This is a genomic window from Streptomyces sulfonofaciens (assembly GCF_014656295.1).
Lineage (GTDB): Bacteria > Actinomycetota > Actinomycetes > Streptomycetales > Streptomycetaceae > Streptomyces > Streptomyces sulfonofaciens.
This window is the reverse complement of record NZ_BNCD01000002.1, coordinates 172,031-228,571: the sequence shown is the minus strand read 5'-3', so window position 1 is coordinate 228,571 and position 56,541 is coordinate 172,031. Positions and strand designations below refer to the sequence as shown.

54 protein-coding genes (2 of these 54 only partly in view) are annotated in these 56,541 nt (G+C 73.0%); 24 read left to right on the top strand and 30 right to left on the bottom strand.

The window, feature by feature from the left end; all coding sequences use genetic code 11:
- The 4 genes from IE313_RS03990 to IE313_RS03975 form a co-directional block, all read right to left on the bottom strand.
- Positions 1-1,528, bottom strand: partial view of a sensor histidine kinase gene (locus tag IE313_RS03990; protein ID WP_189929816.1) — the 5' portion only. The gene continues 260 nt to the left of window position 1, outside the view; 1,528 of the gene's 1,788 nt are visible here — the first part of the coding sequence; the start codon lies at positions 1,526-1,528; the stop codon falls past the left edge of the window.
- A gap of 59 nt (positions 1,529-1,587) precedes the next feature.
- Positions 1,588-2,286 carry a response regulator transcription factor gene (locus IE313_RS03985; protein WP_189929480.1) on the bottom strand — a complete coding sequence of 233 codons (699 nt, stop codon included), beginning with the start codon at positions 2,284-2,286 and terminating at the stop codon, positions 1,588-1,590.
- 144 nt (positions 2,287-2,430) lie between these two features.
- Positions 2,431-3,261 (bottom strand): L,D-transpeptidase family protein, encoded by an 831-nt coding sequence (locus tag IE313_RS03980; RefSeq protein ID WP_189929479.1) that lies wholly within the window; start codon positions 3,259-3,261, stop codon positions 2,431-2,433.
- Positions 3,262-3,452: 191 nt separating this feature from the next.
- Positions 3,453-5,462, bottom strand: coding sequence for an alpha-amylase family glycosyl hydrolase (locus tag IE313_RS03975; protein ID WP_189929478.1), 2,010 nt, complete (start codon positions 5,460-5,462; stop codon positions 3,453-3,455).
- Positions 5,463-5,892: 430 nt separating this feature from the next.
- On the opposite strand from IE313_RS03975, the gene IE313_RS03970 reads away from it, so the two are divergent.
- From IE313_RS03970 to IE313_RS03935, 9 genes are all read left to right on the top strand, one after another.
- On the top strand, positions 5,893-8,235 hold the full coding sequence (locus IE313_RS03970; protein ID WP_189929477.1) for a galactose-binding domain-containing protein: 2,343 nt from the start codon (positions 5,893-5,895) through the stop codon (positions 8,233-8,235).
- Positions 8,236-8,608: 373 nt separating this feature from the next.
- The gene (locus IE313_RS35935; protein WP_268256684.1) at positions 8,609-8,743 is read left to right on the top strand and encodes a hypothetical protein; all 135 of its coding nucleotides are present in this window, start codon (positions 8,609-8,611) and stop codon (positions 8,741-8,743) included.
- A gap of 35 nt (positions 8,744-8,778) precedes the next feature.
- Positions 8,779-10,317 (top strand): ABC transporter substrate-binding protein, encoded by a 1,539-nt coding sequence (locus IE313_RS03965; RefSeq protein WP_189929476.1) that lies wholly within the window; start codon positions 8,779-8,781, stop codon positions 10,315-10,317.
- A 256-nt stretch (positions 10,318-10,573) separates the two neighbouring features.
- On the top strand, positions 10,574-11,527 hold the full coding sequence (locus IE313_RS03960) for an ABC transporter permease (RefSeq protein WP_189929475.1): 954 nt from the start codon (positions 10,574-10,576) through the stop codon (positions 11,525-11,527).
- Positions 11,524-12,429 carry an ABC transporter permease gene (locus IE313_RS03955; RefSeq protein WP_189929474.1) on the top strand — a complete coding sequence of 302 codons (906 nt, stop codon included), beginning with the start codon at positions 11,524-11,526 and terminating at the stop codon, positions 12,427-12,429. The genes IE313_RS03960 and IE313_RS03955 overlap by 4 nt, the downstream gene beginning before the upstream one ends.
- Positions 12,426-13,415, top strand: coding sequence for an ABC transporter ATP-binding protein (locus tag IE313_RS03950; protein WP_189929473.1), 990 nt, complete (start codon positions 12,426-12,428; stop codon positions 13,413-13,415). The genes IE313_RS03955 and IE313_RS03950 overlap by 4 nt, the downstream gene beginning before the upstream one ends.
- Positions 13,412-14,440: an ABC transporter ATP-binding protein gene (locus tag IE313_RS03945; RefSeq protein ID WP_189929472.1), complete on the top strand. Its 1,029-nt coding sequence runs from the start codon at positions 13,412-13,414 to the stop codon at positions 14,438-14,440. The genes IE313_RS03950 and IE313_RS03945 overlap by 4 nt, the downstream gene beginning before the upstream one ends.
- Positions 14,421-16,208, top strand: a complete 1,788-nt coding sequence (locus tag IE313_RS03940) for a gamma-glutamyltransferase family protein (RefSeq protein WP_229924362.1) — start codon at positions 14,421-14,423, stop codon at positions 16,206-16,208. The genes IE313_RS03945 and IE313_RS03940 overlap by 20 nt, the downstream gene beginning before the upstream one ends.
- Before the next feature lie 7 nt (positions 16,209-16,215).
- Positions 16,216-17,526, top strand: coding sequence for an alpha/beta fold hydrolase (locus tag IE313_RS03935; RefSeq protein ID WP_189929471.1), 1,311 nt, complete (start codon positions 16,216-16,218; stop codon positions 17,524-17,526).
- A 101-nt stretch (positions 17,527-17,627) separates the two neighbouring features.
- On the opposite strand, the gene IE313_RS03930 is transcribed toward IE313_RS03935, so the two are convergent.
- Both IE313_RS03930 and IE313_RS03925 read right to left on the bottom strand, forming a co-directional pair.
- Entirely contained in the window at positions 17,628-17,867 is a 240-nt protein-coding gene (locus IE313_RS03930) for a trypsin-like serine protease (protein WP_189929470.1), read from the bottom strand.
- A gap of 304 nt (positions 17,868-18,171) precedes the next feature.
- The gene (locus tag IE313_RS03925; RefSeq protein WP_189929469.1) at positions 18,172-18,663 is read right to left on the bottom strand and encodes an FBP domain-containing protein; all 492 of its coding nucleotides are present in this window, start codon (positions 18,661-18,663) and stop codon (positions 18,172-18,174) included.
- Between the two features lie 73 nt (positions 18,664-18,736).
- Between IE313_RS03925 and IE313_RS03920 the strand changes: the two genes are divergently transcribed.
- Both IE313_RS03920 and IE313_RS03915 read left to right on the top strand, forming a co-directional pair.
- Positions 18,737-19,306, top strand: a complete 570-nt coding sequence (locus tag IE313_RS03920; RefSeq protein ID WP_189929468.1) for a TetR/AcrR family transcriptional regulator — start codon at positions 18,737-18,739, stop codon at positions 19,304-19,306.
- Between the two features lie 91 nt (positions 19,307-19,397).
- Positions 19,398-20,576 carry a GDSL-type esterase/lipase family protein gene (locus tag IE313_RS03915; RefSeq protein WP_189929467.1) on the top strand — a complete coding sequence of 393 codons (1,179 nt, stop codon included), beginning with the start codon at positions 19,398-19,400 and terminating at the stop codon, positions 20,574-20,576.
- Positions 20,577-20,643: 67 nt separating this feature from the next.
- Here the strand turns inward: IE313_RS03915 and IE313_RS03910 are convergent, their stop codons facing one another.
- The 11 genes from IE313_RS03910 to IE313_RS03860 form a co-directional block, all read right to left on the bottom strand.
- Complete coding sequence (locus tag IE313_RS03910; protein WP_189929466.1) at positions 20,644-21,645, bottom strand: proline racemase family protein; 1,002 nt, start codon at positions 21,643-21,645, stop codon at positions 20,644-20,646.
- Positions 21,645-22,589: a dihydrodipicolinate synthase family protein gene (locus IE313_RS03905; protein ID WP_189929465.1), complete on the bottom strand. Its 945-nt coding sequence runs from the start codon at positions 22,587-22,589 to the stop codon at positions 21,645-21,647. Before IE313_RS03905 ends, IE313_RS03910 begins: the two co-directional genes overlap by 1 nt.
- Entirely contained in the window at positions 22,586-24,118 is a 1,533-nt protein-coding gene (locus IE313_RS03900; protein ID WP_189929464.1) for an FAD/NAD(P)-dependent oxidoreductase, read from the bottom strand. The genes IE313_RS03905 and IE313_RS03900 overlap by 4 nt, the downstream gene beginning before the upstream one ends.
- Positions 24,115-24,453: a (2Fe-2S)-binding protein gene (locus IE313_RS03895; RefSeq protein WP_189929463.1), complete on the bottom strand. Its 339-nt coding sequence runs from the start codon at positions 24,451-24,453 to the stop codon at positions 24,115-24,117. Before IE313_RS03895 ends, IE313_RS03900 begins: the two co-directional genes overlap by 4 nt.
- A complete protein-coding gene (locus IE313_RS03890; protein ID WP_189929462.1) occupies positions 24,450-25,802 on the bottom strand; it encodes an NAD(P)/FAD-dependent oxidoreductase in 1,353 nt (450 codons plus the stop codon). Before IE313_RS03890 ends, IE313_RS03895 begins: the two co-directional genes overlap by 4 nt.
- Before the next feature lie 125 nt (positions 25,803-25,927).
- On the bottom strand, positions 25,928-26,515 hold the full coding sequence (locus IE313_RS03885; RefSeq protein WP_189929461.1) for a helix-turn-helix domain-containing protein: 588 nt from the start codon (positions 26,513-26,515) through the stop codon (positions 25,928-25,930).
- Between the two features lie 178 nt (positions 26,516-26,693).
- Positions 26,694-27,290, bottom strand: coding sequence for a 3'-5' exonuclease (locus IE313_RS03880; RefSeq protein WP_189929460.1), 597 nt, complete (start codon positions 27,288-27,290; stop codon positions 26,694-26,696).
- Positions 27,291-27,691: 401 nt separating this feature from the next.
- Positions 27,692-28,522, bottom strand: coding sequence for an alpha/beta hydrolase (locus tag IE313_RS03875; RefSeq protein ID WP_189929459.1), 831 nt, complete (start codon positions 28,520-28,522; stop codon positions 27,692-27,694).
- Positions 28,519-29,244 (bottom strand): nitroreductase, encoded by a 726-nt coding sequence (locus IE313_RS03870; protein WP_229924402.1) that lies wholly within the window; start codon positions 29,242-29,244, stop codon positions 28,519-28,521. Before IE313_RS03870 ends, IE313_RS03875 begins: the two co-directional genes overlap by 4 nt.
- A gap of 31 nt (positions 29,245-29,275) precedes the next feature.
- Positions 29,276-29,785, bottom strand: a complete 510-nt coding sequence (locus tag IE313_RS03865) for a DUF4863 family protein (RefSeq protein ID WP_189929457.1) — start codon at positions 29,783-29,785, stop codon at positions 29,276-29,278.
- A 155-nt stretch (positions 29,786-29,940) separates the two neighbouring features.
- Entirely contained in the window at positions 29,941-30,816 is an 876-nt protein-coding gene (locus IE313_RS03860; RefSeq protein ID WP_189929456.1) for an alpha/beta hydrolase family protein, read from the bottom strand.
- Positions 30,817-30,938: 122 nt separating this feature from the next.
- Between IE313_RS03860 and IE313_RS03855 the strand changes: the two genes are divergently transcribed.
- Together IE313_RS03855 and IE313_RS03850 are read left to right on the top strand one after the other, a co-directional pair.
- Positions 30,939-31,619 (top strand): TetR/AcrR family transcriptional regulator, encoded by a 681-nt coding sequence (locus IE313_RS03855; RefSeq protein WP_189929455.1) that lies wholly within the window; start codon positions 30,939-30,941, stop codon positions 31,617-31,619.
- A gap of 220 nt (positions 31,620-31,839) precedes the next feature.
- Positions 31,840-32,508 (top strand): nitroreductase family protein, encoded by a 669-nt coding sequence (locus IE313_RS03850; protein WP_189929454.1) that lies wholly within the window; start codon positions 31,840-31,842, stop codon positions 32,506-32,508.
- 98 nt (positions 32,509-32,606) lie between these two features.
- On the opposite strand, the gene IE313_RS03845 is transcribed toward IE313_RS03850, so the two are convergent.
- Together IE313_RS03845 and IE313_RS03840 are read right to left on the bottom strand one after the other, a co-directional pair.
- The gene (locus IE313_RS03845) at positions 32,607-33,149 is read right to left on the bottom strand and encodes a cupin domain-containing protein (protein WP_189929453.1); all 543 of its coding nucleotides are present in this window, start codon (positions 33,147-33,149) and stop codon (positions 32,607-32,609) included.
- A gap of 183 nt (positions 33,150-33,332) precedes the next feature.
- Positions 33,333-33,584 carry a 2Fe-2S iron-sulfur cluster-binding protein gene (locus IE313_RS03840; protein ID WP_189929452.1) on the bottom strand — a complete coding sequence of 84 codons (252 nt, stop codon included), beginning with the start codon at positions 33,582-33,584 and terminating at the stop codon, positions 33,333-33,335.
- Between the two features lie 124 nt (positions 33,585-33,708).
- Here IE313_RS03840 and IE313_RS03835 point away from each other — a divergent pair, with 124 nt between their 5' ends.
- A complete protein-coding gene (locus tag IE313_RS03835) occupies positions 33,709-34,185 on the top strand; it encodes an IclR family transcriptional regulator domain-containing protein (RefSeq protein WP_189929451.1) in 477 nt (158 codons plus the stop codon).
- 33 nt (positions 34,186-34,218) lie between these two features.
- Here the strand turns inward: IE313_RS03835 and IE313_RS03830 are convergent, their stop codons facing one another.
- Positions 34,219-35,286 carry a Rieske 2Fe-2S domain-containing protein gene (locus IE313_RS03830; protein WP_189929450.1) on the bottom strand — a complete coding sequence of 356 codons (1,068 nt, stop codon included), beginning with the start codon at positions 35,284-35,286 and terminating at the stop codon, positions 34,219-34,221.
- 71 nt (positions 35,287-35,357) lie between these two features.
- On the bottom strand, positions 35,358-35,822 hold the full coding sequence (locus tag IE313_RS36670; RefSeq protein ID WP_506005225.1) for a hypothetical protein: 465 nt from the start codon (positions 35,820-35,822) through the stop codon (positions 35,358-35,360).
- A 153-nt stretch (positions 35,823-35,975) separates the two neighbouring features.
- Here IE313_RS36670 and IE313_RS03820 point away from each other — a divergent pair, with 153 nt between their 5' ends.
- From IE313_RS03820 to IE313_RS03805, 4 genes are all read left to right on the top strand, one after another.
- The gene (locus IE313_RS03820; protein ID WP_229924361.1) at positions 35,976-36,989 is read left to right on the top strand and encodes a helix-turn-helix domain-containing protein; all 1,014 of its coding nucleotides are present in this window, start codon (positions 35,976-35,978) and stop codon (positions 36,987-36,989) included.
- Positions 36,990-37,247: 258 nt separating this feature from the next.
- Positions 37,248-39,050 (top strand): FAD-dependent oxidoreductase, encoded by a 1,803-nt coding sequence (locus IE313_RS03815; RefSeq protein ID WP_189929448.1) that lies wholly within the window; start codon positions 37,248-37,250, stop codon positions 39,048-39,050.
- Positions 39,047-40,102: a maleylacetate reductase gene (locus IE313_RS03810; RefSeq protein ID WP_189929447.1), complete on the top strand. Its 1,056-nt coding sequence runs from the start codon at positions 39,047-39,049 to the stop codon at positions 40,100-40,102. The genes IE313_RS03815 and IE313_RS03810 overlap by 4 nt, the downstream gene beginning before the upstream one ends.
- Positions 40,099-41,013, top strand: a complete 915-nt coding sequence (locus tag IE313_RS03805) for a hydroxyquinol 1,2-dioxygenase (protein ID WP_229924360.1) — start codon at positions 40,099-40,101, stop codon at positions 41,011-41,013. The genes IE313_RS03810 and IE313_RS03805 overlap by 4 nt, the downstream gene beginning before the upstream one ends.
- Before the next feature lie 96 nt (positions 41,014-41,109).
- Here the strand turns inward: IE313_RS03805 and rox are convergent, their stop codons facing one another.
- The 5 genes from rox to IE313_RS03785 form a co-directional block, all read right to left on the bottom strand.
- On the bottom strand, positions 41,110-42,546 hold the full coding sequence (gene rox / locus IE313_RS03800) for a rifampin monooxygenase (protein WP_189929446.1): 1,437 nt from the start codon (positions 42,544-42,546) through the stop codon (positions 41,110-41,112).
- A gap of 583 nt (positions 42,547-43,129) precedes the next feature.
- Positions 43,130-43,288, bottom strand: a complete 159-nt coding sequence (locus tag IE313_RS34955) for an acetoacetate decarboxylase family protein (RefSeq protein ID WP_229924359.1) — start codon at positions 43,286-43,288, stop codon at positions 43,130-43,132.
- Entirely contained in the window at positions 43,289-44,086 is a 798-nt protein-coding gene (locus tag IE313_RS03795; protein WP_229924358.1) for an acetoacetate decarboxylase family protein, read from the bottom strand.
- A gap of 292 nt (positions 44,087-44,378) precedes the next feature.
- Positions 44,379-45,434: a bile acid:sodium symporter family protein gene (locus IE313_RS03790; RefSeq protein WP_189929445.1), complete on the bottom strand. Its 1,056-nt coding sequence runs from the start codon at positions 45,432-45,434 to the stop codon at positions 44,379-44,381.
- 335 nt (positions 45,435-45,769) lie between these two features.
- Entirely contained in the window at positions 45,770-46,636 is an 867-nt protein-coding gene (locus IE313_RS03785) for an isocitrate lyase/PEP mutase family protein (protein WP_189929444.1), read from the bottom strand.
- Between the two features lie 747 nt (positions 46,637-47,383).
- Here IE313_RS03785 and IE313_RS03780 point away from each other — a divergent pair.
- Both IE313_RS03780 and IE313_RS03775 read left to right on the top strand, forming a co-directional pair.
- The gene (locus tag IE313_RS03780; RefSeq protein ID WP_189929443.1) at positions 47,384-47,611 is read left to right on the top strand and encodes a DUF5133 domain-containing protein; all 228 of its coding nucleotides are present in this window, start codon (positions 47,384-47,386) and stop codon (positions 47,609-47,611) included.
- A 606-nt stretch (positions 47,612-48,217) separates the two neighbouring features.
- Positions 48,218-48,505 (top strand): hypothetical protein, encoded by a 288-nt coding sequence (locus IE313_RS03775; RefSeq protein ID WP_189929442.1) that lies wholly within the window; start codon positions 48,218-48,220, stop codon positions 48,503-48,505.
- A gap of 138 nt (positions 48,506-48,643) precedes the next feature.
- Here IE313_RS03775 and IE313_RS03770 read toward each other — a convergent pair whose 3' ends face one another.
- Positions 48,644-49,159, bottom strand: coding sequence for a hypothetical protein (locus IE313_RS03770; RefSeq protein ID WP_189929441.1), 516 nt, complete (start codon positions 49,157-49,159; stop codon positions 48,644-48,646).
- Positions 49,160-49,394: 235 nt separating this feature from the next.
- Between IE313_RS03770 and IE313_RS03765 the strand changes: the two genes are divergently transcribed.
- Together IE313_RS03765 and IE313_RS03760 are read left to right on the top strand one after the other, a co-directional pair.
- Positions 49,395-49,886: a DUF2243 domain-containing protein gene (locus IE313_RS03765; RefSeq protein ID WP_189929440.1), complete on the top strand. Its 492-nt coding sequence runs from the start codon at positions 49,395-49,397 to the stop codon at positions 49,884-49,886.
- Positions 49,883-50,764, top strand: a complete 882-nt coding sequence (locus IE313_RS03760; protein ID WP_189929439.1) for a cytochrome c oxidase assembly protein — start codon at positions 49,883-49,885, stop codon at positions 50,762-50,764. The genes IE313_RS03765 and IE313_RS03760 overlap by 4 nt, the downstream gene beginning before the upstream one ends.
- Positions 50,765-50,874: 110 nt before the next feature.
- Here IE313_RS03760 and IE313_RS03755 read toward each other — a convergent pair whose 3' ends face one another.
- From IE313_RS03755 to IE313_RS03745, 3 genes are all read right to left on the bottom strand, one after another.
- The gene (locus IE313_RS03755) at positions 50,875-51,765 is read right to left on the bottom strand and encodes an arginase family protein (protein WP_189929438.1); all 891 of its coding nucleotides are present in this window, start codon (positions 51,763-51,765) and stop codon (positions 50,875-50,877) included.
- A gap of 442 nt (positions 51,766-52,207) precedes the next feature.
- On the bottom strand, positions 52,208-52,576 hold the full coding sequence (locus tag IE313_RS03750) for a DUF3140 domain-containing protein (protein WP_268256683.1): 369 nt from the start codon (positions 52,574-52,576) through the stop codon (positions 52,208-52,210).
- Positions 52,573-52,797, bottom strand: coding sequence for a hypervirulence associated TUDOR domain-containing protein (locus IE313_RS03745; RefSeq protein WP_189929437.1), 225 nt, complete (start codon positions 52,795-52,797; stop codon positions 52,573-52,575). Before IE313_RS03745 ends, IE313_RS03750 begins: the two co-directional genes overlap by 4 nt.
- A 661-nt stretch (positions 52,798-53,458) precedes the next feature.
- On the opposite strand from IE313_RS03745, the gene IE313_RS03740 reads away from it, so the two are divergent.
- Positions 53,459-54,499, top strand: a complete 1,041-nt coding sequence (locus IE313_RS03740; RefSeq protein WP_189929436.1) for a P1 family peptidase — start codon at positions 53,459-53,461, stop codon at positions 54,497-54,499.
- Between the two features lie 546 nt (positions 54,500-55,045).
- On the top strand, positions 55,046-56,541 hold the beginning of the coding sequence (locus IE313_RS03735) for a TIM-barrel domain-containing protein (protein WP_506005224.1). Its footprint extends 1,795 nt past the window's final position; the window shows 1,496 of its 3,291 coding nt (coding positions 1-1,496); its start codon is at positions 55,046-55,048; its stop codon lies off the right edge, out of view.

The following is a 56,541-nucleotide window of genomic DNA, read 5'->3' as shown; positions in this document are numbered from 1 at the left end:
CCTCGTCCCCGTCGGGCCGGGCGGTGAGGGCGAGGGCGCCACCCGCGGGCGTGTGGCGGATGGCGTTGGAGACCAGGTTGCCGAGCGCCTGCCGCATCCGGACCGGATCCGCGTCCACCCAGGTGTCCGCGCCGACCGTGGTGCCCATCCTGACACCGGCCGCCTCCGCCGCGACACGATGGGCCGCGGCGACCTGTTCGAGCAGTTCGTCGGCGCGCACCGGCTCCCGGTGGAGGCGGAGCGTGCCGGCGTCCGCGGCGGCGAGGTCCTGGAGGTCGTCGATGACGCGCTGGAGGACCACCGCCTCGTCGTGCAGGGACGCGAGCAGCGCCGGATCGGGCTCGACGATGCCGTCCCTGGCGACCTCCAGCCAGCCCCGGATGTTGGTGAGCGGCGTGCGCAGCTCATGGGCGATGTCGCTGACCATCGCCTTGCGCTGCGCCTCGATGCGTTCACGGCGCTCGGTGAGGTCGTTGAACGCGGCGGCGAGGATGCCCGTCTCGTCCCGGGTGCCGACCGGGACCCGCGGCTGCCGCTCCGGCATCTGCTGGGCCGCCCGGGTCAGGGCGCGCAGCGGCCGCACCAGTCGCAGGCCCACCACGACGGTCACCGCCACGGTGAGCGCCAGGACGAGCGCGGCGACCGCCACGATCTTGGCCTTGTTGGCGGCGGACATGTCGAACGGCGGCTGGGCGGTGTCGGCGCTGCCGAGGAACAGCTCCGCGGTCGGGGCGACATAGGGGTCGAGCTGCTTGCGGCGCGCCGAGTCGACGCAGTCCCGCGCCTTGCGCTCGCCGGCGGCAGAAGGGTCCTGCGACGCCTTGACGAAGGCATGGGCGTCGAACAGTTGGCGGCCGAAGTCCACCGCGACCAGCACGGACCGGTCCGATCGGCCGCGCCCCAGGCAGTCGTTGGCGAGCCCGATCAGCTTGGCCATGGCCTGCTTCTCGGTCGGCACCGGGGCGTTGAGCTTGCCGTCGGCACACTGGTCGGGTATCTGCGGGGTGGTGGACCCGTCCGCGCCGATCAGGACGGAGCGGCCGCTGGGCGTCTGCGTGATGCGCGTGGCGACCCCGTGCTTCGCGGCACAGGTACGGCGGATCACGGCCAGGTCCCGTACCCGCTCGCGCTCCTCGGCCGTCAGGCGGTAGGGGCCCACGGCCCGCGGGTCGATGCCGGTGAGCTGGGCCCCGGGCTCGGTGTAGGTGTCGGTGTGCAGCGGGTCGATGGTGGCGGCGGCCCGCGGCGGCAGCGGGGCGTTGCCGGCAGCGGAGTCCGCGACGGGTCTGCGGTCGGCGGTGGTCAGTGCGATCCGCCGGCCGGTCCTGGCGGCCAGTGCGTGCAGTTCGTCGGCGACCCCGTCCCAGTCGGCGTGGGTGGCGGCGTAACCGCTCAGCCGGCGCAGGGTGTCGGTGTCCTCGGAGAGCACCTGGCCCTGTTCCTCCCGCAGGGCGCTGGCGGTGGTCTGCACGGCCAGCCAGGCCGTGCCCGCCACCGAGCACGCGGCGATCAGCACCGAGGTGAACATCAGCCTGACCAGCAGGCTCTTGTGCAGCGGTATGGCACGCCCGGGTCCGCGGCGGCGCCTCACGGCCGCTCACCGCTGAGCTTGTACCCCACGCCGAACACGGTCAGGAGGCGGGTCGGGTGGCGCGGGTCGGCCTCTGTCTTCCTGCGGATGTTCATGATGTGGGCGTCGATGGCCCGCTCCGTGGAAGCCCTGTCGATGCCGCGGGTGCACTCCAGCAACTGCCGTCGTGAGAACACCCGGCCCGGCTCCGCCGCCATGGCCAGCAGGATCTCGTACTCGCCCGGGGTGCAGTCGACCGGTGAGCCTTCGCAGCGCACCTCGTGGCGGACCGGGTCGACCGCGAGGCCCGCGGCCCGCAGCACGGGAGGGGCGGGCCGGCCGGACGCCGGGGGCCGGCTGCGTCTGAGCACCGTGCGGATCCGGGCCATCAGCTCGCGCGGGCTGTACGGCTTGGTCATGTAGTCGTCAGCGCCGAGCTCCAGGCCGAGCAGCACGTCGTCCTCGGTGGAACGGGCGGTGAGCATCAGGATGGCGACGTCGTCGTCCTGCCGCAGCACGCGGCACACCCCGTAGCCGTCGACCACCGGCAGCATGAGGTCCAGAACGACCAGGTCGGGCCGGTCGCGGCGGGCCGCGTCGAGGGCGGCCCGGCCGTCGTGGACCACGGTGGCGGTGTGGCCCTCCTGGAGCAGGGAGCGGCGGATCAGCTCGGCCTGCATCTCGTCGTCCTCGGCGACCAGCACATGTGCGCACACGCGGCCGATGCTAGGCGCAGCGGCGGGCGGCCGGCCGGGTGTGAGGGCCTTCCCACATCCTGACAGGTTCCTCACATCCCTGTGCGGGGCCCGGGCCGGCCCCGGCGGACGGCCCCGCCGGGCCCCGCACCGCGGCCGGGCGGCTCACTTGCGCAGCGCTGCCGCGTCGCCCATGACCACGACGGGGTGCCGGGCCGGGTCGAGCGCGCGCAGCAGGTCCTTCATGTGGTCCTCGCTCAGGCTGACGCAGCCTTGGGTGGGGCCGCCGTGGTCGACGTGGAACCAGATGCCTCCGCCGCGTCCCGCGCCGAGCGGCCGTGTCCAGTCCAGCGGTGAGGTGCCGGGCCTGCGGTTGTAGTCGATGGCGACGACGTAGTCGAAGGAGCCCGCCAGCGGTTCGCCCTCGAACCCGGTGCCGGGCGCGACGAAGGCGGCGGACCGGTCGTAGGGCAGCCTGCTGCCGGGATCGGCGAGGCGCCCGCCCGCGTCCGTCAGGGTGTAGACGCCGATCGGGGTGTGCAGGTCACCGGCCCGGTGGTGGTCGCTCCAGCCGCGCAGGGCGTTGTGCGCGGGCCAGCTCTCCCCTGCCTGCCAGCCCGCGGCGGTGCGTTCGTAGAGCACCGCGGTGGACACCGGCGAGTTCCGGTTCCGGCCCGTCACCACGATGGCCTGCCGTGTCCCGGGGGGCACCTCGGCCCAGGTCTTCGGGCCGAGGCCGGGCAGTTGCCGGGGGGCCACGTCGATGGACAGCGACGGTTTCGGGGTGCTGGGCGGCTCGGCGTCGGCGGTGGCCGCGGCGTCGGTCCTGGCGTCGCCGGTCACGGCGCCGCAGCCGGACAGCAGCAGCGCCGTCGCGAGGACCGCGGCTTTGGCGGCCGGTGCCCGCAGACGGGCGGCGCGGCGCAGGGGCGCCCTCCCGTCTGCGGGCACGGGGGGTGTGGGGGGTGCGGGGGTGCGGGGGTGCTTCGTGGTCATGTTCCGACCCTGACGGGCAGTTGTGAGAAACCCGTCAGGTCCCGGAAGGTTCTTCGGCCCTGCCTAGGCGCGGCCGCCGGCGTCACGGGCGGGCCCGCCGTGGCAGGGCCCGCCCGGGTGCACCGCACGGCCGCCGAACGCACGCCTGCCGAACGCGTGCCTGCCACCTGCGGGCCGGGGGCCGCGGTCGGTCAGTTCCTGGTGAACACCGTCACGGAAAGGCCCCCGCAGGTGCGGTCCGAGGCGTGCACGGCGCCGCTCGCGTCGAGGACCTTGGTCCAGGTGCCCGGCGGCAGAGCCACGCTGTAGTCGGTGTCCGCGGGGTTGTCGACGACGACGGTGTCGTAGCTGTCCGGCGCGTCGGCGCGGGAGCTGATCCGGGACACCACGACAGGACCGTCCGTCTGCGTGGCCATCTGGTCGTGCACGGCGTCCCAGGAGGTCAGACGGAGTGCCGGGGTGGACCTCCTGAGCGCCAGGGCGTCCCTGTAGTAGGAGAAGACGCCGGCGTTGGCGGTCTTGTCGCCCCAATGGAGGGCGTTGACGCTGTCCGACGCGTTGTAGGAGTTCATCGCCGTGGTGTAGTCGCCGCCCACCACCTTGGAGCGCAGGAACTCGTCGCCCTCGGAGAGGAACGGGATGCCCTGCGAGGTCAGCACCATGCCCGCGGCGAACCGGTCGATCCGCCCCGCCCTGCCGTCCGCGCCACCGGTGCCTCCCGAGTAGGTGATCTTGTCCCAGAGGTTGAGGTCGTCGTGGACCGACACGTAGTTGACGGTCTGCTCGGGGTCGTAGGCGAACGCCGGGTCCCAGGGGTCGGGCAGCGGGTCGGTGCTCTTGGCTGCCAGCGGGGAGCCGCGCATGCCGGTGGCGATGGCGGAGGCGTCGCCGGAGCCGCCCATGTAGGCCATGGAGGCGTCCCGCGTACCGCCCTTGATGGCGTCGCGGTAGGCGCCGTTGAACACACCGACATGCGCACCGGCGAGCGTGGGCACGGTGCCGTAGCGCACCTTTCGGGGCTCCAGCGGGTCGGCGACCCCACCGGACCAGGGCTCCCCGTGGAACTGAAGGGTGCGCCCGGGGTAGGCGGCGTTGAGGTGGCCCGCCCACTGCGACACGTTCTCGTGGTAGTGGATGCCCATCAGGTCGAAGCGGAAGCCGTCCACGTGGTAGTCCCGTACCCAGTGCTCCAGGGAGTCGCGGATCATACGGCTGACCATGGGATTGCCGTCGTCCAGGGAGTTGCCGGTGCCGGAGAGGTCGTTCGGTGTGTAGTACCGGGGGGTGATCCCCTGGAAGACCTCCTTGCCGAGCGTGTGGTTGTACACCACGTCCATGATCACCCGGATGCCGTTCCTGTGGAACCCGTTGACCATGTCCTTGAACTCCCTGATCCGGTCCTCCGGATCGGTGAACTGCGAGTACTGCTCCTCCGGGGTGTTGTAGCCGACCGGGTCGTAGCCCCAGTTGGGCTCCGTGGAGCCGAAGTCGAAGGACGGCATGAGCTCGACGTCGGTGACGCCCAGTTCCTTCAGGTGGTCGATGCCCGTCGGGACGCCGTTGTGCCTGGTGCCGGTCTGCACGAGGCCCAGGAACCTGCCGCGCTTGTCGGGGTCCACGCCGGAGCTGGGGTCGATGGTGAAGTCCCGCACGCTCAGTTCGTAGACCGTGGCGTCCTCGCGGTTCGCCAGCGGTGGTGCGGGCGCCCACCCGCCGTGGGGCGGCAGGGCGGCGTCGTCGATGACGATTCCCTCGGTGGTGCCGGGCCTGACCATCCGGGCGTACGGGTCGGGCACGTCCCTGCCGGCGACGCTGAACTGGTACGCCCGGCCCCTCAGATCGCCCTCCACGACCGCCTGGTACACGTCGCTGTAGCCCTCCAGGGCGACCGGGCGCAGCGGGTGACTGCGGTCGCCGACGCGGACGGTGACGTCCGAGCTGTCCGGCGACCAGATCCTGAACGTGGTGTGCGCGGGGGTGTGGACGGCGCCCAGGGTGTCCGGCGCCGCGGCGTGCTGCGCGGCGGTCGGGGTGGCGGCGAAGCCGTGCTGCCCGGCGGCGGGTGGTGCCGCCTGCCCGGTGCCCGGCAGCAGTGCGACGAGCAGTCCCGCGGCGGCGAGTGCCGTGCGGCCGAGGCCGCGCAGGGCCCGCCCGGGGCACCTGCTCCCGGTGTCCGGCCGTGCGGAAAGGTGCGTGGCCATGTGTCTCCTTCGCTCTACTGCGGAAGGCCACACGCGCCAGCGGCTTCCGTGGTGTGGTGCGCCGAACTCCGGCTGACGGAAATCTACAGCGCGGGGGCGGCGGCTGACAGGACGTCACCGGGCACGCCCCTGATCAGCCGCACCACTGGATCAATTAATTGCCGGATCTGACACGTTTTTTGCATGTCTCCGTCCCCCGGACTGCCCTTCCGTAAGGAACCGCGGATCCTCCACTCGCGCAGCCAAACTCCTTTCCTGCTCGGTGACTTGAGGGGGCCCGTCGCCCGAACGAGGGCTCGCCCCCGCCACAATCTCCATGATTTTTACTTTGCAGCTTCGAGTTTTGCGCAGATTTATAGACTTCCTGCGTTGTCACTCCTAGCCTTTTCGCGTCCGCAGAGTTCCCACCGAGCCGCAAGGACGTGAATCTGTGACATCGCCCCCGAGACGACGCGTGCTGCGCCGTGGCCTTTCGGCGCTCACCTCCCTGGCCCTCCTCGCGACCGGTGCCGCGACCGCGCTGGTCCTGACCACCGCGCCCGCCGCCCGGGCGGCGGGCGTGCCCGCCCCCTCCCCGGTGGGCATATCCGGCCGCGGTGCGTCCGTGCCGTTCACCGAGCAGGAGGCCGAGTACGCCGCGACCAACGGCACCGTGATCGCCCCCGACCGCCTCTACACGCACCTCGCCTCCGAGGCGTCGGGGCGGCAGGCGGTGACGCTGGACGCGACGGGCGAGTACGTCGAGTTCACCCTCACCAAGCCCGCCAACGCGATCGACTTCCGCTACTCCATCCCGGACAGCCCGGACGGCACGGGCCGCAACGCCTCGCTCGACGTCAGGGTCGACGGCGCCGTGCTCAAGAGCGTGCCCGTGACGTCCAGGTACGGCTGGTACTACGGCGGCTACCCGTTCAACAACAACCCGGGCAGCGGCAACCCGCACCACTTCTACGACGAGGCCCGGACCCTGTTCGGCAGGACCCTGGCGGCCGGGACCAAGGTCCGCCTCCAGGTGCCCTCGACCTCGCAGGCGCCCTCGTTCACCATCGACCTGGCGGACTTCGAGCAGGTGGCGGCGCCGATCGCACAGCCGTCCGGCGCGCTGAACGTGGTCACCGACTTCGGCGCCGACCCGACGGGCGCCGCCGACTCCACCGCCAAGATCCAGGCGGCGGTCACCGCGGGCCAGCAGCAGGGCAGGACCGTATACATCCCCGAGGGCACGTTCCAGGTCCGCGACCACATCGTCGTGGACCACGTCACGCTGGCGGGCGCGGGCCCCTGGTACAGCGTGCTGACCGGCCGGGACCCGGCCGACCGCGCGAAGGCCGTCGGCGTCTACGGCAAGTACGCCAACCAGGGCGGCAGCAGCGACGTCACCCTGAAGGACTTCGCCATCCTGGGCGACATCCAGGAGCGGGTCGACGCCGACCAGGTCAACGCCATCGGCGGCGCGCTGTCCAACTCGACGGTCGACGACGTCTGGATGCAGCACACCAAGGTCGGGGCCTGGATGGACGGTCCGATGGACGGGTTCACCATCAAGAACAGCCGGATCCTCGACCAGACGGCCGACGGCGTCAACTTCCACATGGGCGTCACCAACTCCACCGTCACCAACACCTTCGTACGCAACACGGGTGACGACGGCCTGGCCATGTGGGCGGAGAACATACCCAACGTGAACAACTCGTTCACGCACAACACGGTGGTCGCACCGATCCTCGCGAACAACATCGTCACCTACGGCGGCAAGAACATCACCATCTCCGACAACACCATGTCGGACACCGTCACCAACGGCGGCGGCCTGCACATCGCCAACCGGTACCCGGGCGTCAACTCCGGCCAGGGAACGGCCGTCTCCGGCACCCTCACAGCCGCCCGCAACACCCTGATCCGCACCGGCAACAGCGACTACAACTGGCAGTTCGGCGTCGGCGCCATGTGGTTCGACGGCCTCAACGAGGCACTGAACGCCACCATCAACATCAGCGACTCCGACATCCTCGACTCCTCCTACGAGGCGATACAGACCATCGAGGGCGGCGGCAGGACGCTCAACTTCAGCAACATCAACATCGACGGCACCGGCACCTTCGCCCTCCAGTTCCAGGCGGGCGGCGCGGGCACCTTCACCAACGTCACCGCCAAGCACGTCAACGGCCCCTCGCCGATCTACAGTTGCCAGGGCAACGCGTTCGCCATCACCCAGGGCAGCGGGAACTCGGGCTGGTACACGGACCAGCCCTACTGCGGCGGCTGGCCCACACCGGTGTGGACCAACGGGGGCGTCCCGTCGACCGGCGGCGGGGACGACCCGGGCGACCCCGACGACCCCGGCGACCCGGGCGACACCGGCAACCTCGCGCAGGGCCGCCCCGTCTCGGCGGGCCACGCCGACGTCTACGTGCCCGGCAACGCGGTGGACGGCAACGCCACCACCTACTGGGAGAGCCCCAACAACGCCTTCCCGCAGTCCCTCACGGTCGACCTCGGCTCATCCAAGGCCGTGGGGCGGCTGGTCCTGAAGCTCCCGCCCGCCGCGGCCTGGAGCACCCGGACGCAGACGCTGAGCGTGCTCGGCAGTACCGACAATGGCACGTACACCACCCTCAAGGGCTCGGCGGGCTACACCTTCAACCCGTCGAGCGGCAACACCGCCACCGTCTCGCTGCCCGGCACCCCGGTGCGCTACCTTCGGCTGACGTTCACCGGCAACACGGGCTGGCCCGGTGCCCAGCTCTCGGAGCTGGAGGCGTACACCAGCTAACCGCGGGACGCCCCGCACGACGGCACGCGAGGCCGCGGTCCGTACGGGCCGCGGCCTCGTGCGCGCACGGCGCCGACCCGCCCGCCCGCCGGGGCCCACGGTCAGGAAGGCGCCGATGCCGTTCGTCTCGACGAACGGTTGCACCCGGTCGAGGGAACAGCCGACGAGCGTCACGGACCGTCTCCACCCTGCCGCCGCCTTCTGCCCACGTCCGCCACACGTATGTCACATGTACGACGTCAGAGGGCAACGCGCGGCGAACTCCGGGCGACGTGAGCATTGACACACCACGGACGCGGTCCTAGCCTCACCGTGTTCGATCTACGGAACGGATGGTTCGTTTCCGTGAACCGCACCGAGAGGCTGATCCGGTATGGGCGAAGGACGATCCGGGGAGCGGGCCGCTCAGGCGGCGGACACCACGGAGGCGGCCGCGCCAGGCCACCTGCCCTCCACCGCCCCGCCTCACACCCCGGGCGGCCCCGAGGAGTGGCTGCCCGCCCACTGACACCGCTCCCACCACCGGCACCACAGCGAGGACTCATGCGCCGACGCACCTACCGCGCGGGGGCCGCCACGGCGGCGGCACTACTGCTCGCCTCCTGCTCCACACCGGGCTCGGGGTCCGCCCCCGAGGCGTCCCCGAACACGCTGGTCGTGTCCACCCCCACCGAGCCCGACAGCCTCGACCCGACGCTGGCCAACACCTTCGCGGCGCGGCTGGTGTTCACCAGCTTCTGCGAGAAGCTCTACGACGTCGACAGCGACCTGAAGATCGTCCCGCAGTTGGCCGCCGCACTGCCCAGGGTCTCCCGGGACGGCAGGACGATGGACATCGTGCTGCGCAGGGGCGTTCGGTTCAACGACGGCACCCCCTTCACCGCCGCGGCGGTGAAGACCACGCTCGACCGGGACCTCACCATGAAGGCGTCCGCCCGGGCCGGTGAGCTGTCCGCGATCTCCCGGGTCGAGGTCCGCGACCCCACGACGGTGCGCCTCGTGCTCAAGCACCCGTCGGCCCCGCTGCTCGCCCAACTCGCCGACAGGTCCGGGCTGATCATGTCGCCCACCGCGCTCAAGAGGCTCGGCGCCGACTTCGGTACGGCTCCCGTGTGCGTGGGCCCGTTCAAGTTCCGCGACCGGGTGTCCGGCAACGAGATGGACTTCGTGAAGTCCACCGACTACTACGACGCCGACAAGGTGCGGCTGAACGGCATCCGGTACGAGTTCATCACCAACTCCAGTGTCGCCACCGCGAACCTGGAGTCCGGGGACGTCGACGCGGCGGAGCACATCGACGCCAACGACGCCATCACCCTCAGGGGAGAGTCCGGCACCCGGGTGCTGCACTCCGACACCATCGCCTACCAGTCGATCTCCATCAACGTACGACCGGGAGCCGGCACCGCGCTCAGCCGCTCCGCCGGCCTGCGCAAGGCGTTCGAGATGAGCATCGACCGCGGCGCCCTGAACACCTCGGTCTGGAAGTCCCAGAACGTACCCGACTGCGGACCGCTTCCCGCCCAGAGCCCACTGCGCGTGAGGCCCCACTGCACGCCCTACGATCCAGCGGCCGCGCGCGCCCTGGTCAGGAAGTCGGGCGTGCGCTCCCCCGCGGTGCAGCTCATGGTCCCCACCGGCGCCGCCACCCAGCGGGAGGCGCAGGTCATCCAGTCGATGGCGCAGGACGTCGGGTTCAAGGTGTCCGTACGGCCCATCGACCTCGTCTCCGGTCTCGACCTCGCCCGCAACGGCAAGTTCGACGCATTCCTGGAGGGCTGGTCGGGCCGCGTCGACCCGGACGGCGACACCAACGACATCATCACCACCGGCGGGTCCAACAACTTCTCCGGCTACTCCGACAGGACCGTCGACTCGCTGATCGCCCGGGCCGCGGCCACCAACGACGACCGGCAGAGGTCGCGGCTGTACGCCCGGGCGGTACGCCGGGTCGGCGAGCAGCGGCCGCTGCTGTACCTGTACCACAACCGCTGGTTCACGGGGACGAGCGCCAAGTTGCACGGGGTCGTCTACCAGCCGGACGGCATCCCCCGCTTCAAGACGGCCCACCTGGCGCGGTGAGTGCCGTGAACCCCGCGAAGCGCCTGAACCCCGTGCACCCCGTGCACCCCGTGCCACCGGTGGACGCGGCGACCCCCCGGAAGGCGGCGGCCCCCGTGGCCGCGCCGACGCCCACCGCCTCGCCACCCCCGGCTCCCGCTCCGGGCCGGGCTCCGGGCCCGCCGCACCACGGCCCGTCTGCCCGTCCGCACACGCCGGTTGAACCCACCGTCCCCGCTCCCCGGCCGACCCGTCCCCGCAAGATCCGGCAGGTTTCATGATCCGGTACCTACTCCGCCGCGCGGGCACCGCGGTGGTGACGCTCTTCCTCGCCAGCATCGCCGTGTTCCTGGGGGTGCGCGCGCTGCCCGGCGACCCCGCCACCGTGCTGGCCGGCGAGAGCCCCACGCCCGAGGCGGTGGCGGCGATCAGGCAGCAGTTCGGCCTGGACCAGCCACTGCCCGTCCAGTACCTCCACTACGTGACCCAGGCGCTCGAGGGGAACCTCGGTTCCTCGACGCAGGACAAGGCGCCCGTCACCCACATCCTCGCCGAACGCCTGCCGGTGACCCTGGAGCTGACGGTGCTTGCGATGGTCGTCGGCATCGCCGTCGGGATGCTCGCCGGCATCGTCGCGGCCGTGCGCCGTGGCACCGCCCTCGACTACGCGGCCAACGCCTTCGGCCTCTTCGGCCTGTCCATCCCGCACTTCTGGCTCGGGCTGCTCGGCATCGTCGTCTTCTCCGTGCACTGGCACGTCCTGCCGGCCTCGGGCTTCGTCGGGTTCGCCGACGACCCGGCGGGAAACCTCGAACGCATGGTGATGCCGGTGCTCGTACTGGGCACCGGACTCGCTGCGGTGATCATGCGGCAGACCCGTTCGTCGCTGCTCGGCCAGCTCTCCGCCGACTACGTGCGCACCGCGCGCTCCAAGGGCATGAGCGGGCTCGGGCAGCTCGGGCACGCACTGCGCAACAGCCTGACCACCGTGACCACCGTGGTCGGGCTCCAGCTCGCCGGACTGATCAGCGGCGCGGTCATCACCGAGCAGATCTTCGTGATCCCGGGGTTCGGCAAGCTCATCGTGGACGGCGTCTCCTCCCGCAACTATCCGGTGATCCAGGGCGCGGTCCTCGTCACCGTCACCGGCTATGTGCTGGTCAACCTGCTGGTGGACGTGGCCTACGCCTACCTCGATCCCCGTCTGCGCACGGCTGGAGCCCCGGAATGAACAACGCGGCCCTTGAGAACGGCCCGTCCGCCGCGGCGGACCCGGGCGCGGCGGCCCCGGAGCCCGTGCCGCAGTGGCGGCGCACCCTGCGGCGGCTGCTGCGGCGCAGGATGGCGGTGGCCGGCGCGGTGCTCGTGCTGCTGTTCCTGCTGCTCGCCCTGGTCGGCCCGCTGGTCACCGGCAGCCAGACCAGGCTCGGCCTCACCCACCTCCTCGCGGGCCCCTCGGGCGCCCATCCCCTCGGCACCGACGACCTCGGCCGCGACGTGCTGGCCAGGATCACCGGCGGGGCCCGGGTGTCGCTGCTCGCCGGTGTCGTCTCCACGGCGCTCGCCCTGGTGGTCGGTGTCCCGCTCGGGCTCGCCGCGGGCTACTACCGGGGCTGGGCGGACTCCGTCCTGATGCGCCTCACCGATCTGGTGCTCTCCTTCCCTTACCTGGTCTTCGCGGTGGGCATGGCGGCCATCCTGGGCCCGTCGCTGCGCAACGTGATCATCGCGCTCGCGGTGGCCGAGGTCCCCTCGGTGGTGCGCATCGTGCGCGGCGAGACGCTGGTGCTGCGCAGCCAGGACTTCGTCGAGGCCGCCGTCGCCGACGGGGCCCGGGACGCGGCCGTGATGTGGCGGGAGATCCTGCCCAACATGACCAACACGCTGATCGTGAAGGCCACCGTCGCCATCCCCGCCGGCATCCTCGGTGAGGCCGCGCTCAGCTTCCTCGGGCTGGGCGTCCAGCCGCCGCAGGCGTCCTGGGGCGTCATGCTGACCAGCGCCCAGCAGTTCCTGTCCCAGGACCCGCTGCTCGCCGTCTTCCCCGGTGTCGCCATCGCCCTCACCACGCTCGGCTTCAACCTGCTCGGCGACGGGCTGCGTGACGTGCTCGATCCCAGGGAGCTCCTGTGACTCTGCTCGAAGTGTCCGGCCTGCGCGTGACGTACCGGACCGAGGACGGGCCCGTACTGGCCGCCAAGGACGTCTCGTTCAGCCTCGGGCGCGGCGAGATCCTGGCACTGGTCGGCGAGTCCGGCTGCGGCAAGACCGCCACCGCGATGGCCATCCCCCGCCTCCTCGACGACACCAGGGCCACCATCGGGGGGTCGGTGCTGCTCGACGGGGTGGAGCTGACCGCGCTGTCCGAAAGGCGCATGCGCGACGTACGGGGCAAGGACATCTCCGTCGTCTTCCAGGAGCCGATGACCTCCCTCAACCCGGCCTTCACGGTGGGCCGGCAGATCGGCGAGGTGCTGCGGCAGCACACCGGGCTCACCCGGCGGCAGGTGCGCGAGCGCGTCGTGGAGCTTCTCGACCTCGTCGGTGTCCCCGACGCCCGGCGCCGCGCGGGCTCGTACCCGCACGAGCTGTCCGGAGGCATGCGGCAGCGCGTGATGATCGCCACGGCCGTCGCCTGCGACCCCAAGGTGCTGATCGCCGACGAGCCGACCACCGCCCTCGACGTCACCATCCAGGCGGGCGTGCTCGATGTCATCCGCGACCTGCGCGAGCAGCTCGGAACCGCCGTCATCCTGATCACCCACGACCTCGGTGTGGTCGCCGAGGTAGCCGACCGGGTGGTGGTGATGTACTCCGGACGGCACGTCGAGCACTCGCCCACCGCCGCGGTCTTCGACCGCCCCCAGCACCCCTACACCATCGGCCTGCTGGACGCGCTGCCCGCCCGGGCTGCGCTGCGCGGCGGCCGGCGCAGGCTCACCGAGATCCCCGGGCTCGTGCCGTCCCCCGCGACGGACCCCGACGCCTGCCAGTTCGCCCCGCGCTGCCCGCGAGCCACCGCCGAGTGCACCGCCGCACGGCCCGCGCTGACGGGGGCGGACGGCGGCGACGGCCATCTGGTGGCCTGCTACCACCCGGGACCACGGAGGGACGCATGACCGACGACACCCCGGTCCTCGAAGTCGAGGGACTGGTCAAGCACTACCGGGGCAGGGCGGGCACCGGCACCGTCCGCGCCGTGAACGGGGTCGACCTCAGCATCGGCCGGGGCGAGATACTCGGCCTCGTCGGTGAGTCCGGCAGCGGGAAGTCGACCATCGGCCGGTGCGTGGCCCGGCTGACCGCGCCGACCGCAGGCCGGGTGCGGCTGCTCGGCCAGGACATCTCCGCCATGAGCCGCCGCGAGCTGCGCCCGCTCCGGCGCGACGTGCACGTCGTGTTCCAGGACGCCTACTCGTCCCTCAACCCGCGCACCAAGATCGGCGACATCGTGGCGGGGCCGCTGCGCCAGCACCGCGAGGGCGACGTCCGCGAACGCCGCGGCCGCGCCGCCGAGATGCTGGAGCGGGTGGGGCTGCCGGCCCGGACGGCGACGCGCTATCCGCACGAACTGTCCGGCGGCCAGCGCCAGCGCGTCGCGCTCGCCCGGGCCCTCGTCATGCGGCCCCGTCTCGTGGTGGCCGACGAGCCGGTCTCCGCGCTCGACGTGTCCGTCCAGGCGTCGATCCTGAACCTGCTCCTCGATCTGCGGAGCGACCTGGGCTTCTCCTGCCTGTTCATCACGCACGACCTGTCCGTGGTGGAGTTCGTCGGCGACCGCATCGCCGTGATGTACCTCGGCGGCATCGTGGAGACCGCCACCCGGCAGGAGCTCTTCGCGCACCCCCAGCATCCCTACACCCAGGCCCTGCTGTCGGCGGCGCCGGTGCCCGACCCGCGCGAGGGGAGGGCCGGGCGGCGGGTCGTGCTCCGCGGGGACCTGCCGAGCCAGACGAGCCGGGTACCCGGGTGCGCGTTCCACACCCGCTGCCCGGTCGCCGTCGACCGCTGCCGCACCGACGCCCCCGTACTGACCGGGATCACGGCACCCGACCACCTCGTCTCCTGCCACCTGGTCACCCCCGAGGCCGGCGGTCCCGACATCACCCAGGGAGGCAACGGCCTTGTTCACCACACGTCCTGAGCTGGCCGGCGACTTCGGCATGGTCGCCAGCACCCACTGGCTCGCCTCCGCCACCGGGATGAGCGTGCTGGAGCGCGGCGGCAACGCGGCCGACGCCGCGGTCGCCGCCGGCTTCGTCCTCCAGGTGGTCGAGCCGCACCTCAACGGCCCGGGCGGCGAGGTGCCCGTGCTGCTGTGGGACCCCGGTGAGCGGCGGGTGTCCGTGGTGTGCGGCCAGGGCGTGGCACCGGCGGCGGCCACCGGGGAGCGGCTCTTGGGCCTGGGGCTCTCCCTGGTGCCCGGCACCGGGCTGCTGCCCACCGTGGTGCCGGGCTCGTTCGGTGCCTGGCTGCTGCTGCTCGAACGCTGGGGCACCTGGTCGCTGGCGGATGTGCTGGCGCCCGCGATCCACTACGCCGACCGCGGCCATCCGCTGCTCGGCCGGGTCTCCACCGCGCTGGGGACCGTCGCGGACATGTTCCGTGCGCACTGGCCCACTTCGGCCGCCACCTGGCTGCCGGGCGGTGCGGTGCCGGCGGCCGGCAGCCGCTTCACCAATCCGGTGCTCGCCGGCACCTGGCGCCGCCTCGTCGCGGAGGGCGAGGCAGCCGGGGGCTCCCGCGAGCGCCGGATCGCGGCCGCGCGCGACGCCTGGTACCGGGGCTTCGTCGCCGAGGCCATCGGCTCCTACTGCGCCACCGCGGAGGTCATGGACACCTCCGGACGGGCGCACGGCGGGCTGCTGACCGCGGACGACCTGGCCGCGTGGCAGCCGGCCGTGGAGGAGCCGGCCACCTTCGACTACCACGGGTACACCGTCTGCAAGACGGGGCCCTGGGGCCAGGGCCCCGTCTTCCTCCAGCAGCTCGCGCTGCTGGAGGGCTTCGACCTGGCGGCGATGGGCCCGGGCTCCGCGGACTGGGTGCACACCGTGATCGAGGCGGGCAAGCTCGCGTTCGCGGACCGCGAGGCGTGGTACGGCGACCCTGACCACACCGACGTCCCGCTCGACGGCCTGCTCGATCCGGAGTACACCGCGCAGCGGCGCCGGCTCATCACCGGCACCGCCTCCCTCGACCTGCGGCCCGGCTCGCCCGGCGGGCGATCTCCCCGGCTGCCCCGCTACCCGCAGGGCCCGGACGTCCTCGGCGCCGCTGACGGCACCGCGGGCGCGGGCGAGCCGACCCTCGCCGCCACCGGCGAGGTCCGGGGCGACACCTGCCACCTGGACGTCGCGGACCGGCACGGCATGATGATCTCCGCGACGCCCAGCGGTGGCTGGTTCCAGTCCTCGCCGACCGTGCCGGAGCTGGGCTTCTGCCTGAGCACCCGCGGGCAGATGTTCTGGGTGGAGCCGGGCCTGCCCAACTCGCTGCGGCCCGGTGCCCGTCCGCGCACCACCCTCACGCCCTCCTTCGCACTGCGCGACGGCGAGCCGTGGCTGGCGTTCGGCACGCCCGGCGGCGACTTCCAGGACCAGTGGTCGCTGCACTTCTTCCTGAACGCGGTGCACGGGGGCATGAACCTCCAGGAGGCCATCGACGCACCCGAGTTCCACACCCTGCACGTGCCGAACTCCTTCTACCCGCGCGACACCCACCCCGGGCACCTCCTTCTGGAGGAGCGCTTCGATCCGGACGTGCTCGCCGAGCTGCGGCGTCGCGGGCACCGGGTCGAGACGGGCGACGCCTGGTCGCTGGGGCACGTCAGCGCGGTGGCCCGCGAGGACGGCTGGCTGCGGGCCGCGGCGAACCCCCGCGGCAACCAGGGCTACGCGGTGGGCAGGTGAACCGGGAATGATCACGGCCGAATACACGCTGCCCGGTGTCCACGTGCGCGACCACCGGGTGCCCGTGCCACTCGACTGGGCGGCGGACTCCGGCCCCGAACTGTCCCTGTTCGCCCGCGAGCTGGTGGACCCGGCGCGCCGTGGCGAGGACCTGCCGTGCCTGCTCTACCTCCAGGGCGGCCCGGGCGGAAAGTCGCCCCGGCCGCTGGGCCCCGCGGACGGCGGCTGGATCGGGCCCGCGCTGCGGGAGTTCCGTGTGGTGCTGCTCGACCAGCGCGGCACCGGGCGCAGCTCGCCCGTCGACGGCCGTGTGATGCGGGGCTTCGACTCCGGCGCGCGGGGGGCCGACTTCCTGTGCTGCTTCCGGGCCGACTCGATCGTGGCCGACGCGGAGCACCTGCGCCGCACCTCCTTCGGCGGACGCCCCTGGATCACGCTCGGCACCAGCTACGGCGGGTTCCTCACCCTGACCTATCTCTCCCTGGCCCCCGAAGGACTCGCCGGCTGCCTGGTGGCGGGCGGGCTCGCGGCGATCCGCCCGTCGGTGGAGGAGGTCTACCGGCGCACGTATCCGCGCGTGGCGGCCAAGAACCGCGTCTTCCAGAGGCGTTATCCGGCGGACGCCGAGGTGCTGCACCGCGTCGCCGACCTGCTGTCCACCGGGGACGTGCGGCTGCCGGACGGGGACGCGCTCACGGTGCGACGGCTCCAGGTGCTGGGCCTCGACTTCGGCATGAAGCCCGGGTTCGAGCGGGTGCACTGGATCTTCGACGAGGCGTTCGCCGACGAGGCGCGGGAGCGGCTCACGGACACCTTCCTCGGCGAGGTCCGGAGCAGGACGTCGTTCGCCGACCGGCCGCTGTTCACGGTGCTGCAGGAGTCCATCTTCTGCAGCGGTCCCGGGGCGCCGCCCGCCTGGGCCGCCGAGCGGGAGCGTGCGCGGCATCCCGAGTTCGCCGCCGACGCCAGGCCGCTGCTGCTCACCGGCGAGATGATCTACCCCTGGATGTTCGAGGAGATCGGGCCCCTGCGGCCGTTCGCTCCTGCGGCCGAGGAGCTGGCGGCCCGCGAGGAGTGGTCGCACTTGTACGCCCCGGACCGCCTCGCCGCCAACGAGGTGCCGGTGGCGGCGGTCGTCTACCACGACGACATGTACGTGGACGCGGGCCTCCAGCTTGAGACGGCGGCCGCCGTGGGCAACGTCCACACCTGGGTGACCAACGAGTTCGAGCACGACGGGCTGCACGAGGACGGGCGGGTTTTCACCCGCCTCGTGGGACTCCTGCGGGAGGCCGGCCATCTGCCGGCGCCCCGCTAGGCTCGGGCCTGTCGTCGCATTCCCATCTGCCCCGCGACGCCGTGCCCGCCCTCCGGGCGGATGTCGGGAATGTGACGACGGCGCCCACGGGGCGCGGCGGCTCAGTTCGCGCCGATCGTCTGCTGGATCCAGTCCAGGTGCGGGGCGACGGCGGTGTAGACGGTGAACCCCTCCGCGCCGCAGTCCCCGATGGGGCCCCGGCTGGTCACCGCCACGACCGCGCCGTCGACGGTGGCCGGCGTGCCGGAGTCCCCGTTGCAGGCCGTCTCGGTGGCCGACGCCTTCACGCACAGTTCATCGGCCGCCCCGCACTGCCCGAGCACCTCGGTGCCGGGACGCATTGTGCAGTCGTACCTCCGGCGGACGGGAGTGCCCTGGTATTCCGCTGGGACCACGACGCCATGAGGGGTGGTCGTGGTCCGGGGGGCGTGAACGGAGGCGCCCCGGGGGCCCTACCCGCAGACGGCCCTACCCGCAGACGGCGGTGGCCCGGGGGCCGTGCCCGGTGGCCGTGCCCGGTGGCCGTGCCCCGGGGGCCGTGCCCGGTGGCGGCCGCGCCCCGCAGGCGGGCCGGTGCGGCCGGTGCAACCGGCGCGGCGCGGCCCCGTACCTGCTCCGGCCGCGCACCCGCGGGCCCGTCCCCGCTCACTCGGTCACCCTGGCGAGGAACGCGGCGAGGTTCGCCGTGGTCCGCCGGATCTTCTCCTCCAGGGACAGGGACTCCTGCAACCGCGTGCCCGGACCCGCGTCCTTCCTGCCCCGCAGGTACAGCGAACAGGAGAGGTCGCTGCACATGTAGGCACCCACCGAGTTCCCCTGCTGCCCGGCCCTGCCCGCCCTCGGCGCGACCATGAGGCAGACCCCGCCGGTGTGGGCGGTCAGGCACAGTGAGCACATGCTGCGCCGCGCCTGCCAGGAGGCGGGCCCGGGCGTGCGGAGCGCGAGGGCCCTCGGCCGGTCGTCGAGTTCGGCCACGAGGTAGGCGCGGTCCGGGGCCCCCGGATCCCGCCAGCCGAGGAAGTCCAGGTCGGCCCAGGGCCGGTCGGCCAGGTCACGCGGGACGAACAGGCGCTTGGCCTGGCCCTTGGTGCAGTTCACGAATGCGGAGCGGATCTCTTGGTCGGTAAGCTGCTTCATAGGTGTGTATGGTAATTTCCTAACTGTATTAGGCAACTGCTTAAAACTTTATCCGCGGAGCGAGGGGACGGGCATGGCACGCGCGGGGCTGACCGCGGAGCGTCTGACGCGGGCGGGAGCGGAACTGGCCGATGAGGTCGGCTTCGACCAGGTGACCGTGTCGGCTCTGGCCAGGCGGTTCGACGTCAAGGTCGCCAGCCTGTACTCGCACCTGGAGAACTCCCAGGACCTCAGGACCAGGATCGCCCTGCTCGCCCTGGAGGAACTCGCCGACCGGGCTGCCGACGCCCTGGCCGGACGCTCCGGCAAGGACGCCCTCGCCGCCTTCGCGAACGTCTACCGCGACTACGCCCGCGAGCACCCCGGACGCTACGCGGCGGCCCGGTTCAGGCTCACCCCGCAGGCGGCGGCCGCCAGTGCCGGCGGCAGGCACGCGCAGATGGCGCGAGCCGTCCTGCGCGGCTACGACCTGGCGGAGCCCGACCGGACACACGCGGTCCGGCTGCTCGGCAGCACCTTCCACGGCTACGTCAGCCTGGAGGCGGCGGGAGGGTTCGCTCACAGCGCCCCCGATTCCCAGGAGAGCTGGGTGCGGATCGTGGACGCCCTCGACGCCCTGCTGCGGAACTGGCCCGCGCCCTGACGGGGGCGCGCGGCCGGGGGGCGGTGGGCGAGAGCGCACCGGCGCCCTGCACCCTTCAAGACACACCGATCGACAGGCTGGGACAACGCACATGGCGCACGACTGGATCACCACGCCCATCACCGAGGACCTCCTGCGCGGCGCCCTCGACCTGGAGCGCACCGAACACGGGGTGCTGCCGCACCGGCTGCCCGCCCGCGCCCGCGCGCAGTACACCGACGACCAACTGGCCACGGTGGAGGCCCAGCCCTCCGGCGTACGGCTCGCCTTCCGCACCCGGGCCACCGCCGTCGAGCTGGACGCCCTGCGCACCAAGATGGCCTACCGGGGCGCACCTGAACGCCCGGACGGCGTCTACGACCTGCTCGTCGACGGCGACCTGACCGCCCAGGCCAGTGTGGGCGGCGGCGACCTCCTGACCCTGGACATGACCACCGGGGCCACCGAAAGGCAGACGGGCCCGGCCGGCACCGTCCGCTTCGCCGACCTGCCCGGCGGGGTCAAGGACATCGAGATCTGGCTGCCCCACAACGAGAGGACCGAGCTGAGGGTCCTGCGCACCGACGCCCCCGTCGAGCCCGCCCCCGACCGGGGCCGCGCCGTGTGGCTGCACCACGGCAGTTCCATCAGCCAGGGCTCCGACGCCGCAAGCCCCACCGGCATCTGGCCCTCGGTGGCCGCCGCCCGCGGCGGTGTAGAGCTGATCAACCTGGGCCTGGGCGGCTGCGCCCTGCTCGACCCGTTCACCGCCCGCGCCATGCGCGACACCCCGGCCGACCTGATAAGCATCAAGATGGGCATCAACCTGGTCAACACCGACCTGATGCGCCTGCGTGCCTTCACCCCCGCCGTGCACGGCTTCCTCGACACCGTCCGCGAAGGCCACCCCACCACGCCGCTGCTGGTCGTCTCCCCCGTGCTGTGCCCCGCCCACGAGGACACCCCCGGCCCCACCGTCCCGGATCTCACCGCACTCGGCAGCGGCGCGGTGAGGTTCCTGGCCGCGGGCGACCCCGCGGAGCGCTCCACCGGAAAACTGACGCTCGCCGTCATCCGCGAAGAGCTGGCCCGCATCGTCGAACAACGTGCCGCCGACGACCCCCGCCTGCACTACCTCGACGGCCGCGACCTCTACGGCGAGGCCGACGCCACCGACCACCCGCTGCCGGACGGCCTGCACCCCGACGCCGCCACCCACCGCCTCATCGGGACGCGCTTCGCCGCCCTGGCCCTCGCCGCGGGCGGTCCGCTCGCGGCGCGCCGCGGATGAGGCGCGGCCGCCTCGGAGCGCACGAGGGACACCGCCCGTGCCGCCCGCGCGCTCGGAGGCGGCACGCCTAGAGGACGAAGCCCTCGGGGAACGGATCGTCGGGATCGAGCAGGTACGTGGCCGTCCCCGTGATCCATGCGCGCCCGGAGAACTCGGGCACCACCGCGGGCACGCCCGCGACCTCGGCGGTGTCCACCAGGCGTCCGGTGAACCGGGTGCCGATGAAGGACTCGTTGACGAACTCCGCCCCGAGCGCCAGTTCTCCGCGCGCGTACAACTGCGCCATGCGCGCGCAGGTGCCGGTGCCGCACGGCGAACGGTCGAACCATCCCGGCCTGATCGCCATCGCGTTGCGCGAGTGCCGGGCGTCGGATCCCGGTGCCAGGAACTGCACGTGCTTGCAGCCCCTGATGTGCGGGTCGGCGGGGTGCCGCGGCGGGTTCTGCTCGTCCACGGCCCGCGAGATGGCGAGGCCCGCGGCGAGGATGTCGTCCTTGCGCGCCCGGTCGAACGGCAGGCCGACGCTCGCCAGGTCCACGATGGCGTAGAAGTTCCCGCCGTAGGCCATGTCGTAGGTGACCTCGCCGATGCCGGGTACGGAGACCTTCGCGTCGAGTTCGAGCGCGAAGGCGTCCACGTTGCGCAGGGTGACCTGCTCGGCGACCCCGTCGCGCACCGCGACCCTGGCCTCCACGAGACCGGCGGGCGTGTCGAGGCGCACCACGGTCGTAGGCTCGGTCACGGCGACCATCCCGGTCTCCACCAGGACCGTCGCCACCCCCACCGTGCCGTGCCCGCACATCGGCAGGAAGCCGCTGACCTCGATGTAGACGACGCCCCAGTCCGCGTCGGGGCGGGTCGGCGGCTGGAGCAGCGCGCCGCTCATCGCCGGATGCCCGCGCGGTTCGTCCATGAGGAAGCGCCGCAGACCGTCCAGGTGCTCGACGGCGTGGGCACGGCGCTCCGCCATGGTGGCGCCGGGGATCGGCGGCACCCCCCCGGTGACGACCCTGGTGGGCATGCCCTCCGTGTGCGAGTCGACGGCGCTGATCGCGCGGGCGCTGCGCATCAGGCGGCCTGCTCCGCGTTCCGTGCCCCGACGGCCTCGATCGCGCGCCGCATCTCCCCCGTCACCTGCTCCCGGTGCGCGGGCACCAGCGGGCCGCGCGGCGGCCGGCAGGGTCCGCCGAACCGGCCCACCATCTCCATGCCCAGCTTGATGGCCTGCACGAACTCGGTCCTGGAGTCCCAGCGGAACGCGGCCACCAGCGGCTCGTACAGTGCACGGGCCTCGGCGACGCGACCCTCGCGGGCCAGCCGGAACAGCTCCGCGGACTCGGCGGGGAAGACGTTGGGGAAGCCGGCGAACCAGCCCGTCGCACCCATCACCAGACTCTCAAGGACGACGTCGTCGGCGCCGCCGACGACGTCCAGCGAGGGCGCCTTCTCCTTGATCTCCAGCACCCGGCGCACATCGCCGGAGAACTCCTTGACCGCCTGGACGTTGTCGATGGAGGCGATCTCGGCGAGCAGATCCGGCGTGAGGTCCACCTTGGTGTCGAACGGGTTGTTGTAGACCATCACGGGCAGGCCGACGGCGGCCACCGCCTCGAAGTGCGCCACGACCTCGCCCGGGTTGGCGCGGTACATCGTGGGCGGCAGGCAGAGCACCCCGTCGGCCCCGTCCTCCGCGGCGACCTCGGCCCAGTGCGCGGCCTGGTGCGAGCCGACGCCGTGCACGCCGACGACGACCTTGCCGTGCCCCGCGACCGCCTCGATCGCGGTGCGCGCCACACGACGGCGCTCCTCGTCGGTGAGCGACGAGTACTCGCCGAGGGAGCCGTTGGGGCCGACGCCGTCGCAGCCGTTGTCCACCAGCCAGCGGCAGTGCTCCGCGTAGCGGTCGTAGTCGACGGCGAGGCCGGCCGGCGCCTTCGGGTCCTCCCGGTAGGGCAGTGCCGTCGCGACGACGACTCCGGTCAGTGCGTGCGGGCGGGGTGTGCTCGTGGTCATGAACCGCTCTCCTCAGGGGGAAGATGCGCCAGGTCGGGACGGTCGGGGGCCGGCGGCGCCGGCGGCCTGGCGAGTTCGCCGAGCCTGATGGGCTGGGCGAGGGGCCGGTGGTGGGACCCGGGGTCGGTGGGCCCGGCAGGGGGCTGCCCGGTGCCGTGGCGGTGCCGCAGTTCTGCGATGGTCGGTCCGCAGACGCGGCCCTGGCACGGGCCGAGGCCGGCCCGGGTCGCCAGCTTGGCCGCCCGTGCCTCGGTGGCCGTCGGATCCTGGGCCGCCGCGCACACGGTGGCGTAGTCGGTCTCCTCGCAGCGGCAGACGACGGTGTCCGGACGGAGCCAGCCGGGCCAGGCGGCACCGACGGGGTGGGCGTGAGCGAGCCGCCGGGCGAAGGCCCGGCCCTGGTCGCGGCGTCTGCGCAGGGCCCGTACGGCACCTGCCCGGGGTGCGCCGCCGGCGGCGAGCCAGCCGGCGAGCGCGCCCTCGGTACGGGCGGCGGGCGCCCCGGCGACGCCGGTGATCTCACCGCACGCGTACACGCCCGGGCTGCTCGTGGCCTGGTCGTCGTCCACGTCGACGTACACCTCGGACGTGCCCCGCGGCCCGGGGCGCAGGGCGCACCCGGCGGCCACCGGGAGCTCCAGCCGAGGCGTGAAGCCGTGCCCGACGCACACGACGTCGACCGCCGCGGCCCGCTCGGTGCCGGGCACCACGGACCAGTCGGCGCGCACCGCCGCGGTCACCACCTCCTCGACGCGGCCGTCGCCGCGCGCGGCCACGACGGCCCTGCCGAAGCGGTACGGCACCCGGTGGCGGGCGAGCACACCGGTCAGCGCGAGGAGTTCGCCGGCCTTGCCCGCCTGTGCGCCCAGTTCCCAGGGGCGGCCGAGCCAGCCGCGCGCCACCCGGGCGCGGGCGCCGGCCTCGACCACCTCGACCACGGTGGACCCGGCCTCCAGCAGGGACACGGCGACCGGCAGCAGGAAGGGCCCGGTGCCCGCGACGACCACGCGGTCCCCGACGACCACCCGCTCTCCCTTGGCGAGCGCCTGGGCGGCGCCCGCGGTGCAGACACCGGGCAGGTCCCAACCGGGGAAGGGCAGGACGCGGTCGTGCGCGCCCGTGGCGAGGACGAGCGCGTCGGGTTCGAGTACATGGCGCCGCCGCGGGCCGCCGCCCGGCGCGGGCGCGAGGACGTGCACCTTGGGCGGCGGGCAGGACGGGGCCGGTGCGGCCGGGGCCGCGCCACCCGGGTCGCGGCGTTCCAGTGCCCAGACCTCGGCACCCGCCCACCAGGAGCAGCGCGGGTGGTCGAGCACACGGCGCACACGGCGTTCGAAGGAGCGGTAGCCGTGCTGGACGGCCTCGGGGGCGCGAGCCCCATAGGCGTCGGGCAGCATGCGGTGGTACTGGCCGCCGGGCCGCTCCGCGGAGTCGACGAGGGTGACGTCGGCGCCCGCCGCCAGCGCGGTGTCCGCGGCGGCGAGCCCGGCGGGGCCGGCGCCCACCACGACCACCGAGCGGCGCCTCACGGCCGCTCCCCCGCGCGGGCGTCGCCCGGGTCCCCGGACCTGCGCGACTGGGTGGTCACGGCGTCGCCGTCGTGGGCGCGGCGGGTGCAGGCGCGCACGTCACGCTCGCCGTTCACGGTGACCAGGCAGTCGAAGCAGACGCCGATGCCGCAGAACACGCCGCGCGGCGCGCCGCTGCCCGCGGTGCGCCAGGCGGTGCGGCCCGCCGCGAGCAGCACCCCGGCCAGCGTCTGGCCCGCGATGCCGGGCACCGGTTCCCCGTCCACGGTGACGGTCAGCGGATGGTCCGTGCGGCGCACGGAGTCGTCCCGCGCGGGTACGAGTCTTGGGCTCATGCTCCCTCCTCGGTCATGTTCCGTGCTGCGGCCTGGTCCGGATCCGCCACCGCGGCCGGACCCGATGCCCCGGCCTGTGCCGGCGTGCCGGTCGAATCCGGTGGGCCGGTGCTGCCGGCGTGGGTGTCCCGGGCGCCGTCCGAAGTGCCGAGGACGGCAGGCCGGTCCACCCGGAACGGATCGGCGTCCAGGCTCGGCCGGTCGCCGAGCAGCAGCTCGCGCAGCAGCCGGGCGGTGCCCACGGACAGGCCGATGCCGGCGCCCTCGTGGCCGCCCGCGTGCCACAGCCCGGCGAGCCGCGGGTCGGCGCCGATGACGGGCAGGTGGTCGGGCACATAGGGCCGGAAGCCGCCGTAGGCCCGCATCACCGGGACGTCCGCGAGCGCGGGGAAGAGGCGGAGCGCGGTGGCGGCGACGGCGGAGAGCACTTCGGGGCGCAACCGGTCGTCGAAGCCGGCGTGCCGCCGCGAGGAGCCGAGCAGGATGCTGCCGCCGCGGGTCGCCTCGACCACGGCCGAGGTCTGGAGCCCGGTGTCGGCGCTGCCGACGGCACCCACGTAGTCGGCGTCGTACACCTTGTGGAAGACGGTGGGCGGCAGCGGCGTGGTCACCAGGATCTCGCCGCGGCGCGGCCGGATGTCCACGGGCGCGCCCAGGCGGGCGGACACCTCGCCGGACCAGGGCCCGGTCGCGTTGACGAACACGTCCCCGCCGACCGGCCCCCTCGCGGTGCGCACCGCGACGAGCCGCCCCGCGCGGGTGACGGCGCCCAGTACCTCGTGCCCGGTGAGCAGTTCGGCCCCGTGCGCCAGGGCGTCGCGGAGCAGTACGAGGGCGGCGCCGGAGGGCTGCACCTGGGCGTCGTCGGGGTAGTGCAGCGCGGCTGTGTGGCGGTCGGTCACAAAGGGCTCGGCGGCGCGCAGCTCGTGTGGGTCCATGGCCTCGGCGCGGACGCCCGCGGCGCGCTGCCCGGCGGCGAACCGGGTGAGTCCCTCGGCGCCTTCGGCAGTGGTCGCCACGACGATGCCGCCCTTGGGCTCCCACTCCGCGGCGCGCGTGGCGGGCGGGGCGGCCTGATCGGACGCGGGGCGGGGCGGGCGTCCGGCGCTTCGGGCGGCGATGTCCGCCAGTACCTCGGGCCACAACCGCCGCGACAGCAGGGCGAGATCCAGCTCGGGTCCCGGGCCCTTGTCGGAGACGAGGATGTTGCCCTCACCGTGCGCCGTGGTGGCCGCCGCGGCGCCGCCCCGGTCGAGCACGAGGACGTCGAGCCCCGCCACGGCGAGTTCGCGGGCACAGGCGGCGCCGATGATGCCGGCGCCCAGCACCACCGCTCTCGTTCGGTGCACCCGCCCGCCTCCGTTCTGTATAGCGAACGATTTCAGGCTAGGGACCGCAGGTGTGAGGTGTCAACGGCTCCACGGCGGGGCGGTCGGGGCCGGCGGGCTGGCCCGGGTGCGCCCGAGGGGGCCCCTTAGTGCGGGGGGTCCTTGAGCTTCTCGTGCCCCGATCGGTAGTGCAGCACGAGGACGGAGCGGACCGCGCCCTCGGGGGCCGCGTACGTGTGCGGCAGCCGGCCGTCGAAGGCGATGTAGTCGCCCGGGCCGAGTTCCACCCGGCGCCCGTCGACCTCGGCGAGCAGCATGCCGGACTGCACGACGGTGTGCTCCGTGCCCGCGTGGCCGAGCGAGTGCTGCTCGCATCCCGCGCGTACCTGCTGGTCGTAGACCTCCATGATGACGCCGCCCGCCTCGATGCGGTCCAGCGCACGCAGGTCGACGCCGGCCCCGCTGAGCACCTCGGTCTCCTCGGCGCGCACCACGGTCACGGCGTCCGAGTACCGGGTGTCCATCAGGTCGGAGATGGGCACGTCCAGTGCGCGCGAGAGGCTGAACACCGTCTCGATGGTGGGGTTCCCGGTCGCCGACTCCAGTTGCGAGAGGGTGGCCTTGCCGATCCTGGACAGTTGGGAGAGCTTGGAGAGCGACAGCCCCCGGCGCGTCCTCTCCCGCTTGAGGTTGGCCGCAAGAACGTCCCGGATGGAACTGCTGGGGGACTTCACTCGGGACTCCTTCACCCGCCGGCATTGTTCGGTTCAGCGTACGACCGCCCCGGAGGGTCCGTTCGACATACTGAACGTACACGGAGGGCGTCGGGAACGGAAACCGCTCTTTGGAGTTGCTCGGCCTCGCCGTCGGCACGAGCGGCGCCCGGCACCGCGGGAGTGCGTGCGGGAGGAGCTAGAAGCACCCCTCAGGCAGGGCGGTCCCCGTCGCCCGCAGATGTCCGAGGGCCGCGGCGAGGGAATGGCAGTCGAAGAGCGCGGAATGCTCCTGCCCGGCGACCGCGGGCCTGGGCAGGCCGAGTACGTGCCACAGCCGGCCCACGTTGACCGGTGCCGTCACCGGTGCGACGGCGTTCAGCCAGGGCCGGATGTTCAGGAAGCCGGCCCCGAGGAAGCCGCTCCTGAGCTCTTCACCGCGAGCGCGCGCCCACCCCGCGTTCTCTCCGAGGACGACCATGTCGTTGCCGTAGGAGAGGACGGACTGCCCCTGGCAGAACTCCAGGAAGTCGCCGAGCGCCCGTGCCGCGGGGAGTCCGTCCCGGTCCACCGCCGCCTGGTCGATGCCGGTGAGTTCGGTGAAGTAGGCGGACAGCCGCGGGTTGGCCACGGGCCGCACCAGCGCCTCGTACTCCTCGACGACGGAACAGTCCTCGCCCAGCCGCAGGGCGCCGATCTGCACGATCTCACGGAGCTGCCCGGGTGCCGACCAGTCCTGTTCGAGTGCTCCCGCCCACGAGGTGAACTCCAGGTCGAAGACGACGAAGGTGGACAAGGCGGCATCCTCCTGGGATCGGGGCCCGTTCGCCGGGCGGTCGTGACCGGTGCGGCATCGGCGCGGCCGGGCGCGGCACCGGGCACTCCCGCCCACCCCGGCCGCACCGGCGCACGCGTAAGGGTTCGGTAATGCCACCGCTGACGCCCCCGGGGCCGGGCCGCCATAAGCTTCTCGGGCATCACCCCGACCGGTGGCGCACCGACCGCGTACGGCAGCTCCCCCCTCCGTCCGTACCCACCCGGTCGTCACCGGTCTCCCCGCTGCGGACGGGTGCCACACCTCGCCGTTGCGCCATCGGGCGGCATCGGCCGGCGCGAGCGCGCGCCGCGTGCCGTCGCGCCCGGCGAAGGCCGCCGAAACGGCGGCGCGTTCGGCAGCGGCCCTGCCGCCGGGCAGGGTCAGGCCAGCACCGCCCGGAGCCAGGCTGCCGTGATCGCGAGCGTGGCGGGGCCGTCGAACTCCGCGTCCTCGTGCCCGGCACCGGCCAGCAGCTCGAAGCGGCTGCGGGCGCCGGCGTGACCCAGTGCCCGGTGCAGCGACAGGCCCTCCGAGACGGGCACCACCCGGTCGCGGTCGCCATGGGCGATCAGGAACGGGGGCGCCTCGGGCGACGCCCGCGACAGCAGGCTCAGCCCACGGGCCCGCTCCGCCAGCTCCGCCGGATCGTCGGTGCCCAGCAGATCCGCCTCGAACCGGAAGGGCAGGAGCCGCGCCTCCACCTCGCTGCGCGCCGCCGACGCCACGAGGTCCGCCTGGCCGAACCAGTGCACCACGGCCTGCACCCCGCTGGGCTGTTCGAGGTTTCCGCCGACCGTGCCCTCCAGCACGCCGTCGCCTTCGGAGAGGGCGAGCAGCGACCCCAGGTACGCTCCCGCGGAAGCCCCCCAGATGCCGAGCCGCCCGGTGGCGAGGCCAAGACGCGGACCGTGGGCGCGCAGCCATCGCACGGCGCCCTTGAGGTCGTGCAACTGCATCGGGAACACCGCGTGCGGAGCCAGGCGGTAGTCGACCGCGACCACGGTCACGCCGTGGGCGGCCAGGGGCGCCAGCCGCCCGGTGCCGTCCGTGCGCCTGTCGCCCCGGGTCCACCCGCCGCCGTGCACGTACACGACGACCGGGGTGTCCGGCTCGGCGGGGCGGTAGACGTCGAGGCGCAGCTCGCTGCCGTCGACGCTCGCGTACGCCAGATCCCGCTCGACCGCGACCGCGACCGCACCCGCGCCGCTCATGCCGAATCCGCTCCGGGTGCCACGCCGGAATCGTAGGACGCGGAGTCGTAGAAGGCCGCGAACGACGCGACCGACTCACGGGTGGTCCGATGGGCGCTGAGGCGGTGGCCCTCGTCGGCGTGCCCCAGCGCGAGGCCGCACACGACCACATGGTCGTCGGCGATCGCCAGGTGCCTGCGCAGCACCGGATGGAAGTCGATCAGCGAAGCCTGGGCGCACGTGTGCAGCCCCGCCCCACGAGCGGCCAGCATCAGCGCCTGGAGGAACAGGCCGGCGTCCACCAGAGCGCCCTGGAGGGGGGCGCGACTGACGGTGAGGATGATCCCCACCGGCGCGCCGAAGAAGTCGTAGTTGCGCCGGTGGTGTCCGCGGCGGCCGGTGGTGTCGTCCACCGCGATGCCGAGCGTGTCGCGGTACAGGCTCTCGCCGAACCTGCGGCGGCGCGCGCGGAAGGGCTCGGGCCACTGGTCCGCGCGCGGCTGGTAGTCGAACTCACCGGCCTCGGCCCTGCGCTCCGCGTCGTGCGCCCGCAGCAGGTCCGCGGTCAGTGCCCGCTTCGCGGCGCCGGTCAGCACGTGCACCTGCCAGGGCTGGCAGTTGGAGTTGCTGGCCGACCTGGCCGCCAGCGAGAGCAGCCGCTCGACCTGCGCGCGCGGCACCGGTGTGGGCAGGAAAGCCCGGCAACTGCGCCGGGTGAGCAGCGCGTCCTCGATCGTCGTCACGGTGTCCAAGGCACCTCCATCCCCCGGGGCGTCAGGCGGCCGGCGCGGTGATGTCGTACGAGATGCGGCCCGCCGGCAGGTAGAACAGCGCGATGAGCGCGCCGCCCTTGACCTCCGGGTAGTGGTGGCTGCCCGGCCCGGGGGCCGTCCAGCCCGGTCCGCTCCAGCCGCGCGGCCCCATCAGCCGGGCGTCCGCGTCCAGCGGGACCACGAGGTTGAGTTCTCCGTACGGGTGCTGGTGGTACTGCCCGCGGAACGGCTCGGCACTGTTCATGTAGACGGCCGTGATGCTGAAGTAGTGCAGGTCCTCGCGCGGCTCGGCGATGCGGCTGCGCCGGTACTTGCGGCCCTCCACCTCCACGTTCGCCGCCCAGCCCGCGCGGACGCCGTCCTTGATCATGCGGGCGAGGTCCTCGTACAGCCCGCTGCCGGGTCCGTAGGTGTCGTTCAGCCAGGTCTCCAGCTCCGCGCCCGCGGTGCGGTTCTTCACCTCGCCGAGGAACGGGATGCTCCGGTCGATCAGTTCCCGTGCGGTCGTCATCGTCGACTTCCCTTCCGTCATTTCGGTCCAGGTGGCCGGCCAGATCGGCCACCGTGCGCGGCACGCCCGACGTTACGTCCCCTGTTTAGTTACGGTCAAGCTATGTAACGCAACTCGCGGACGGGGCCCCGGAACGGCGAAGGCACGCCCCGCGTTCAAGGCCCCGTCGGTCCTGCGGCCTCGCACGCGCCCCGGCTCCCGCCCCGGGCAGCGGTCGGCCGCGGACCCGGCACCCGCTCTTCGCGCCGCGGCGCCGCCCCTTCCAGGACGGGGAGGTACCGGCCGACCCAGGCGCGCAGCACCTCGGCGACGTAGTCGGAGTCGGCGCGCGAGGTCAGCAGGTGGTCGGCGCCGTCGAGCGCGACGAACGACTTCGGGTGCCGGGCGGTGTCGAAGATCAGCCGGGCGTTGTCCACCTCGACGACCCGGTCCACCGGCGAGTGCAGCACCAGCAGCGGCACACCCAGCCGGCGGATGCGCCCGGACTGCGGCTGCACGGCGAGGTCGTCGAGGAAGGAGCGCCGGATCCGGAAGGTGCGGCCGCCCAGGTCCACCTCCGCCGCGCCGAGCGCCTCGATCTCCGCGCGCGCCGCGCCGAGCGACTTCGTGACGTGCGCGGGGTCGGCCGGGGCGCCGATCGTGACGACGGCGCGGGTCTCCGGTATGCGGCTCGCCGCGGCGAGGACCGCGGCTCCGCCGAGCGAGTGCCCGATCAGCACCGACGGCGCCGCCACGGTCTCGCGCAGGTACTCCGCCGCGCGGACCAGGTCCTCGACGTTGGAGCTGAACGTCGTCCGCGAGAAGTCGCCGCCCGAGTCGCCGAGACCGGTGAAGTCGAACCGGAGCACGGCGAGCCCCCCGGCGCTGAGTGCCCGCGAGATCCGGGCTGCCGCGAGCCCGTCCTTGCCGCAGGTGAAGCAGTGCGCGAAGACGGCGCACGCGCGCGGCGGGCCCTCGGGCAGTTCCAGGCGCGCGGCCAGCGGCGCGCCCTCGGAACCGGGGAACTCGATCCTCCTGCTTGTGCGCGCCATACCGGTCCTCCCACGACTCGTGAATTACGTTACGATCAATCGATGTAAAGCCTATACGCAACAGCCGGCCCTTGTAACGACTTGGATATGATGGCGATCGGCACCGTCTACGAGGTGGGTTCATGACCCGAGCACGCGCAGCGACGAACGAGCACGCGGACGCCGCAGGATCGCGCCCCGGCGGCCGCCCCCGCGACGCCGCGCTCGACGAGGCGATCATCCTGGCCACCCGCAACCGCCTCGTCCAGGACGGCTACTCACGCATGACGATCGGGGACATCGCGGCCGACGCGAAGGTCAGCCGCCCCACCCTCTACCGGCGCTGGAGCAGCAAGTTCGAGCTGGTCGTCGACGCGCTGGACTACGGTTTCCGCAAACAGCGCGACATGTACGCGCTCGACCTGAGCCGTATGGAGCCGCGCGAGGCCCTCGTCGAGGCCGTCCGCCGCCTCGATCCCGCGTACTTCAACCCGGACGCGATGATGCTGATGGGCAACTTCGCCGGCGAGGCGAACCGCACACCGGAACTGCTGGAGATCCTCCGCAGGCACGCGGTCGAACCACGCGTCACCCTGGTCGAGAACACGCTCGCCCAACTTCGCGAACTCGGCGCGGTGCGCGAGGAGATCGACGAGCACACCATCGCCACCATGTGCTTCGGCAGCTACTTCGCCGCCTTCTACCGCGGCGAGAGCAAGGAGGACATACCCGAGGCGGTGGTCGCGGTGCTGTGGCCGGCGATCGCGCGCAAGACGGACGACGCCGGGCGGCACGCCACCGGAACGGCCGAGCGCACCCGGTGAGCTGTCAGCTCCCCGACATCCCCTCTCCCCGGCCCCCCTCTCCCCGGCCCCCCTCCCCCACCCCCGCCCTTCCGCTTCCGCATTTCGTTCCGATTATTGACTGTAACGTAAGTCGGAGCATAATCGTCGAGGGGCCGGCTCGGGCCGGCCCCCGCGGGTCCCGCGCCCGCTGCCGCACCGGCCGTTCTCCTTCGGCCGCGAGTCGCGAGGAGCGTCGGCAATGGACGTCCACGAAGCGCTGTACACCACGCGGATGATGCGCCGCACCCACCCCGATGCGATCCCGCTCCGGACCCAGGCCCGGACCCTGGACGCCGCGATCCGGGCGCCCAACGGCGGGAACACCCAGCGCTGGCACTTCCTCGGCGTCGACGATCCGGCCACGAAGGCGGAACTCGCCACCATCTACCGGCGCTGCCGGGCACGGGAGTACGCCGACATCGAGGCCGGCCGGCTGGCGGCACCGGTGCACGACCCGCAGGCGCATGCCGAGACGATGCGCCGGATCAAGGCGTCCGGGGACTACTTCACCGAGCACTTCGCCGAGATACCCCTGCTGCTGTTCGTGTTCGCGGTCGACGACCACGGCGGCGCGAACATCTATCCCGCCATCTGGAGCGCCATGCTCGCCGCACGCGCGGAAGGGGTCGGGAGCGTCATCACCACGGTGCTGCGCTACGAGGCCGAAGAGGTGACGAAGCTGCTCCAGGTGCCCACCGAGGAGGGCTGGCGGATGACCGCGATGCTCTCGATGGGCTATCCGCGAGGGCGGTGGGCAGTGGCCGCGAACCGGCGCCCCGTGCACGAGGTCAGCAGCCGCAACCGCTGGGGACAGGACTTCGGCCTCGCCGTCCCCGCACCGCTCTGGCCCGCCGAACCGACCGGCTGACCCCCGGCCCCGCCCGCCGCGGCCGCGGACCGAACCGGGGACACGGGCCCCGGCGCCGGGGCTTGCTCGACGGCTACGCCGGAGCCCCGGTGCGGACGTCAGTGCGTGGGCGGCTTGAGGCCGTATCTGCGCACGATGTCGCCCAGCCACTCCGGCGCGCCGTAGGTGAGCCCGTACTTCTCGGCGAGTTCCGTGAACTCCGGCAGCTCGTGCAGGCTCGGCCCATGGCCGGTGGGGCCGCCCGCGTGCGCGGCGAGCAGTTCGCCCAGCTCATGGAAGTAGCCCTCGAAGCCTCCCGGAGTGATGACCTCGATGATGCGGCCGGGACTGCTGCCGGCGTTCCACATGGCGTGCATCTGCCCCCGCGGCTTGGTGATGTAGCCACCTGGTCCGAGGACGACCTCGCTGTCGTCGGAGCGGAACCCGATCTCGCCCTCAAGCACGAACGAGTGCTCGTCCTCACGGGTGTGCCGGTGCGGTGCGGTGATCGTGCCGACCGCGAAGGGGTGCTCGATGATCGCCACCTCTCCGCCGTTCGTCCGGCTGGACAGCTTGAACACGGCGCCGAATCCGGCAAGGGAGACGGTGTCGCCCTCCCCCGGCTGCACCACCGTGACCTCGGTGCGGTTCGCGTCGACCACCTCGTACACCTCCTGGTGCGCCCGGGCGGATCCGCCGGCCCGGGACGGGGCCGGCGGATCCACTCGGAAGTTCAGTTACACGGCACGAGCGTAACCAGCTCACCGGGCACCCGCCCGTGGACGGAGCCGGGACGGGCACCGCCGGAGCGCGGGCACCGACTGGGTGCCGGTGCCGCCTGCCGGTCAGAGGTCCAGGACGAGCCGGCTGCCGCACGCACGGCTCACGCAGGGCATGAACGTCCGCCCCGCGGCCCGTTCCTTCTTCGAGAGCACGACGTCGCGGTGGTCCGGCTCGCCCTCCAGGACGCGGGTCTCGCAGATGCCGCAGTAGCCCTCCTCGCAGTCGGACTCGATCGTCACCCCCGCGTCGCGGACGGCCTGGAGCAACGTCGTCCCCGGAGCGGCCACCACGGTCGTTCCGGACCGGCGCAGCACGAGCTCGACCTCCTCGCCCGGACCGGCACCGGGTCCCGGGGCGGCGGCGCCGAAGTGCTCGGTCTAGCACCTGACACCCGCCGCCCGGCAGAGTCCGGCGTACCAGTAGCAGGAAACGTCGTCGATGGGCACATGCCACTGGGTGATCGCCATCGTCGCGCTGAGCGGGATCGTGATGCCGGGCGCGGCGGCCGTGATGGTCGCACGGGCGCTGCCGCGGCACGCCCTGCCCATCGGACAGGGCATCGGGTTCCAGGTGCCCGCCCTGCGGTCGGCTCTGGGCCTGGTCCTCCTCGGCGGGCTCGACGAGGAAAGCCGCCACCGGCACCTGGCCGCCCACTCGGCTCCGGGCGGGGAGGCGGTGGCGGCGCTGGAGACGAAGATCGGGGAGGTGGTGTCGGCGGGCCACGCGTACGTCGCCCACGAGGTGGAGGCGGGCTTCCACTCGATCGCGGTGCCGCTGCACCGCTGGGACGGCACCCCGATCGCGGCGCTCAACGTGGGCACCACCGTGGAGCGGATGTCCGAGCAGGAGATGCGCGAGCGCGTCCTGCCCGTGCTGCGGGAGACCGCCGAGGGGCTCCGGCCCCGGCTCGTGTGACGGCCCGGCCTTGCGGCCGCAAGGCCGGGGCGTCTACCGGGGGGCGGGGCCCGGCTGCCGGTCGCCGTCCTCCTGCGGGGGGTAGAACTGCCGCGCCCAGTGCCGGAACGCACCGATGGGGCCGTCGCCGCGGGCCAGGCCGGGGGGCTGGAGGTACCGCTTGTGGTGCCAGATCGGGAAGTCGGCGGCGGTGAAGGCGCAACTCGAACGGAAGATGGGACCGTCCAGCAGCCTGGCGGCCGTCCTGCTCACCGCCCTGGCCAGCGGCCTCGGCAGCCGGTGCGGTTCGGCGAAGGCGATGCGGTTCAACTGCCGGAACTGCATGCGGCCGCGGGCGATCGCCGTGGGCATCACCATGGTGCACATGTCGAGCCCGATCCGCGGGGTGCGGATGTCCGCGTGCAGACAGGCGAGCCCGAACCCGTCCACCTCCACCTCCACCACGAAGTCGCCGAGCAGCGGGGCGTGTTCATGGGCCCTCATGGACACGTGGAAGGTCGACTTGTCGTAGCTGACCGGGCTGCCCATCTCGGCCTTGGCCCAACCGTGCAAGGTGGCGAAGTGCCCGAGGTCCACCGAGTTCTCGATCACCTCCTGGGCGTGGCCCGCCAGTTCCCAGGCGCTGTGCCGGGCGGGCCGGCGGCCGATGGTGTGCCACTGCGGGATCGACCAGTCCGGCTCCCGGCCGTCGTGGTGCCGCCAGACGAACACGGCGCCGTTGGCCTCCTGCACGGGCAGCGGGGTGAGGGAGATGCCGGGCGGCGGAGTGCTGTACGCGGTCCGCGCACACGCACCGTCGGGACCGAAGGCGAAGGAGTGGAACGGGCACACGAGGTGGTCGCCGTCGACCTTCGCCAGACCCAGGTGCGCCCCGAGGTGCGGGCAGAACGGGTGGATGGCGTGGATCGCCCCGGAGCTGCGGCGGTACAGGACCACGTCCCGGCCCGCGAGGGGCCGGGTGAGGACCGTGCCCGGGCGCAGTTCGTCGGAGAAGGCCAGCGCGGACCAGCCGCTGGGGCAGGGCAGGCCGGGTGCCCCCGCCGCATCGGCCGGAGTCGGGCCCTCGCTGATGGCGCGGGAGTACGCGCGTGACGGTCCCATGCCTTCACCCTTCTGCGTCGCTGGTGAGGAAAATACCCACATCACCGCAGAAGATCCTTGTTCCTGGCACATCACCCGAATGAGTGGATATGACGGCGTGGAGGGGCACACGGCGGGCGGCATGACGGGGCCCCGGCGCCGGTGGCGCGGCGGGACCCCGCGGGATGCGCTCCCCACGGCCACCTGGTGGCCGTGCAGGTCGAAACCGCGGACCGGGACGGGCCGCTGACGGAGCGTGCCGTCAGCGTCACCACGGCGTGGCGGCTCGCGCCCTCGGCCGCGGCGACGGCCACGTCGACGCCTGTGGTCGTGCGGAAGCGGGCGGTGGCCGGCGCGTTGGGCAGCGAGATCCGCCAACCGGTGCCGTGGACCGCGGCTTCGGGCCGGTAGACGTCGGAGCCGAGACACCGGCTCGTGTCCCCGTCGTCGACCTGTCCACCGCTCGTGCGCCCTGCGGTGTCGGTGGCGTCGAACCGGCATGTCCCGGCCGGTTTTCCGCCTGCGGCGCCGCCCGCTTCCCCGCGGCTGAGGGACACACCGTGCTACGCCGGTCCCGCGCCCTTGAGGGACTGGACGCGGTCCGGCCGGCAGCGGCGGCCATCCCGCCCGCTCGCCCGGGCGCCCCACCGTCTGCACGTACCGGCCACGGCCCGGCCGCGGCCCGGGGCTCGCCCCACTACAGTGCACCCATGACAGGCCCCACCTCGCCAGCAGCAGAAGCCTCGGCCGCCGGCGGCGCCGTCGGTGCGCCCGCCGCCGTCCGGTTCAGCACCCGGGGCCTGTCCGAGAGCCGGCGCATCGAGATGTGGGAGGCGCACAACGCGGCCTCCCTCGTCGCACTGCGGTGCCGGACGCTCGCCGGCACCGCGCTGGAGGCGACGGAGGTCAACCTCCAGTTGGAGCGGCTGCACCTGGCCCATGTGGAGGGCACCTCGCACGTCGTGGAACGCACCGCGGACGTCGTCCGCGCCTCCCCCACCGACTCCGTCGCCCTGTACTTCACGCTCGTCGGCGAGGCGTTCTTCTACCACGACGAGGGCGTGCGCACCGTGCGGCCGGGCCAGTTGCTGCTCTGCGACGTCGACCGGCCCTTCATGCGCGGCTTCTCCCAGGGGCTGGAGGAACTGGCCGTCAAGATCCCCAAGTCGGTGTTCGCCGAGCTCAGCGACCGGTCCGTGCCCGCGAGGCCCGTCGTGGTCGACTTCGACGGGTCCGCCGACGTCAACGTCTACGCCCAGGCCCTCGCCCGGTCGGTCGCCGGGGCGGTGGGCCCGCGCGGGAACGGCCGTGCGGACGAGGGCGCGCTGCTCGACCTGGTCTCCACCCTGCTGGAACGCGGCACCAACCGCCCGGCCACCTCGCACTACGCGGCGGCCCAGGCCTTCATCCAGGCCAGGCTGCGTTCGCCCGGCCTGTCCGCGGCGCGCATCGCCCGGGGCATCGGGGTGAGCGAGCGGCACCTGTCCCGGGTCTTCGCCGAGATGGGCACGAGCGTGCCTCGCTACGTCCAGCAGCGCCGCATCGAGCTGGCCGAGCGGCTGCTCCGGGCGCCGTCGCTGTCCTCGGAGTCGGTGGAACAGATCGCGCTGCGCTGCGGATTCACCTCGGTGGGGCACTTCTCGCGGGTCTACCGCACCCACACCGGCACGCCACCCGGCGCGGTGCGCCGCCGAACCCGCGGCGGCGCTCGCGGCACGACCTGACCGCACGGCAGCCGGGCCCCCTCGGTGCCGGCTGCCGGCTGCCGGCTGCCGTGGCGGCCTGACCACCCCCGCACCGCCCCACTCGGCCGGACGGCGCGAACCGGCCGCGCGAACCGCGCCCCGCCACGCGGAAACCGTCACGGCCTGACGGTTTCCGCCACGGCACGGCCAGGTCCTCCAGCGGCCCCGGGGCCGTCCGCCACACTGCGGTTCCATACCGGTCCGACGGGCGGACCGGGCACACAGGAGGGGCGTTCCATGCCCGATGTCGACGAGGACAGGCACACGACGGCGGAGCCCGGCGGCACCGTCGTGGAGACGGACGTCCTGATCGTCGGATCCGGGCCCGCCGGAGCGTCGGCGGCGCTGTTCCTCTCCACGCTCGGCGTCCCGAACATCCTGATCACCAAATACCGGTGGACGGCGAACACGCCCCGGGCCCACATCACCAACCAGCGCACCATGGAGATCTTCCGCGACCTCGGCATCGAGGACGAGGTGCTGGCCGAGGCGACCGAGCACGCGCTGATCGGTGACACCGTGTTCTGCTCCTCGATCGCCGGGGAGGAGATCGGCCGCATCCTCGCCTGGGGCACCCACCCCGCCCGCGAGGCCGACCAGCGCCTGGCCTCGCCCTCGCTCACCTGCGACATACCGCAGAACTACCTGGAGCCGATCCTCGTCAGGAACGCGACGGCCCGCGGTACGCAGACCCGGTTCTCCACCGAGTACCTCTCCCACACCCAGGACTCCGGCGGTGTCGACGCCGACGTGCTCGACCGCCTCACCGGTCAGCGGTACACCATCCGCGCCAAGTACCTGATCGGCGCCGACGGTGCACGGTCGAAGGTGGCCGCCGACATCGCCCTGCCCATGGAGGGCAGGATGGACATCGCGGGTTCGATGAACATCACCTTCAAGGCCGACATCAGCGAATACGTCGGCCACCGGCCCTCCGTCCTGTACTGGGTGATCCAGCCCGGTTCCGACGTCGGCGGCATCGGCGCCGGTCTCGTGCGCATGGTGCGCCCCTGGAACGAGTGGCTGGTGGTGTGGGGCTACGACATCGACGAGGAGCCGCCGGTCGTCGACGAGGCGGAGGCCACCCGGATCGTGCGCAACCTGCTGGGTCTGCCGGACCTGGCGGTCGAGATCACCGGCACGTCACTGTGGGGCAACAACGAGATGTACGCGACGCGGCTGCACTCCGGCCGGGTCTTCTGCGCCGGAGACGCCGTCCACCGCCACCCGCCGTCCAACGGCCTCGGCTCCAACACCTCCGTGCAGGACTCGTACAACCTGGCATGGAAGCTCGCGGCCGTGCTCGCCGGCCGGGCCGCGCCCTCCCTGCTGGAGACGTACACCGCCGAGCGCGCCCCCGTCGCACGGCAGATCGTGCTGCGGGCCAACCAGTCAGGCCGGGAGTTCGTGCAGCTCTTCGAGGCCCTCGGCGTCCACGGCGGGATGACCGAGGCCGAGATGGTCGAGCAGATGGAGGAACGCAAGGCGAACACCCCGGCCGGTGCCGCCAAGCGTGCGGCGCTCATGAAGGCCATGGAGGTCAAGAACTACGAGTTCAACGCGCACGGCGTCGAACTCGGCCAGTTCTACGCCTCCGAGGCGGTGCTGTCCGACGGCTCGGTGCGCCCCTCGCCCTCCCGCGATCCCGAGCTGTTCTACGAGCCCACGACGGTGCCGGGCGCACGCCTGCCGCACGCCTGGGTGGGGGACAACTCCCGCAAGCTCTCCACGCACGATCTGGCTCCCTACGGCCGGTTCACCCTCCTGACGGGCATCTCGGGCGAGGCGTGGGCGGCAGCGGCGGCGAAGACCGCGGCCGAGCTGGGCGTCGAGCTGGCGACCGTCGTGATCGGTCCTGGCCGCGACGTCACCGACCTGTACTACGACTGGGCCCGGCTGCGCGAGGTCGAGGAGGACGGGGCACTGCTCGTCCGCCCCGACAAGCACATCGCGTGGCGTGCGGCGAGGCTGCCCGACGACCCGGCGCAGACGCTGCTGGTGGCCGTGTCACGGATCCTTGGACGCGGTGGCACGGCATGAGGTTCGTCCACGAGACCCGGCCGCAGCGGGTGCGCTTCGGTTCGGGGACGGCGCCCGACGCGGTGGCCGAGGAGGTCGAGCGGCTCGGCGCACACCGTGTCATGGTGATCGCGTCACCCGCCGCGCGGGACGCCGCCGACCGGATCACGGCCGGGCTGCCCCTGGCGCTGCGGCACCACGAGGTCGTCATGCACGTTCCCACCGAGGTGGCCGCGCGGGCCCACCAGGCAGCGGTCGAAGCGCGGGCGGATGCCGTGGTCAGCATCGGCGGCGGTTCCGCGACGGGTCTGGCCAAGGCCGTCGCGCTCGCCTCGGGCCTGCCGGTGGTGGCCGTCCCGACCACCTACGCCGGCTCCGAGGCGACGGCGGTGTGGGGCACGACCGACGGTTCCCGCAAGACGACCGGCAGCGATCCCCGGGTCCTGCCCAGGGCGGTCGTCTACGACGCGGAGCTCACCCTCTCGCTGCCGGTGGGGATGTCCGTGGCCTCGGGGTTGAACGCGGTCGCCCACTGCGTCGACTCGATGTGGAGCCCGGGCTCCGACCCGATCGACCGCACCCTGGCCGCGGAGGGGATCCGCGCGCTCGCCGAGGGGCTGCCGCTGGTCACCGCCGGGCCCGCGGATCTCAGGGGCCGGGAACTGGCCCTGTACGGCGCCTATGTGTCGGCCGTGGCGTTCTCCTCGGCCGGCTCCGGACTGCACCACAGGATCTGCCATGTGCTCGGCGGTGCCTACCGGCTGCCGCACGCACAGACCCACGCCATCGTGCTGCCGCACGTCCTGGCCCTGAACGCACCGTACGCACCCGAGGCTCAGGCCCGCATGGCGCGTGCCTTCGACGCCGGCAGCGCCCTGGCGGGGCTCGACCGGCTGCGGCGCGCGGTGGACGCCCCGCGGGCCCTGGGCGATGTCGGACTCAGGCGGGCGGACGTCTCCGCCGCGGCCGGCCTGATCCTGCCCGTCGTACCTCCCGACAACCCGGCCCCGGTGACCCGTGCCGTGCTCGAACGCCTCCTGACGGCGGCGTGGAACGGAGATGACCCCGCATGACCGCAGGTGACACGATGTCCGCAGCCCCCGCGGTGTCCGCCGAGCAGGCGGCCCGGGAACAGCAGCTCACGGACCGGGTGGTGGCCTCGTTCGCCGACGCGCCCGACGACCGGCTGCGGCAGCTTATGCAGAGCCTCACCCGCCATCTGCACGCGTTCGTGCGCGAGGTCCGGCTCACCGAGGAGGAGTGGCGGCGGGCCGTGGAGTTCCTGACCGCCGTCGGGGCCGTCACCGATGAGCGCAGGCAGGAGTTCATCCTGCTGTCGGACGTCCTCGGCGCCTCGATGCAGACCGTCACGGTCGGCAACGAGGCCCACCGGGACGCCACGCAGGCCACGGTGTTCGGGCCGTTCTTCGTCGCTGACGCACCGGCGGTCGAGGCCGGCGGCGACATCGCGGGCGGGGCGGGCGGACAGCCTTGCTGGGTCGAGGGAACCGTCAGGGACACCGGGGGCGCACCGGTGGCCGGTGCCCGCATCGAGGTGTGGGAGGCGGACGAGGACGGTCTGTACGACGTCCAGCACGGGGACGGCCGCACGGCGGGGCGGGCGCATCTGTTCACCGACGACGAGGGGCGGTACGCGTTCTGGGCGCTGACTCCGACGCCGTACCCCATACCGCACGACGGTCCGGTCGGTGCCCTGCTCGCCGCGACGGGGCGGTCCCCCATGCGAGCGGGACACCTGCACTTCATGGTCACCGCGTCCGGACTGCGTACGCTGGTCACCCACATCTTCGTACGCGGCGACGAACTCCTCGACCGCGACGCCGTGTTCGGTGTCCTGCCCTCCCTGGTCAAGGACTTCGAGGTGTGCCCGCCGGGCACCGAGACCCCGGACGGGCGCGATCTCTCCTCCTCGGAGTGGTCGCGGGTGCGGTTCGACATCGTGCTCGCCCCGCAGAGGGCATGAGGCGGGCCGGCCCCGCCTCCTCGGGCCCGGCCCGGCCCGGCGCACGGCGCAAACGGCGCACGCCGCACAGCGGGCAGCCTGCCCGCGACCGTGGCCTCAGCCGGTGGCGGCGCCGAACCACTGGGCCAGCCGCCCGAGCAGCTCCTGCTGGTCCTCACCGGCCCAGGCCACGTGGCCGTCCGGCCGCAGCAGCACCGCGGGCACGTCCAGTTCCGCGCTGACGTCGACCACGTGGTCGACCCGGTCCGCCCAGCCCGCCGCGGAGAGCCGGCCCCTCTGATCGAGCAGCAGTCCGCGGCCGCCGTGCATCAGCTCGTAGAGGCGGCCCCGCTCCAGCCCCACGTCCCGCATCCGCCGGCCGAGCAGTTCGTGGCCCTCGCCGAAGTCGTAGCGGACCTCGACCGCGGTGATGAGCCCGGTCACGTACCGGTTCACCTCCTCGAAGTCCATCAGCCGCGAGAACAGCTCCCGCAGCGCTGTCGCACCCGGCTCGCTGCCCAGCAGGGTGATCTGCGCGCGGGTGTTGTCCAGCACGGCGGCGCCCACCGGGTGGCGTTCGGCGTGGTAGCTGTCCAGCAGCCCCTGCGGTGCCCAGCCGTTGACCGCGGCGGCCAGCTTCCAGCCGAGGTTGAACGCGTCCTGCACGCCGAGGTTGAGGCCCTGCCCGCCGGTCGGCGGATGGATGTGCGCCGCGTCGCCGGCCAGCAGCACCCGGCCGACCCGGTAGCGCTCGGCCTGCCGGGTGGCGTCGCCGACCCGGGAGAGCCAGCGCGGCGAGTGCACGCCGAAGTCGGTGCCCGCAACGGCCCGCAGCCGCTGTCTGAACTCGTCCAGGGTGGGCGGGGTCGTACGGTCCTCGGCGACTTTGCCGGCGGGCACGATGATGCGGTACACCCCCGCGTGCCCGTCCACGTCGGGAGTGGCGCCGAACCGCAGTTGCGTCGTGCGGACCCGCGCGACGACGGCTGCGACGGTCGCCGGGTCCTCGGCCGCCTCCATGTCGCCCAGCAGCGTCTCGACCCTGGCGGGCTCGCCGGGGAAAGCGACGCCCAGCCGCTTGCGCACCGTGCTGCGACCGCCGTCGCACCCGACGAGGTAGCGCGAGCGCAGGTGCGTGCCGTCCGCCAGCTCGACGTTCACCCCGTCCCCGTCCTGGCTCAGCCCCACGAGTTCGCAGCCGCGCCGGATCTCGGCGCCGAGTTCGAGGGCACGTTCGTCGAGCAGCCGCTCCGTGGTCGGCTGCGGGGTGGCGAGGCCGTACGGGTGAGCCGTGTCGAGCCGGTCCGGCCACGGCTTCACGATGCCTCCGAACAGACCGCCGACCTGGAACTTCTCACTGACCGCGAGGAACCGCTCCAGCAGGCCGCGCTGGTCCATCAGCTCGACGCTGCGCGCGTGCAGGCCGCGCCCGCGGGACTGCCCGGTCGGCTCGGCCAGCTTCTCCAGCACGACCACGTGCACACCGTGCAGCCGCAACTCGCCGGCCAGCATCAGGCCGGTCGGCCCCCCGCCGACCACGATCACGTCAATCATGGAACCCCCCTGTGCCAAGGTGAACGCCGGCCGGCTGCTCCGCGCGGCCCGGCGGCGGGCGCACCCGCGCGCCGCGCCGTCTCCCCGCAACCGCACCGCGCGTCCCCTCGCCGGGCCGAACGTCCCACGAGGGCGACCCGTACGTCGGCAACGGTGCGCGTCCCGCGAAGCCCTGATCTCCGCAGGTACCGGCTACAGCGGGAGATTCTGCGGCACGGCCCGGGCCTTGCCGCAAGGCCCCGGGTGCGCTATAGGTTGAGAGTGGCGAGGAGCGGTGATCTCCTGCCTTTCGTCGTCCGCCGTGGACGGACCGCATCCTCCCGAAGCGGTGCCGCACCGCGTGCCGTGGGGCGCCCCCGGGCACGGCCCCTCCCCGCGAGCGAGCCGTCCGGTGCCCGGGCGGTGCCGAGCGGTGAAGGCCCGCGGCGGTCCGCGACACCGGGAGTGCGCCCACGGCGCCGGCGGGTCCGTCGAGGGGCGGTGTCCCCCGGATCGGCTCCGGCCGGCGGCGCGTACGGGACCGCCGGCCGAGGCACGGATGCGCCGTACGGGCCGGTGAGGGAGGGGAGCCCGGCCGGACCTCCTACGCGTCGGGGCCCGTGAGGATCTTCAGGTCGGTCACGGTGTAGGAGAGCGCGCCGCGGAAGCCCGCTCCGGTGCGTGCGACCTTCAGGTCGGCCAGCTCCTCGTGCGGTGCGGCGAAGAAGCCGAGGTCTCCGCTGCCGGTCCAGACCTCGGCCACCTACGGGTCGTCCAGCACGGACTGGGTGAGTTCGTGCACGGCCGGATTGTCGTACTGCCCGGCGGAAAGCCGGGGGAAGTGCCGCAGGTTCACGATCGGACGGCTCAGGGCGGGCAGGCTCGTGGCCGTCTTCTCCAGGGTGACCCGGGCCTCGGCGAGCCGGTGTCCCGCGGCGGACATGCTGGCGGCGAAGGTGCCCCCGGGCCCCACGGCCGGCGCGGCCTTGCTGTCGACGGCGAAGGCGCGGGTCTGGCGGATGGCGCCCAGCTTCTTGGGGAAGCCCTGGAACCAGCCGCGGGCCAGGGCCGCGTCGTTGTCGACGTAGATGAACGGGCACCAGGCGACGGGGGCGCCCTGCCACTGCGCGTCGAGCAGTACGAGGAACTCCGCGTACTGGCTGCGCACGGGGTCGAGGTACTCCTGCTCGTCGCCGGAGAACTGCCAGTCGATGAAGAGGGCGTAGCCGTGTCCCGACGTGGTGGGGTCGGGCGTCAGGCCCGCGGGCAGCGCGGCCTCTGCGGCGTCGGAGGACGTCCAGAACTCCACGCCCACCACCTCGCCGACGTAGTGCCACGGCGGCGCCGCGACCAGTTGCGCGGTGCCGCGTGCGCTGAGCGGCAGGCTGTAGCCGAGCAACTCGCCCTCCGGCACGGTCGCCCCGGCGCTCGCCCCCGACGTGGCCGTCCCGCCCTCCGCCGAGGCGGGCGCCGCGAGCGCGGTGGTCGTCACGGCCGCGAGTCCGCCGCCGAGCAGGCCGCGTCTGCCCAGCGTGCCCTGCTGCGCGTCGTTGTCCGTCATCGCGTTCTCCTTGGTGCTCGTGGGCGCACAGGGCCGGCATCCGCTCCTGTGCACCCGCGCCTCTCGGAGGCGGCCGCCCGCGGGGGGCGCACTGCGAGAGGTCGTTCTCCGTATGGGTGTACGGAAGGAGGAACGGCGGCGGGCGCGGGACCGTTCAGCCGGGAGCGGTGGAGGTGGGCTCTTGCACGCGGCCGTCGGGCGGGGCGCTCCCGACCCCGTCCGACGGCAGCAGGTGGGCGAGGGCCCCCGGTCCGAGGGCGCGACCGGTGCCGCCGTACGAGACCCGTGCGGGTCAGCCACGCAGCCCGGGGGCGCGCCGGGGGGCGTCGGGCCCGGGCACCGGGGCGGAGTCCGCCGGCCCGGTACCGGGGGTGCCGGACCAGCGCCGGGCGAGCGCCGCACAGCTCATGAGCTGCATGGTGTGGTACAGCATCAGCGGCAGCACGACCAGGCTCACCTCGGCCTCGGCGAACAGCACCGTGGCGATCGGCAGGCCGCTGGCCAGGCTCTTGGTGGCGGCGCAGAACACCACGGTCATCCGGTCCTCGTGCGGGAAGCCGAGCCGGCGCGCGGAGTGCCCGGTGAGCCACAGCACCGAGGCCAGCAGCACCCCGCACAGCGCCGCGAGGAACAGCAGGCGCCCGGCGGAGACCCGGCTCCAGATGCCCTCGTTCATGCCCTCGCTGAACGCGGCGTAGACCACCAGCAGGATGGAGCCGCGATCGGTGAGGGTGGTGAGCAGTTTGTGCCGGGTGATCCAGGGCGCGATCCAGCGGTGCACCGACTGACCGGCCAGGAAGGGCACCAGGAGTTGTACGACGATGTCGATCACGCGCTCGGTCGAGAAGCGTACGGCGGCGCCGCCGTGTGTCAGCAGCAGGGCGGCCAGGGCCGGGGTGAGCAGAACGCCGAGCAGGTTGGAGAAGGACGCCGAGCAGATCGCGGCGGCGACGTTGCCGCGCGACATCGACACGAAGGCCACGGACGACTGCACCGTGGAGGGGAGCAGGCACAGGAAGAGCACTCCGGTGGCCAGATCGTGGCTGAGCAACGCCGTCGGCAGCAGACCGGCGGCCAGGCCCAGCAGCGGGAAGACGGCGAAGGTGCACAGCAGGATCGGCAGGTGCAGGCGCCAGTGGCGCAGTCCGGCCAGGGCCGTGGCGCGGGAGAGACGGGCGCCGTAGAGGAAGAACAGCAGCCCCACCGCCGCCTTGGTGGCGACGTCGAGCGCCTCGGCCGGTCCGCCGCCGGCCGGGAGCAGCGCGGCCAGACCGACCGTGGCGAGCAGCGCGAGGACGTACCGGTCGACGCGGCGCAGCAGGGTGTGCGGTGCGGTGAAGGGGGACATCGGCAGGGCTCGCCTTCCGGTCAGGACGGGGGGTGTGAGCCGGGGGCATCGGGGACGAGGGCACGGCCGCACGGGCGTCGGCGCCCCTGCACGGCGGGCCGCCGCGGGCACGACGGCGCGTCATTCCGCACGAGCCGTCCCCTCGTGCCGCGGTTGCCGCGGCAGGCCGAGGAGCGTGCCGGGGCTGCCGGCCCAGCGCCCCGGACAGCCCGAGCGCCCCGGACGGCCGAAACGATCCGGACGGCCGCCCGGGCGACGGCGGGAGGGGAAGGCGGGGCCCCGGACCGCAACGGCTCGGCCGGAGCCCCGCCCGTGTCAGCGGGGAGCGCGGACCGTCAGCCGGCGCCCACCTCTGCGGGGGTCCGGCCGTGGTGCCGGCTGATGTTCTTCTCCAGCAGGGCAAGGGACTCCTGGACGCCCACGCTGCCCGGGGTGTGCTCCGGGAGCCGGCCGTCCGCCCGCTTCAGCTCGGTCAGCGCCCCGTGGATCGCGGTCTGGGCCGCGAACAGGCACGGGGTGCTGTAGATGGCGGCGTTCACGCCCAGCGCGGACAGCTCGGGCAGGGACAGCCGCGGCGATCTGCCGCCCGCGATCTGGTTGAAGAGCAGCGGCTTGTCGCCGATGACCGCCCGCACCCTGCGGATCCAGTCGACGCTGCGCACCCCGTCCACCAGGATCACGTCCGCGTCGGTGGCCGCCAGCGCCTTGGCTCGGCGCAGGATCTCGTCCTCCTCGGTGGCGTCGGTGCGGGCCACCACCACCAGATCACGGCGGGACTCCAGCACCATGTTCAGCTTCTCCAGGTACTCCTCCAGCGGGAGCACCTGCTTGCCGTCCACGTGCCCGCAGCGCCGCGGCCGCTTCTGGTCCTCGAGGATCACCCCTGAGGCGCCGATCGCCTCCAGGTGCTGCACGACGTGGCAGGCGGTCTCGGGGTCGACGTACCCGTCGTCGATGTCCACCAGGAGGTGCTGCCCGGGGAAGGCCAGGCGCAGCCGCTGAGTGAAGTTGACGATGTCGGGCCAGGCGATGAACCCGATGTCCGGCAGCCCGTAGTGGGAGGCGGCGAAGCCGAAGCCGGAGACGAAGATGCCGTCGTAGTGCTGGGCGGCCACCGACGCCGAGAACATGTCGAAGACGCCGATGAGCGGCGTCGTGCCTTCTTCGGCCACCGCTGCGCGTAGCCGTTGGGGGTGCTTCACGGGTACCCTCCCGGGAGTTGGTTACGTTGACGTGGGTCGTGCGGTCCTGCCGGCCTCTGCCTGCGAAGCTCCGGCCGGCGACGGGGCACAGCACGTCAGCGGGCTGTGCCGGGGGCTCGTCGCGTCATGCGGCGCGCCCTCGGCCTGTGCGTGGTCCCGTGCCCCTGCAGGCCGCCGTATGCGGTGCGCACCTGCCTGGACGGGACGCGGGAAGACGCGTTCTCAAATTTCCCTTGTGGGGAGTGTCAGGTGTGGATGGGTCACCACTGACCGTTACCTCCTGATCACCGACAGGAGCAGATTAACCAAGAGTTGGTCATGCAACAACAAGTTCCAGGTAAACGAGGGCATCATCGATGATTTTCCGTCGACCGGAGAAAGGCTCTTGATCGGGCATTCTGGATTTCACGGACATAACGCTGCCGCCGGGCGGAGCAGGCACGGCGTCGCGACCAGAGAGGATGCGCCGGCACGGCCCGGTTGCACCGGCGTGCCGAGGCTGTCGTCATGCGCGACCCGTTCGCGGCGGCGCTCCCCCGGGGCTTCTTGACACCCTGGCACCCCCTTGGCGCTCCATGGCGCTCCTTGGCCCTTCTGCGGTTGACCCTCCTGCGGTCCGGGGTCACCCGCCCGGCAGCGTCGCCCTGACGTTTGGAGCCGGGCGGGACGGGCACCGGAGCACCGGTCCCGTCATCGACGCACCCGGCGCCAGGCGCCGAACACCCGAACCGACAAGGAGGCTCGACCGTGCTGCTGGCCCATCCGGTGGTTCTGCACGAACTCGTCGAGGAATACACCGCGCTGCGTGCACTGCATGCCGAGAACGGCTCGCCGCAGGCACGCCGGCGCATGGACGACCTCGCCTACAGCCTGTGCGTCTCCACGGGCACCCGGGACATCGACGCGGCGCTGGTGGCCGCGCGCCACCATCTGCCGGGCGCGCGTCCGCACGACGACTCCCTGCTCTCCCCCTGAACCGGGGCCCCTGGATGGGCGGGTTGCGGTTCGGGCGGGACCTGGTGCGGGCGCTGTCGCGGGACCGCATCCGGACCCCGTGGAGCTGAAGCCGCGTGATGCCGGCGGGGATTGGGACAACCAGCAGTTCCGACGCGACGGCCGGCTCGGCCCGCCCGGGGGCAGACCGACCTGGGATGCGGCAGGCTACGCCACGCTCGCACGGGCCCCGACGGCGAACCGACCCCGCCACGCGCGCCCTCCTCGCCCGTCGTCCCGGTGGCGGCGGGTCCCCGATCCTCGACAGCACGGAAGAACGGGACGGCAGACCTGAAGACCGGTATGCACATTCCTGCGGAGCGTTGCTTTATTGGCGCCTGTAGCGATATCCGATGCGAGCGAGCCACGGCAACGGTCTCCCGGTTCCTGTGAACAGCTCCCTGCACCCCGCACCCAGTGGGCCTCCTTCGCGCCCGATCCGTGATCGCGAGATGTTCCGGGGAAGTACCGGCCGCCTCCAGTCCTGGATGCATGTACGCCGCGGCACGGGCCGAGTGGCGCCTGCGTCGCAACCGAAGGACCATGGCTGCCGGGGAGGGGGAGCACCCGACCCTTGGGAGAGTAGCCATGGACGCAAAGCCCGCCTGCGGGCCGGAGCGAGACCCGGAGTTCTTCGCCGCAATCAACGAGGTGTTCGCCGAGTACCCCGAGGCCGCCGACAGGTATTCAGTACGGTGCGTCAGGCGCGAACGTGACGTACTGAAAATCGACTTCACTGAGCAAGTGGGAGTGTCACGTATCGAGGACGGCCGGATCATCACGGAGTTCCACGACCGGAATGACGACACGGCTGGTTCTTTTCGGCACTGCTGTGAGTGGATGCTGGGCGCCTGCGTAGCGGAATGCCGGGAGTAATTCTCGTCACCACCGCGCCTTCGGCGGACTGCCGGCCGAGGTTCGAGAACACGGCGGCCCGGAGGAGGCCGCCGTTCCGGCGCCGGCGCGGACGGGGCCGGGCCTCACCTGGAAGGCGGTGCGCCCCCGCTCACCGCTTCAGCGCGGCGGCGGTCCGACGTCCGTGTGCCGTCCCGGGCGCATCGCGGCGTGCCGCTGTCCCGGGCCTGGGCCCGAGCGGGCGGCCAGGGCGTCGGCGACGGCTCCGGTGGTGAAGGCGTAGACGGCCTTGTGCAGCAGGTCCACGACCAGTTCGCCACGCGGCCAGGTCTCCGGTGGGGCGCCCACGCCGGTGGCGTTCTCCAGGATCTGGTCGTTGGTCAGTCGTACCACCGTGAACTTCGCCGACGACAGCGGTCCGCGCAGCCCCGCGTGCGCCATCACCGACCGCAGCACACCGAGCAGGATGCCCTGGCCGTAGTGCATCGCCCAGTTCACCGGCACCGGCTGACGCCCGGGGCGCTCCGGCATCCCCGCCACCCGTTCCAGGGTCCGCGCCGGGACGTGGGAGCCGGGCCGGCCGGTCAGGCGCTGCTCGGCCTTCTCCCCCAGCGTCATCACCACCACCCCGGCCGTGCCGGCGAGGAGGCCCTGCCACAGTGCGCGCTTCATCATGTCGCAAGGAGTACCCGCACGCGGGCACCCAGCACTGGTCCGGCCCGGTGAAGCGCATGGGTACAGCAGGAGACCTCACCCGGATGCCGCAAGCAGCGGGCCTGGCGCGGCCCTCCGGGGAAGGCGTACCGCACCCGGGGGTGTGCCCGCCGAGGAGACCGAACACAGCCGGAAGACACCGAGAAGCCTGAGAACACCCGAGAAGGCACGAGAAGGCACGAGAAGGCACCGAGCGATGACGAGCGAACCGGCCCCGCCGGCCCGGTACGACGACCGTCCTCAGCCGCGCCGGTCACTGGCCGTGTGCGCGTTGATCGGTGTGGCCGTCATGGCCGCGGTCGATGAGATCCTCTTCCACCAGATCCTGCACTGGCACCACTTCTACGACCGCTCCACCTTCGGCCTCGCCCTGCTGACGGACGGACTGCTGCACACCGGCGAGCTGCTGGCCCTGGTCGCCGGGTTCTCCCTCTTCGCCGACCTGCGCCGACGCCGTGCACTCGCACCCGCGCATGCCTGGGCGGGCTTCTTCCTGGGTCTCGGCGCCTTCCAGCTCTTCGACGGCATCGTCGACCACAAGCTGCTGCGTCTGCACCAGATCCGCTACGGCGTCGAACTCACCCCCTACGACTGGGCGTGGAACCTGGCCGGGTTCGCCCTGCTGCTCATCGGCGCCGCCCTGACCGTGCGTGCGGGCAGCCGCGCACCACACCGGACGCGCACATGATCCTCGCCCAGACCCAGGCCCACCCCGCCACCGGGACCGGTACCGGGGCCGTCGGGGCAGCGGTGGCCGCGGCCGTCGTGTCGGCCGCCGTCGCCTATCTGGCGGCCGCCGCGCGGCTACGACGGCGCGGGGACGCCTGGCCCCGCCTGCGGGACGCCTCCTTCACCGCCGGCAGCACCATCCTCGTGCTCGCGATGACCGCCCCGCTGCCGGGCGGTCCGTTCACCGTCCACGTGGCCCGGCACCTCCTCACCGCCATGGCGGCACCGTTGTTGCTGGCCCTGGCCCGGCCCCTCACACTGACGCTGCGTGCCCTGCCTCCCGGACCGGCGCGGCGCGGCCTGCTGGCCGTGGCGCACTCGCGGCCCGCTGCCTGGCTGCTCACCCCGCCCCTGGCCGCTGTCCTCGACCTCGGCGGCCTGTGGCTGCTGCACCGCACGCCCCTGCTGGCCGCCGCCCATCACCAGCCGGTGCTCGGTGCGGCGGTGCACGCCCACGTCCTGGCCGCCGGCCTGCTGTTCACGTCGGCCGTCTGCCAGCTCGACCCGGTGCGCCGCCGGTGGAGTGCGGCCTGGCGCGGTACCACCCTGCTGGCTGCTGGATGGGCCCACACCGTCCTCGCCGGGATGTTCTACGCCGCACCCCCGCCGGGCACCTCCTTCACGGCCGCGGACCTGCACACGGCAGCCCGGCTGATGTACTACGGCGGCGATCTGGTCGAAGCCGCTCTTGCCGCCGTTCTCGCCACCCAGTGGTACACCGCCACCGGTCGCGTCCACCGGCGGCACCGGTTGGCGCGACCTGCCGCCCGGGAACGACGTTCGCAGCCCGGTAAGGCCCTCGACCGCGCTCTTGGTGTCTCCCTACGGCAGAGGTGATGCCGGTCGGCCACCACACCACCCGCCTCCCCACCGCCCCACCCGATCCACCCGCCCCACCGGATCCACCAGTTCCACCAGATCCACCGACGTCACCGACGTCACCGACGTCACCGACCGGTCCGCGCGGACAGCCCGCGGCACAGGCACTCGGTGAGACGGGCCGCGATGCTCCCATCTGGGTCGAGGCGGGGGTTGAAGATCGTGACATCGAGTCCCAGGGCTCGCTCGTCCGCCAGCGCCGCCCCCAGGGCTCCCTCCAGTTCGGACCAGCTCAGTCCGCCGGGCAGCCGGTAGTCGACGGCGGGCATGATCGCGTCGTCCAGGACATCGGAGTCCAGGTGGACCCAGAACCCGGCGCTCGCTGCGGCGGCGAGCCGGTCGACCGCCCGGCGCGCTGCCGTGGCAGCACCGACCGCGCGCACGCCGGCGAGGTCGATCGCGTGCAACCGGGGCGGCAGGGGCTGCATGCCCTCAGCGGCGGACTCGTCCGCGTCGCGGAAGGCGAAGGCCACGACGTCCTCATCACGCACCAGCGGACCGCGGCCTTCGAGATCACCCAGCAGGCGAGGTCCCCGCCCCGTGGCCAGGGCGAGTTCCATCGACGCCGCCTCACCGTTGGGCTCGGCCGAGGGCTGGTAGAAGTCGGTGTGGCCGTCGATGAACAGCAGCCCATGACGTCCGCGGCGCCGCAGGGCAAGGAGGTTGCCGAGCAGAATGCTGCAATCCCCGCCGAGGACCACGGGGAACCCGCCCCGGTCGAGGACCCCGCCGACGGTGTCGGCCAACCGGGCGGAGTACTCGGCGATGCCCGCCGGATTGCGGATCCCGGTGTCGCCGTCCCGCCGCGGGTCGTACTCCGGAGCCTCGACGCGCCCGGCCGACTCCGCCCCGAGAGCGGCCGGCAGACCGGCGTCGAGCAGTGCCGCAGGCAGGTCCTCGACCCCGGAAGGGCTCAGGCCGAGCACGGACGGCGCCTCGATCACCGCCGGACGGCGCATGCCGAACCTCCTCCGCCGTCGGGTGCCGCCGCGCCGGGCCACATCCCGTACCCGCTGCCGCACCGCCGAAAGGTACCGTCGTCCCGGCCGCCGCTCACGTCCGCCGCGGCGTGCCCTGCCCTGCCCTGCCCTGCCGGAGCGTGCCGTGTCCTGCCGTACCGGCGGCCGAACCCGAGGCCGTCGGCGCCCCGTGGCCAGGGCCCGGGGAGGGCGCGGCGGCTCACACCGGCGCCGTCCGGTCCCGCCCTCCCGGGGCCATGAGCGGAGGCTTCCAGGGTCCTGCCTTCGGATCGGGCCGGATCGAACCGGATCGGGGAACGGTCTGGTGCGTGCGGCCGCAAGGCGCAGGAGGGAGTCCACGCGGAGCGTCGGGGACCGACGCCGCCGCGGACGCGCGTGCCGGACCACGCGAACCCAGCATGATCCACACAACACCCCCTGGCTAGCGCCGGGACCCGTTCCCGTCGTCCTTCAAGGGGTCGTGACCCCAGTTCATGAGCGAGTACCGCCACGGTGCGTCCTGCACCCTTCCCGACGGCTGCTGGGCCAGATGACGGCGCACGTACCCCACGACCTTGCGCATATGGGCGAGATCGTCCTCAGTGAGGTCGCCCTTCTTCTTCTGCCTCAGCTCGGCGATGCGGCGCCCCGAGGCGTGCCCCACGCTCTCCCCGCCCCGGGACGCCTTCTGCCCGACCTGCCGGGAGTCCTCGGTCCCCAGCCAGCGCTCCAGCTCGGTGGGGGTCATGTTGACCGCCTCGTCGAACTGCGCGATCACCTCGTCGCGACGGCCTTGCTCCCCCACGGTCACCCGCCGCCCTTCTTGCGCAGCGACTGCGGTTTGTGCACGGCCCTGCGGCCGGACTTCTCGCTCTCCACCTCGTACTGCGGGTCGTCCGGCGACGCGTCCACGGTGCGGCCGCCCGCCCGCATCCTGCTGGTTATCTTCTTCTTTATCGTGCCGGGGACCTTGCTGCCGTGGCTCGACCAGGTCACCTTGTCCCCCTTGCCGAGTTTCCTCTCCTTGGTCATCGCACCCTCCCGATCGAGAAATGACGGATATCACCTCGATAACCGGGTTTCTCGCGTGGATCGCGACAAACCACCCGAACTGATCGTTTCAGAGTGAGGACACCGCGTCACCTGAGGGCGTCCGGCGCGTGCCGCCTGCTCGCCACGTCGGCTGTGAAATGCGCTCTCCGGTTGGTGGAGCACAGTGGTGGACAGCCGGAGTGGAGAAGACTCCGGAGTTCCCCGATGCGCTGCCGAAACGATCGGTGAAGCGGGATGCCGGCTCCCGGAGTGATCGGACGGTGCCGGCGGTGCAGGCAGCACCGCCGCCCAGGGTGGGCGAACGGTACCCGAACCCCCCGGTCCGCTGCTTGACTGGAACCCTGGAGGCCGTCCCCACCGAACAGGTGCCGGGCCGCGGAGGAGAAACGGGAGACAGCGATGACGGCACACGGCAGACCGCACCTGCACCACGGGCCCAGGCGATGACCGGGCGCTGCGCACCGTGGTCGTCGACCGCGAGGATGCGCAGTGGCCCGCCGAGCGGCAGCGCCCACCGGGCCGGGCCCCGGCCGGACTCACCGGCCGTCGCGCCCGCCGCCCCGACCGCGTGGGGAAGGCGTGGACCGGGAGGCGGCCCGCGATTGCCCACCGCGCCGTGGGACGACACCACGCCCGCGTCATGAGGGCGAGGCCGTCGGCACGCGAGATCGGGCTGGCCTTCGGCGACCTGCCGCCCGGCCCGCACAACGCCATCACCGACGTGCCGGGCGTACGGGTAGGCCACACCACGGTCCGGCGCGCTCCGGAGGTGAACACCGGCGTGACCGCGATCGTGCCCGCCCCCGCGGCAAGCGGGGCAGGTGCCGCCGTCACCCCTCGCACCCCGCTGCCGGCGGGCGTCTTCTGCGGCAACGGGTACGGCAAGCTGGTGGAGACGACTCAGATCGCCGAGCTGGGCACGATCGAGACCCCCGTCCTGCTCACCTCCACGCTGTCCACGTTCCGCGTCGCCGACGCCCTGATCGGATGGATGCTCGACCGGCCCGAGTGCGCCGACGTGCGCAGCCTCAATCCGGTCGTCGGCGAGTGCAACGACGGCTACCTCTCGGACATCCGGGCCCGGCCGATCACCCGGACCCACGTCCGTGCCGCACTCGACGGCGCCCGCAGCGGCCCGGTGGCGCAGGGCTGCGTCGGAGCGGGCACGGGCACGGGCGCCCTCGGCTTCAAGGCGGGCATCGGCACCGCCTCGCGGGTGCTGGACCTGGCCGGGGAAAGGGCCACCATCGGAGTGCTGGTCCAGGCGAACTTCCCCGGCACCCTGCGCGTCCTCGGCACGCCCCTCACCCCGGCCTCCGTCGGAGTGCCGCCCCCACCCGCCCTCGACATCGCGGCCCCGGGCTCCTGCATGATCGTCGCCGCCACCGACGCCCCCCTCGACGCCCGCCACCTCACCCGGCTCGCCCGCCGCGCGGTCTTCGCCCTGGCCCGGGTGGGGGCCGCCTACACCCACTCAAGCGGCGACTACGCCCTTGCGCTGTCCGTCCACCCTGGCCCTCCTCGTCTGCGGGACCAGGAACTCGACCCCCTGTTCGAAGCGATCATGGACGTGGTCGAGGAATCAGTCCTCAACTCCCTCCTCACCGCCACCACGACCAACGGCCCTCACGGCCGCACGCTCCACGCCCTCCCCACCCTCCGTCTGACACCACCCCCCTGACCGGGACGGGGCACCTGAGCGGGGAAGTGCGCCCGCGCACACCCCGCGGAGCGCGACGCGGACGGAAGACGCGTACGGAGGACACGGAGGGAAGACGCGTACGGAAGACGAACGGAGAACGCGAACGCAGGACTCGGACCAAGGACTCGGATGAAGGACGCGCAGGAGAACGCGGGCGAAGGACGTCGCAGGGCCGCCGCGTTCACCGGCATTCCCGTGTCCGCTGAGACGGAGGCGGCATCCGGGCCGGCCCCGCTGCCGTACCCGGGTGCCGCCCGGTCCGGAGCACGCCCGGTGAGACGCCGTGCGCCGCGATCACCTGCCTGCTGGTGCGCAGCCGCGGCCGGACGGGCTGCGCCCTCCGGTGGCCGGTCAACCGGGACGTCATCGTCTTATGGACATCCTCCGGTGAACGTGCTGTCATGCCAACTGCACGATTTCCAACGATGGAATCGTTCCTGCCGCGAGGGATCCCTTTGGTCCCGGCGGTCGTCGGTCGGCGCGGCATGGATGTACCGCCCGGCCGACCTGAGAGCGGAGTTGCCCATGAGACGCCGATCAATGCGGCGGTGGCCCAGACCCCTGCGGCGGCAGATCGGCCTCACCGCCGTTCTGAGCACTGCCGCCGCCATGACGCTGGCAGGTGGCGGTACGGCATCGGCCGGCGCTCCCCCCGCCGCCACCCACCCCATCCCGACCGTCTCGTCGGGGGACGCCCGCTTCCAGATCCTCTCGCCGACACTGATCCGCACCGAGTACGCGGGCGACCGCAAGTTCACCGACGACGCGACGTTCAACGCGATCGGCCGCGAGGGGTTCGCACCGGCGGCCTACAGCGCCAGGACCTCCGGCGGCTGGCTGACCATCAGGACGAGCGCGATGGCGCTGCGCTACCGGGTCGGGTCCGGGCAGTTCGACGCACAGAACCTCACCGTGCAGCAGGACGCCGGCAGCACCCCGGTGACGTCAACTCCCTGGCAGCGGCTGACCTGCACGCCCGGCGCGTTGTGCGAGGCCGAGAACCTGCTGCTCAACGGCGTCTCCGTAAGCTCCGACCACGACGGTCACACGGGAGCGGGATTTGCGGCGGGATTCGAGAGCACGGGCAGCTCGGCGTCGGCTGACATCGATGTCAGCACCGCCGGGACCTACCAGTTCGACCTGCGGTACGCCAACTCCCTGGGGGGCGACGGCAAGAACACGACCCGTACGCTGACGCTCTCCGTCGACGGCGGGGACGCACAGACCATCAGCCTGCCGACCACGGCGAACTGGGACACCTGGAAACTCGCCACCGCGAGCGTCGCGCTCGGCGCCGGGCACCACACCCTCACCCTGACCCGGACCGCCGCGGACTCCGGCGACGTCAACGTCGACAGCCTCGCGCTCGTCCGGCCTGGCGACGCCTACCCCCCGGCCTCCACGACCGCGATCCCCGACTGCCGCTACGGCGTGAGCTGCGAGGCTGAGGCCGGGCGAATCGGCGGCACGGCGGTCAGCGCGACCGACCACAAGGGATACGCGGGCAGCGGCTTCGTCGCCGAACTGAGCCAGGGGTCGAGCCTGACCACCCACGTGGTCGGCGTGCCCGCCGACGGCGACTACACGCTGCACGTGCGCTACGCCAACGGCGCGGGCAGCGACGGCCTCCACCAGAGCCGCGAGGGCTCCGTGACCGCGGGCGGCGACACCCGCACCCTGTCGTTCCCCGCGACCAGGGACTGGGACGACTGGCAGACGGCATCCGTTCCGGTCAGCCTCAAGGCGGGATCCGACGACATCACCCTCGACTGCCCGGACGCGGCCAGTTGCCACGTCAACGCGGACACCGTCTCGGTGACGGCCGCCGATCGGGCGGCGCCCCCGCCGCACGTCGCGCTCGGCGGCTACCGCCGGGGTCTGGACGGTGTGACCGGCAGCGGCGCCGCGCCCGTGACGACGCCCGGGCTGCTGAACGAGGACGGCTGGTACCTGCTCGACGACACTCCGTCGGCCCTGTACGACACCGCGGCACAGAAGGTCACACCGCGTCCCGGCCACGG

Coding starts and splice junctions, on each gene's coding strand:
- IE313_RS03980 (WP_189929479.1), bottom strand. CDS start 3,261: ATGACCACGAAGCACCCCCGCACCCCCGCACCCCCCACACCCCCCGTG.
- IE313_RS03975 (WP_189929478.1), bottom strand. CDS start 5,462: ATGGCCACGCACCTTTCCGCACGGCCGGACACCGGGAGCAGGTGCCCC.
- IE313_RS35935 (WP_268256684.1), top strand. CDS start 8,609: ATGGGCGAAGGACGATCCGGGGAGCGGGCCGCTCAGGCGGCGGACACC.
- IE313_RS03965 (WP_189929476.1), top strand. CDS start 8,779: ATGCGCCGACGCACCTACCGCGCGGGGGCCGCCACGGCGGCGGCACTA.
- IE313_RS03960 (WP_189929475.1), top strand. CDS start 10,574: ATGATCCGGTACCTACTCCGCCGCGCGGGCACCGCGGTGGTGACGCTC.
- IE313_RS03955 (WP_189929474.1), top strand. CDS start 11,524: ATGAACAACGCGGCCCTTGAGAACGGCCCGTCCGCCGCGGCGGACCCG.
- IE313_RS03945 (WP_189929472.1), top strand. CDS start 13,412: ATGACCGACGACACCCCGGTCCTCGAAGTCGAGGGACTGGTCAAGCAC.
- IE313_RS03935 (WP_189929471.1), top strand. CDS start 16,216: ATGATCACGGCCGAATACACGCTGCCCGGTGTCCACGTGCGCGACCAC.
- IE313_RS03930 (WP_189929470.1), bottom strand. CDS start 17,867: ATGCGTCCCGGCACCGAGGTGCTCGGGCAGTGCGGGGCGGCCGATGAA.
- IE313_RS03925 (WP_189929469.1), bottom strand. CDS start 18,663: ATGAAGCAGCTTACCGACCAAGAGATCCGCTCCGCATTCGTGAACTGC.
- IE313_RS03920 (WP_189929468.1), top strand. CDS start 18,737: ATGGCACGCGCGGGGCTGACCGCGGAGCGTCTGACGCGGGCGGGAGCG.
- IE313_RS03915 (WP_189929467.1), top strand. CDS start 19,398: ATGGCGCACGACTGGATCACCACGCCCATCACCGAGGACCTCCTGCGC.
- IE313_RS03910 (WP_189929466.1), bottom strand. CDS start 21,645: ATGCGCAGCGCCCGCGCGATCAGCGCCGTCGACTCGCACACGGAGGGC.
- IE313_RS03905 (WP_189929465.1), bottom strand. CDS start 22,589: ATGACCACGAGCACACCCCGCCCGCACGCACTGACCGGAGTCGTCGTC.
- IE313_RS03895 (WP_189929463.1), bottom strand. CDS start 24,453: ATGAGCCCAAGACTCGTACCCGCGCGGGACGACTCCGTGCGCCGCACG.
- IE313_RS03875 (WP_189929459.1), bottom strand. CDS start 28,522: ATGAGCGGCGCGGGTGCGGTCGCGGTCGCGGTCGAGCGGGATCTGGCG.
- IE313_RS03865 (WP_189929457.1), bottom strand. CDS start 29,785: ATGACGACCGCACGGGAACTGATCGACCGGAGCATCCCGTTCCTCGGC.
- IE313_RS03860 (WP_189929456.1), bottom strand. CDS start 30,816: ATGGCGCGCACAAGCAGGAGGATCGAGTTCCCCGGTTCCGAGGGCGCG.
- IE313_RS03855 (WP_189929455.1), top strand. CDS start 30,939: ATGACCCGAGCACGCGCAGCGACGAACGAGCACGCGGACGCCGCAGGA.
- IE313_RS03850 (WP_189929454.1), top strand. CDS start 31,840: ATGGACGTCCACGAAGCGCTGTACACCACGCGGATGATGCGCCGCACC.
- IE313_RS03835 (WP_189929451.1), top strand. CDS start 33,709: ATGGGCACATGCCACTGGGTGATCGCCATCGTCGCGCTGAGCGGGATC.
- IE313_RS03830 (WP_189929450.1), bottom strand. CDS start 35,286: ATGGGACCGTCACGCGCGTACTCCCGCGCCATCAGCGAGGGCCCGACT.
- IE313_RS03820 (WP_229924361.1), top strand. CDS start 35,976: ATGACAGGCCCCACCTCGCCAGCAGCAGAAGCCTCGGCCGCCGGCGGC.
- IE313_RS03815 (WP_189929448.1), top strand. CDS start 37,248: ATGCCCGATGTCGACGAGGACAGGCACACGACGGCGGAGCCCGGCGGC.
- IE313_RS03810 (WP_189929447.1), top strand. CDS start 39,047: ATGAGGTTCGTCCACGAGACCCGGCCGCAGCGGGTGCGCTTCGGTTCG.
- IE313_RS03805 (WP_229924360.1), top strand. CDS start 40,099: ATGACCGCAGGTGACACGATGTCCGCAGCCCCCGCGGTGTCCGCCGAG.
- rox (WP_189929446.1), bottom strand. CDS start 42,546: ATGATTGACGTGATCGTGGTCGGCGGGGGGCCGACCGGCCTGATGCTG.
- IE313_RS03795 (WP_229924358.1), bottom strand. CDS start 44,086: ATGACGGACAACGACGCGCAGCAGGGCACGCTGGGCAGACGCGGCCTG.
- IE313_RS03790 (WP_189929445.1), bottom strand. CDS start 45,434: ATGTCCCCCTTCACCGCACCGCACACCCTGCTGCGCCGCGTCGACCGG.
- IE313_RS03775 (WP_189929442.1), top strand. CDS start 48,218: ATGGACGCAAAGCCCGCCTGCGGGCCGGAGCGAGACCCGGAGTTCTTC.
- IE313_RS03770 (WP_189929441.1), bottom strand. CDS start 49,159: ATGATGAAGCGCGCACTGTGGCAGGGCCTCCTCGCCGGCACGGCCGGG.
- IE313_RS03765 (WP_189929440.1), top strand. CDS start 49,395: ATGACGAGCGAACCGGCCCCGCCGGCCCGGTACGACGACCGTCCTCAG.
- IE313_RS03760 (WP_189929439.1), top strand. CDS start 49,883: ATGATCCTCGCCCAGACCCAGGCCCACCCCGCCACCGGGACCGGTACC.
- IE313_RS03755 (WP_189929438.1), bottom strand. CDS start 51,765: ATGCGCCGTCCGGCGGTGATCGAGGCGCCGTCCGTGCTCGGCCTGAGC.
- IE313_RS03745 (WP_189929437.1), bottom strand. CDS start 52,797: ATGACCAAGGAGAGGAAACTCGGCAAGGGGGACAAGGTGACCTGGTCG.
- IE313_RS03740 (WP_189929436.1), top strand. CDS start 53,459: ATGAGGGCGAGGCCGTCGGCACGCGAGATCGGGCTGGCCTTCGGCGAC.